The following is a 57299-nucleotide window of genomic DNA, read 5'->3' on the forward strand; positions in this document are numbered from 1 at the left end:
TTCCCGGCAAAGCAGCCAGTGCAGCCGCCGGTAACCGAACAGCCGTCGCTGGCTGGCCAGTTCCCTGATACGCTCGCGCGCCTTCGCATCGTCTGGCCGACGACCGACGTATCGCACCATTGTCCGATCCACGCCCAGCACCGCGCAGGCACGGCGCTGGCTCACCTCGTACACCGCCTGGAGATGAGCCACAGCCTGCCGCCTGGCACCGGGCGCTAGAATTTTTTTGCGCTGATCTCCTTGAGCATGGCGTTGTCGAGCATCGAGTCCGCCAGCAGCTTCTTCAGCCGCTCGTTCTCCTGCTCCAGCTGGCGCAGCCGCCGGGCATCAGACACTTCCAGCCCGCCATACTTCGACTTCCACTTGTAGAAGGTCGCCGAGCTGATCCCGTGACGGCGGCATACATCCGCCGTCGCCATGCCCGCTTCCTGCTCCTTCAAAACAGCGATGATCTGCTCCTCGCTGAACCTGCTCCGCTTCATTCGTCCGTCTCCTTCTCAGGACCGGACGCTACTTATCATTGGAGGAAATCTAGGGGCTCAGACCACAATCCCCGACCTTTATTGAGACGACGGGGCCGACATCGTTGCCGAATGCACCGACGATCTCGACGGATCGAAAGAGCCTGATCTTCCGCCCGAGGCGGAAAAGGCGCAATGGCGCGCCCGCAAGGAAAAGTACTTGGATAGCCTCGACAAAAAACCGACCCGTTCGCTCGAAGTGAGCCTTGCCGACAAGACCCACAATGCCAGCGCCATCTACGCCGACCTTCGCGCCTACGGCGAGGAAGTCTCGAGCCGCTTCACCGGCGAAAACGGCGGCTCACTCTGGTATTATCGCAGCCTCATCGAGGTTCCCATGAAAAGGTTCTCAGGCCCGGCAAGCACCCGCTTCGCGCGCGAAGTCGACGACATGGATGAGCTCGCCGCCCGCTTCAAGGCGGACCTCACAGTTCGAACCCCCAGCGCCGGTAATCCTCACGGATGCGCGGGCTGCGGGCGAGAGCGGCGGCAATGTCGGCTTCGGCATCGTCGCGCCCCATCGCTCGCAGGATCAGCCCGCGCAGCAGCAGCGTCTCGGTCTGGTCGGGCGCAAGATCGAGCGCGGCCTCGGCATCGGCCAGCGCTTCCTCCAGCTGCCCGTTGCGCAGCAGGATCATCGCGCGGCTATCGAGCGCCATGGCCGTGTTTTCGCTATTCTCTACCGCGCGCGTACAGGTCGCGACCGCATCGGCGATCTCGACCTGCCAGATGCCCATATACCAACATTTGGCATTGAGCACCGAGCCGTCATTGGGCGCATCGAGCAGCAATTCGGCAAAGCGGTCGAGCCCGGCAAGTCCATCGCCTTCGAGCGCTTCCACGTCGGCAAGGGCATAGGCAAGCGAACGCTGCACTTCCTCGTCCCCGTCGACCTGGGCGAGCACGTCGCGCGCCTCGCCCGTCCTTCCAAGATCGGTCAACGTGCGTGCGAGTGCGATCGCGCGGTCGGGTGTCGGGTCGAGCAACCAGGCTTCCTCGAGATCCGCCGCCATGCTGTCGAAATCGCGCAATTCGGCATGGACGAGCGCGCGGTCCTGGAACAGGCGGGCGGTCGCTTCGAGGTCCAGCGCTGCATCCATGTCTTCCAGAGCGCCAGCGAAATCATAGGTCTTGAAACGGAAATTGGCCCGCCGCAGGAGCGGCCCTGTCTCGTCCGGCTGCTGATCGATCATCCGAGCGAGCATGTCTTCGATCCTGGAGAGTTCGCCGCGATCGCTTCCCTTTTCCCCGCTTGCGGCAAACCGCCAGCGGCGCGGCATGTCTTCGGGGACGATCACCTTGAGCTTGTCCCGGGCGAGCGAAAGCGCCTTGCGTCGCTCGGCCCTGATGTCCTCTGGCGCGATCTCGCCGCCGAGGCTGGTCTGGGTCTCCGAAATCGTCAATTCACCGTCGGCAAGGGTCACTTCGCGTTCGAAACGCTGGTTCGCGACCGTCACGTCGAGCTGGCGCTCGCCTCGGATCTCGAAATCGCCGTCCGTTTCGGGCAGGGTGAAACTATAGGTCCCGACCGAAGCGCGCGGCGGCGGAACGACCACCGGCAGGTCGCGCCACTTGCGGCGCGATCGGTCGGGGCGAAAGCGGAACGATCCGGTCGGCAATTGCGGCTCGATAGTGCCGACCGACCCGTCATACTGGACGAGGCTCGGGAACAGCGCATCGACGATTACCGTCGCTTCGCTGTCGTCTTCGCCCTGTTCGATCCGCACATCGACGACATTGACCTGCCCCCCTGCGAACCGCGCGAAACGGCCGCCCAGGGCGCGCTTGTTGTCGTCGGTCAGCTTGTCGGCCGATGCGTTCATTTGCGCAGCGCCCTGGCCGAGCAGTTTCATCGTGATTGTCCCCGGCATCGGCAAGTCGCCGCCGAGCCTTGCGTCGAGCGCGAATTCGATCGCGACATTGGCCACGCGCGGAACCTCTTGCACGATCGGCTCGAGCGCGGCGCCCTCCTCCCGGATCGGCAGGGTGACGTGGAAGGGGGGGACATTGCCGACAAGCTCGAGATTGGCACCGATACCCGTTCCGTCGAGATAGTAATGCCTGCCTTCTATGTTTGCGCGCACCAGCACGTGGTTGAACGCTCCGGGAAGCGGGAGCGAGCTTTCGACCAGTGCCCCGCGCTGGATCGAGGCGAGGACCGGCTCCGCCTCTATCCCCAATTCATTGAGAATAGCCAGCAGGATCAGTGTTTTGGCCTTACAGTCGCCATATTTCTTCTCCCACGTGGTTGCCACGTCCTGCGGGATGTAATTGCCACCGTCGAGGCCGTTCATCAGGTAGCGGATGTCTTCCTGCACCAGTTCCAGCGCGGCCACGGCGCGTTCGAGATCGTCCGCACTGCCGGACCGGATCGCCTCTACCTTCGCGGCGAGATCGTCGAGCCCGTCGAGCGAGCCCGCGGTATCATAATAGGGCGCCATGACGGACGAGACCTCTTCCCATCCGTCGAACGTGCCGAGCTGCAGGATCGGGGGCCTGCGATAGGACCAGGGCGCATCGGAAGGATAGTCTTCCGCCTCGCTCAGCGGCAGGATCACTTCGAGCTGTCGGAAGTCACCGACGATTTGGGGGGCTGGCAATTCGAAATCGGGCCCGGCGCGATATTCCACCGGAAGGCTTTCCTCCCACGATACCCGCACGCGGCCGAAATCGGCGAACTTGTTGGGCTCGCGCCAGAGCAGCGTCTGGGTCTGCACTTCCTTGCCCAGCGCCTGGTCCGAATTGGTTACCGAATAGCGCACCCGCAATTCATCGCCCACCTGCAAGCCCGGCACCGACATCGTCGCGGTGAGGGAGCCGTCGAGGATCTGGCGTTCGAGCAATCGCTCGCGCCGAAGCACTTCCATCTCTTCGCCGGCGGCGATCACGTCGATCGTCTCGCCATCGCGCAAGATCGTGATCTCGTGAACGATCAGATCACCCTTGTCCGGCAGCCACTGAGCGGTCACGGTACCGACCTGCGTCATCTCCTGGAGCGAGGTGATGCGATAGGCATTGTCGAAATATTCCCACAGCCGGCCGTTCTCGATACGGATCTGCTTGTCCTGCACGACCCGTCGGTTCGCCGGATCGCGTTCGAGGGTGGAGAGATCGACCGGTTCGACCCATACGGGAGCTGGCTCGTAGAGCACTTGCTCCCCGGCAAGGGCAGGCGTCGACATCGCGGCGAGCGCAAGGCCGGTCGATGCGGCTAGCCTGCCTCTCAGGCCGGCCCAATGTCTACGAATGGTGAAATTGCCGGTGTGCGACCGCAAAAATTCCAAGATTTGTCCTTCCCCTGCCTGAAGGGCGCGTGACGAAAACGCGCCCGGACGGCTTTAATTGTTTCATTATCCGCGAGAATGTCACGCATTTTCTCGGACTTTTCCGGCGTGATCGCGGCTTGTTATCAGGCTTCGCGTACGCGGGAGAGGAACGCGCGGACCTGTTCGCTCAGCGTACGGGCCTGTTCGTCGAGGCTGGTCGCGCTCGAAAGCACCTGGCTGGCCGCGGCACCGGTCGAAAGCGAGAGCGAGCGGACGTCCTCGATATTGCCGGCCACCTGCTCGGTCGCGCGGGCGGCCATGTCGATACTGCGGGCGAGATCCTGCCCGGCGACCGATTGCTGGTCGACCGCGCTCGCGATCGAGACGGCAGTGGATTCGAGTTCTTTCACCTGCCCGGCAATAGAGCGCAGCGCCGACACGCTCGCACCGGTCGTATCCTGCATCGCGCGGATCTGCTCGGCCACCTGCTCGGTCGCGCGGCTGGTCTGCATGGCAAGTTCCTTGACCTCGCTGGCGACGACCGCGAAGCCGCGCCCGGCCTCTCCGCCGCGGGCGGCCTCGATGCTGGCGTTGAGGGCGAGCAGGTTGGTACGCTGGGCGATGGTCTGGATCAGCTCGACGATCTGGCCGACCTGTTCGGCCGAGCTCGAGAGCGCCGAAATCGTCGTGTCGGCCTCGGTCGTGGCATCCGCCGCGAGCCGCGCGAGTTCCGAGGATGACGTTGCCTGGCGGCTTATTTCCTCAATCGAAAGGGCAAACTCGTCGCTCGCCGCCGCGGCGGCAGTGGCGCCGCTATTCGCCTCATCCATATTCTGGGCGAGGGCCGTGGTGCGCCCGCTCGCCTCTTCGGCGGTTTCGGCCATGCGCGAGGCGGTGGTCTGCAACTCGCTCGAAGCGCTGGCGACGCCGGTGACGACTTCGCCGACGGTGCGTTCGAATTGCTTTGCGACTTCGGCCAGCAACGTCGCCTTGCGCTCTTCCTCCTCTTCGCGTTCGCGTGCGCGCTCCTGCTGGATGCGCACTTCCTCGTCGGCCCGTTCGGCGCGTTCACGGGCCCAGACTTCGAGCTGCCGGCTGGCGCGCTTGAACAGGTTCAGCGCGCGCAGCATCTCGCCGATCTCGTCGCGGCGGTCCGCGCCTTCGATCTCGAAGCGCCGATCCCCCTGGGCGAGGCGCGTCATGCCGTCCGTGATCTCGATGATCTTGCGCGAGAAATCGCGGGACAGATAGGCAAGGCCGAACAGCAGGACGACCGCCGCGAACATGCCGAGAAGGGCGGTGATCGCGACCATGGTGAAGAAGTAGTCGATACCCGACTTTTCGAGCTTTGCGGCATGGTCCGAAAGATCGGCGGCGAAATCGCGCGATTCCTCGAACAGCGCATCGCCCTTGTCCGAAATCTCGTAAGCGAGCGCGATTGCGTCCTCGCTGCGGCCCTCGGCGCGCAGCGTGGCGACGGTGCGTTCGAAGACCGCGTTATAGTCGCGGATATCCTCGCGCATTGCGGCGACCTTCGGCTCGATCGACGGAGCGTTCTCGGCGACGATCGCGTCTACCGCCTCGATCTGCTCGACCGCCGCTTCGTAGCTCTCGCGCTGGCGGACGAGGATCTCGGGCTCGGTCTCGAACAGGAATCGGGCGGTGTTGTAGCGCAACTCGCCGGTCGTGCTGCGCAGTTCGGTCGAAGCGACCACCGCCTCCTGCACGTCGGCGGAAGTGTTGTAACGCACCCACAGTTCCGTCAGCCCGACACCGAGCACCAGCGCCATGGCAAAGCCGGCCGCGAAAAAGGTGCCGAAGACGGTGTGGATCTTCGCCGGAAGGCTGAGATTGCGGAACCAGCCCATCCGCTCGAGTGCCGTGCGGCGGTGTACGGGCTTCGCTTGCCCCGCTGCATTCTCGAGCAGGTCCTGCGAGAACACGTCTTCGTCACCGGATGCCAGGTCGGGGATCGCCTGTTCCTCGCGCTGCTCCTGCAAAGACATCATGTTCATGACCGGATCCCCATCGCCCCTGGCGCCGCTTGGCAGCGCGTCACTAAGGGAAATTCCTAAAGGAAAACCCTTTCCAAAAGCTTTCCCAGGGGGCGCGGACGGGAGTGCGGGCGCGTCAGCCGGCGCGGACCTTTACGAGAAAGGAATTGACCTGGGCGCGCAGGGTGGAGGCTTGCTCCTCGAGGCTGGTCGCGCTCGAAAGCACCTGGCTCGCGGCAGATCCGGTCGAAAGGGCGAGGTCGCGCACGTCGTCGATATGGCCTGCGACTTTCTCGGTCCCGCGCGCGGCGAGATCTATGCTCCGCGCAAGATCCTGCCCCGCGACCGATTGCTGGTCGACGGCGGTGGCGATCGAGACCGCCGTCGTCTCAAGTTCCTGCACCTGCCCGGCAATAGAGCGCAGCGCCGATACGCTCGCACCGGTCGTATCCTGCATCGCGCGGATCTGCTCGGCCACCTGCTCGGTCGCGCGGCTGGTCTGCATGGCAAGTTCCTTGACCTCGCTGGCGACGACCGCGAAGCCGCGCCCGGCCTCGCCGCCGCGGGCGGCCTCGATGCTGGCGTTGAGGGCGAGCAGGTTGGTACGCTGGGCGATGGTCTGGATCAGCTCGACGATCTGGCCGACCTGCTGGGCGCTTTCGGACAATGCGGAGATGGTCTCGTCGGCCTCGGTCGCCGAGCTGGTCGCCTGCCGCGCGAGATCCGCGGAAGAGGCGGCCTGGCGGCTGATCTCGCCGATCGACATGGCGAATTCGTCACTCGCTGCTGCGGCGGCGGTGGCCCCTGAATTGGCTTCTTCCATCGAGGCCGCGACCTCGCCCGTGCGTCGGCTCGTCTCCTCGGCCGTGCTGGCCATGTCGCGCGAGGTCGACTGCAATTGGGTCGAAGCGGCTGCGACCCCGCTGACCACGTCGCCGACGGTCCGTTCGAACTGGTCCGCTATGTCGCGCAGCACGCGCTCGCGTTCGAGCCGCGCTTCTTCCTGCTGGAGCTGGAGCCGGGCCTGCTCGTCGAGCTCCTTCTTGGCCCTTTCGGCCCGTTCGCGGCTGAGCTTTTCGAGCCGCTTGCCGGCGCGGTGGAAGATTTCAAGCGCGCGCGCCATCTCGCCGACCTCGTCCCGCCGGTGCTTGCCCGGAATGGCGACATTCGCATCGCCGCTCGCAAGCTTCGTCATCTGCGCGGTGATGTCCCTTATAGTGCCGCCGACATTGCGATCGAAATATCGCTGCACGACCAGCGTGACCACGGTCAGTGCGGCGGCAAGCGCAATCACGATGAAGAAGAGAGAGGAAAGCAGTTCCGCGCCTGAATCCGACATGGCATCGGCATCCCGCCCGAGCAGGGTGGCCATGTCCGCCGCTTCTTCGAGCACGAGCCCGCCGGTCGCGGTCACTTCGGCAGCGCGGCTGGCACGACGCGCCTCGTTCGCGGCGGCATCGAAGGTACCGAGCTGGCGGCGGAAATCGGCAATGCCTTCCTCGACCAGCGCAAGCTTTTCGAAGGCGGCGACGTTGCTGGTGCGCACCATTTCGCGCAGGTCCCCGGCCTTGGTGTCGGCTGCGGCGAGGCTGGCGAGCGCCGCTTCGCCGCGCGCAGCCTCACCGCGTGCGACCAGCATTTCGGCGTGGCGCTGCGCTTCGGACAGATCGACCACCAGCCGCTCGGCTGCGATTGCGTGGTCGTGAATGACGTTGATGCTCTCGGCCCGGTCGGAAAGCCGCATGACACCGAACGCGATGAAAATGCCGGCGATGAGAGCGAAACCGAGGTTGACGAAAAAGAAGAGCGAGATCTTGCGCCCGATCGAAAGCGCGCCGAACCATTCGGCGACATTCGACAAAGCAGGGGCAGCGTTCCCGCCCCGGCCAGCCGCTGCGCTGCGTTCGGTTTCGATATCGATTGCGAGGTCCTCGAGCGCGCTCATGCCGCGTTATCACCTTTTGTTGCTGGAGAGCCGGGTCCGGCGTTCTGGATTTGGACGAGCTGGTCGATTTCGCGGGCCGGCATCGCCCGGTAGTAGAGCCAGCCCTGGATGAGATCGCACCCGGCTGCGCGCACGAGATCGGCCTGCGGTTCGGTTTCCACCCCCTCGGCCGTCACCCCCATGCCGAGCGCGCGGGCGACCGCTATGCTGGAGAGCATCATCGCCCGGCTGCCATCGTCTTCGCTCGCCTGGACGACAAGGCTGCGGTCGAGCTTGAGCTTTTCGAAGCGGAATTGGCGCAGGAAGCCGATCGAGGCATAGCCGGTACCGAAATCGTCGAGGCTGATGCGCACGCCGAAGCCGCGGATCACGTCGAGCGTGCGTTCCGCTACGACCGGATCGAGCACGAGGCAGGTCTCGGTCACTTCGAGTTCGAGCCGCTGCGGAGGGAAACCCGTCTCCTCGAGGATTTCACCGAGCTTGATCGGGAATTCGGGATTGCGCAGCTGAGCGGCCGAGATGTTGACTGACAGGGTGATGTCGTCCCAGCCGAGTGCATCGATGCACGACTGGTGCAGTACCCATAGGCCGATCGGATTGATGAGGCCCGATTCCTCGGCCACTGGGATGAAAGTGTTGGGCCCGATCGGGGGGGCGTTCCTGCGATTCCAGCGCAGCAGCGATTCGACCGCGACGATGCGCTTGTCGCGCGCAGAGACAAGCGGCTGGAAAGCCAGCTCGAATTCGCCATCTGCCAGTGCGCGGTGAAGGTCGTCCTCGATCTCGCGCATCGCCTCGCGTTGCCGATCGAAGGCCCGGTTGAACCAGGTGCAGCGCATTTTGCCCCCGCGCTTGGAGGCCGACATGGCGACATCCGCCCGGCGCAGCATCTCGGACGGCGCGAGCCGATCGTCTGCAGTGGAGCGGGCTAGCCCGATGCTCGCCCCGACCGAAACCTGGCGCCGACCCGTATCGAGGTCCAGCTCGACCGGGCTTTTCAGGGTGTCGAGCACGCTACGGCACATACCCTCCAGGATCGTCCCAGCGACCCGCCCGTGCATCAGTGCCGCGAATTCGTCTCCGCCAAGCCGGTAGCATTTCGCCTCGCGCCCGCAGGCCTGCCGCAGGGCGCGCGCGCATTGCCTGATCAACGCGTCGCCGACCGCGTGGCCGTAATGGTCGTTCACTTCCTTGAAACTGTCCAGATCGATCAGCGCGAGCGCGATCTCTTCATCCCCGCGCGAGAATTGCTCGATGTCGCGGACCAGGGCGCGGCGATTGGCGAGGCCGGTGAGCGCGTCGGTGACCGAGAGCTTTTCGAGTTCGCGGACATTGGCGATCCCGGTGTTCCCGAGCAGAACGAGCGTCGCGGCATAGACCAGCGCGCCCGAAATGAGGAGCGAGCCTGACGATAGGAAGTGGATGCGATCGCTCGCGATGACCACCATCGTGATGAGGCCGAAAACGAGGCTGAGCACGGCAAGCGGGACCAGGACAAGCCCGATCGGGGTCAGTCGCAAGGGCTTGCTTGTCATCGACACGAGGTCATCCCGGCTGCTCTGGCTGCCCATCGGCAGGATGCGCGAGTTGCTAAAGCGGAAGGGCTAAGGAAGCGTAAACCATGCGCCGCAAGCTACGTGGAAACGCGCAGGTCGCAGCGGGCGTGCGTCAAGCCTGTCGGAGCAGCTCGGCACCATGGACGGGCAGGGCGTGGCGGTAGATGCTGGCGCGCCCGTCCGCCGCGATGAAGGCATCGGTCTGTCCGACCACGGTCTCGCCCGCGCCAAGCATCAGGAAACCGTCCTCCGCGAGCGCTCCCGACAGCCGCGCAAAGGCGCGCCGGCGCGTATCGACATCGAAATAAAGCAGCACGTTGCGGCACAGTATGAGGTCTACCGGCTGGCGCAGCGGTGGCTCCGAAAGGATGTTATGCTGCTGGAAACGGGCGCAGCGGCGGATCTCCTCGTGTATTTGCCAGCCCGCCGGAGTCTCCTCGAAATGGCGCAGCATCTGGGCGACGCCGAGCCCGCGCTGGACTTCGAACTGGCTGTAGAGCCCGGTCCGCGCGGCACGGATCACCTTGTGCGACACATCGGTGCCGAGGATGTCGATGCTCCAGCCGGCCCAGCGCTCGGCCTGTTCGGCGAACAGCATGGCGAGCGAATGGACTTCCTGGCCGGTCGAACAGCCCGCCGACCAGATCGTCAGCCGCTTCGTTTCCTGCCGCCGTTCGGCGAGCAGTGGCAGGATGTCGACGGGAAGCTGGTCGAAGGTCGGCTTGTCGCGGAAGAAATAGGTCTCGTTGTTGAGCAGGGCCTCGACCACTTCGGCCGCCAGGTCGCGGTCGCTCGAACGGCGGCGCGGTTCGTCGAGCAGGCAGACGAGCTGGTCCAGATTGGTGATACCGTGTTCCCGGAACACGCCGGCGAGCGCGCTCGAGACGCGCCAGCGTCGGCTTTCGGTGAGCTGCTGCCCGGTGAACTTGGCCAGCAGGTCGGCGACGATCTGGTGCGAAGCGTGACTGGAATCCATCATGTGCCGGTTTCCCCGTGCGCCGTTTATCGGGCAAGCGTTGCGGGGACCATTGCCATCATCGCTTCGGCCAGCATTTCGGGCGGGGCGATAAGTGTCGCGAGATCGGCCTTGGCAACCGCGCCAGGCATACCCCAGACCGCGCTCGTTTCCGCGTCCTGAGCGTAGATGGTGCCGCCCGCGCGGTGAAGGGCAGCGGCGCCTTGCGCCCCGTCGCGGCCCATTCCCGATAGGAGGACGCCGAGCGCGCGTCCCTCGCACGCCTCGGCGAGGCTGGCCAGCATCGGGTCGACGGAGGGCAGGCAGCCGCTCGGCATGGGTTCGGAGGTGGTGCGCGCGAGCAGGTCTTCGCCGCGCCGTTCGATTACCATGTGGCCGTGCCCGGTGGCGACCGCGATTTCGCCGTGGCGGATCGGCGTGCCGTCCTCCGCGATGCGGGCGGGGCGCCCGCTTGCGACTTCGATCTGGCGGGCGAAAACCGGCATGAAGGAGGAGGGAAGGTGCTGGGTAACGAGGATCGGCAGGTCGAATTCCGCCGTCAGGCCCCGAAGCATCAGGTTCAGCGCATGGATGCCGCCGGTCGACGCGCCCACCGCGACCAGTTCGGGCTGCTTACCGCGCAGCAGGCGCTCAATCACGGGCGCGCCCTTGCGCGCCGATCCGGCGGACGGTGCGAGCTCCGTCTCGAGTTCGATTGCCTCGGCCGTGCTGGAGCCGAGGGCGCGCATCTTGGCAAGGAGCTGGCTGCGATATTCCTCGTTGAATCCGCCCGGACGCGGCTTGAGCATGGTATCCGCCGCGCCCGTCGAAAGCGCCGCGAGCGTGTGCTCGGCCCCGTCCTGGGTAAGCGAGGAGACGACGAGCACCTGCACGTCGTCCGAAGTCGCAAGAATCCGGGGCAGCGCTTCGAGCCCACCCATTCCGGGCATTTCGAGGTCGAGCAGGACGACATCGGCAGGCGCGCTCTCAAGCTGCGCGATCGCGCGCTCGGCGCTGCTCGCCGTCCCGGTGACGACCATGTCCCGGTCGCTTTCGACCATCCGCTTGAAGATCGTTCTCACGGTCAGCGAATCGTCGACGATCATCACCCTGATACCGCCCCGCCTTCCGCCGGAAGCGGCCTTGCCGTCAGCCGTGAAGGGGACCGCGCTCATGCCCCCGCTCATGCAAACCCGACCAGCTGCAGTTTGATCTGGAGGGTCTCGTGATCGAACGGTTTCATGACATATTCATCCGCGCCGGCGGAAATCGCCTCGCGGATATGGGCGACGTCGTTCTCCGTCGTGCAGAACACGACCTTGGGAGCATCGCCGCCCGGTCGCTGACGCAGCTGGGCGATGAATTCGATGCCGGTCATTACCGGCATGTTCCAGTCGAGCAGGATCACATCGGGCATCGCAGCTTCGCACGCATCGAGCCCTTCCTTGCCGTTTTCCGCCTCGCTCACGGTGAAGCCGAGGGTTTCGAGGATATGCCTCGAGACCTTCCTGATGACCCGCGAATCATCGACGATCAGGCACGTTTTCATGGGACCCCCTGACGTGGTTGCTGCACGAGGCGTAATCGCAAGAGGTAAGTTTTGGATTAAGCCACCGCCCCGAATGGCTCTCCGGCGCGGGCTGGCCCGGCGATGAGCGCGGCGAGGTCGAGCAGCAAGGCGGGGCCGATCGCGGTTTCGATCATGCCGATCGCAACGCGCGACCATTCAGGGCCGAAGCCGCCGGGCACCTGGCCGGGTTCGGCCGAGCCGGTCGTGATGTCTTCTATCGCGTCGACACACAGGGCATAGGAATGGCCCGCCACGCTCACCACTGCAGCGCGGTGATCGGTCGCCCAGCAGGCATCGTCGAAGCCGAGGGCGAGGCGGCAGTCGATCACGGTGAGCGCCTGGCTGCGCATGGCGGTGATACCGGCAATGAAAGCGGGCGTTCGCGGAACCGGGGTGACCGCGCCGATTTCTATCACCGAACTCACGTCATGGGCATGGAGCGCGCAGCGCCGCCCGGCGATCAGGGTCATGACGAGAAGGTCGTTCATCGGCTGCCTCCCGTGCGGGCCTGCTGAAGCGCGTCGACCAGCGCGGCGCGATCATAGCGATAGATGGTCTCGCCATGGCCCGCATCGGGCTGGTCGCTGAGGCGGAGGACAGGGCCCGCCACCGGCCGTTCGAGCGCGGCGGCGACCTCGTAGACATCCTCGAACATGATGGTGAGTGCGACCTCGTCATCGGCCACGGTCCCCTCGGCGATCTCGTAACCGGCCGCGGTGACGAGCGGGGCGAGGATGGTGCGCGCCCATTCGCTGTCCGGCAGACGGGCGAGCGGGCGCGCGGCGGGTTCGGGCGGCTCGCCATGGCGGGCGAAAAGCGCATGCCCGTCGAGGAGGGTAATGGTCTTGCCGCCGACCAGCGTCACCGCCTCGACCAGCGGGTCGTCGGCGACGGGTTTGAGCGGCTCGGTCAATTCGACCGCATCGTCGACCTCGGCCACCGCGTGGAGCAGTTCGCAGGCCCCGTCCGAAAGCCGCAGCAGGCGGACCTTTTCCGATTGCAGCGGTCCTTCGGGAAGGCCCACGAGCGGAAGGATGAGCCCATCGATCACCGCCCGCGTGGTGCGCGTGCTGCGGTCGATCGCGCCGACCGGAGCGGTCTCGATCCGTTTGACCAGTTCGAGCCTGATGCCCGAGCGTCGGCCCTCGAAATCGGTGAACAGCATCGCTCGCATCGCGCCGGCTGCGGTGTGCTCGTCCTCTTCCATCCCGGTCTTAAGCACGCGGGTGCGCGCATCCGAGACAAGGTCGTGCATCCCTGCGATATTGGTCACATCGAGCAGCAGGACCGGGCGTCCATCATCGAGCAGGGTGGAGCCTGCGTAAAATCCGCTTTTCATCACCGCTGGCGCGAGAGGCTTGACCACAAGGTCCCCGTGACTGTGGATGCGGTCCACCGCGAGCGCGAACAGGTCCCCGCTGGCGAGGCGCAGCATCACCATGGTGTGATCGCCCTCGGCGATATCGCTGCAATCGAGGCCGAGTACGTCCGACAGCAGCAGGCAAGGCACGCGCTGGCCGCGGAAGGTGATGAGCGCGGTTTCGCCCATGCGCGTGTAATCGAGCGCCTTGGCCGAGGAATGGACGATCTCCTCGACATAGCTTTGCGGGATGGCGAAACGCTGCGTGCCCGTCTCCACCGTCAGCCCGGCGATAATCGACAGGGTGAGCGGGATCTGGAGGGTGAAAAGGGTGCCCACGCCCGGCTGGCTGGACACCTTGATGCTGCCGCCGACGCGCTCGAGATTCTGCCGCACCACGTCGAGGCCCACGCCCCGCCCGGATACGCCGGTGACCGTCTCCGCGGTCGAAAAGCCGGGTTCGAAGATCAGCTGGAGGATCCTGTCGCGGTCCATTTCCCGCCGCTCGGCCTCGCTCACGAGCCCGGTGGCGACGGCCTTGGCGGCGATGCGCTCCTCATCCAGCCCGCGCCCGTCATCGCTGACGACGATGGAAATGGTGTTGCCGGACTGGCGCGCGGCGATCGACAGCAGCGCGATTTCGCGCTTGCCCGTGGCGAGCCGGTCGGAGGGCGGTTCCACCCCGTGGTCGATCGCGTTCCTTATGATGTGGGTGAGAGGGTCGCGCACGACCTCGATCATCTCGCGGTCGAGTTCGACATCGCCGCCTTCCAGATCGATCATCACCTGCTTGCCGAGCTCGCTCGAAAGGTCGCGCACCAGCCGGGGGAGCGAGGCGAACAGGGTTTCGATCCGCTGCATGCGCATCCGCGTGATAGCGTCGCGCACATCGGACAGGATCGTGGTGAGTCGCTCGAACGGACCGTCGATGGTCGGCTGGTTGCCCGCCTGGCGCAGCCTGTGGGCAAGATCGTTGCGCGCCAGCACCATGTCGGACACGCCGCTCATCACCCGGTCGAGCAGTTCGACCGGGAGGCGGATCGAGCGCTGGGCCTGGCCCGAAGAGGGTGCGCGCTGCTCGCTGCGAGCGTTCGCGGCCTCCCCGTCATCCGCGCCCGTTTCTCCGGCCGGTGCATTTTCGCCGCGAGCGTCGATCTCGATCTCGGGCATTTCGTCAAGCGCCGCGATCAGTTCTTCGTCGCCGCCAGCGGGAAATTCTTCGCCCGCCTCGATCGCATCGACCATCGCCGCGATCCGGTCGATGATCGCGAGCACGGCGGAAACCAGCGCGCTGTCGGGTTCGCGCCGGCCGGCGCGGCAATCGGCGAGCGCATCCTCGGCTGCATGGCTGAGGCCGGCAAGGCGCGGAAAGTCGAAGAAGCCGCAATTGCCCTTCACCGTGTGGACGAAGCGGAAGATCGTGTCGAGCCGCGCGCGATCGGCCGGATCGGCTTCCCAGGCGATGATCTCGCCCTCGCTCGCTTCCAGCATTTCGCGTGTCTCGGCGACGAAATCCGCCAGCAGCTCGTCCATCGTGCGCGCCCCAATTGCATCAGTGCGCGCCTTTATTCGCAGGGGATGGTTAACGAAGGCCTAGCGCGCCTTCCCTTGGGGTTCCCGCGCCTGCCTGCGGTCGAACAGGTACCACACAAGGCCGATGGCGCTGACCGCGCCGAACACATTGGCGGCAAGCTCGGCGAAATAGACCGCTTCGCTGCCCCATGGGCCCTGAAGCAGCCAGGCGACCGGCAGCATGACGACGAACACGCGCCCGATCGACTGGACCAGCGCGTAGCCCGCCTTGTCGATCGCGTTCATGATCCCGTTGCCGACGATCAGCAGGCCGAAACCGGCATAGCCCCAGGCGGCAATCTTCAGGTAGGTCTTGAATTCCTCGATAACCGGCGGGTCGTCGGTGAAAAGGTCGGCGAACCAATCCCCCGCCGTGACCATGCCGACGGCGACGAACAGGCCCCAGGCGATGCAGAATCCGCCCGCAAGCATCGCCGCCTCGCGCGCGCGGCCGAACTGGCGCGCGCCCCAGTTCTGCCCGACGATCGCGCCGATGCTCGCCGACAGGCCGAGCAGCGGGACCGTCGCGAAGCTCTGCAGCCGTCCGGCCGCGCCGAAGCCGGCAACTGCCGCCTCGCTCTCGAGCGCCACCAGCGCGGTAAGAATGGCGAGGCCGAAAGGATTGATCGCATTGGAAAAGGCGGCGGGCAGGCCCACGCGCAGGATCGCCCGGGCGGGGTCGAGCACCCGGCCCCTGAAAATCAGCGACAGGTCGAGCGGGATCGCGCATTTCATCACCAGCGCCACCGCGACCGCGACGCCGCAGGCCCAGCCGATCACCGTGGCATAGGCCGCGCCGATGATGCCCAGCCCCTCGAACCCGAAAGCCCCGGTGATCAGGATCGGATCGAGCGCCCAGTTTGCCGCAGCATAGGTTATCGAGACGAGGCTTGTCTTCTGCGCCTCGCCCTGGCCTCGCAGGACCCCGTTGAAGCCCATGGTCGCGATCAGCAGCGGAAAACCGAGCGCAAAGGGCTGCATGTAGGTCCGGATCAGCGGCAGCGTGTCCTCTCCCGCATTCATCAGTGCAAAGATGGGGTCGAGCAGGAGAAACAGGCCGAGCCCCATGACGAGACCGGTCAAAGCGGCGAAGGCTATGCCGAAATTGGCCCGGCGCGCGGCCTTGTGCGCGTCGCCTTCGCCCAGCGCGCGGGCGACGACCGAATTGATCCCCACCATGAGCCCCACGCCCAGCGAGGTGAGCGCGACCGAGATCGGGAAGATGAAGGAGATCGCCGCCAGCGCGTCAGGCCCCAGCTGTCCGACGAAATAGGCATCGACCAGCCCGATCGACATGATCGCGGCAACGCCCACGATCATCGGCAGGGTCTGGGCGACGAGATGGCGCGGTATGCTGCCCGTGACGAGCTTGGCCGGCGCGCTCGCCGGATCGGCGGGCGCGCGTGGGTGTCCCGTCTCTGCCTTGCTCGCCGCGCTCATCGCCGACCGACGTAATGGCGGGCAGGCGGCTTGGCAAAGGCAAAGCGTGCAAGCCTTGCTTGCGGCGATGTGCAAAGCCGTGCGATAGGACCGGTGCGGCTCCAAGCCACGCGAGACGAGAGGACACCCGACATGGCAACCCAGCTCAAGCCCGGAAACGAAAAGGGCATCGATTGCAGCAAGGAAGAATGGCAGGCCCGCCTCGACCTTGCGGCGTGCTATCGCATCTTCGACCATCTCGGCTGGTCGGAATCGATCTACAACCACATCTCGGTGAAGGTCCCGGGAGAGGAGGACACCTTCCTCATCAACCCGTTCGGCCTGCTCTATGACGAGGTGACGGCGAGCAATCTCGTCAAGATCGATGTCGAGGGCAACAATGTCGGCGGGTCGCCCTACATGGTGAACAAGGCAGGCTTCACCCAGCATGCCTATTTCCACCAGCACCTGGGCGAGCGTGCAGCCGCGATCTGCCATGTTCACACCACCGCAACGATGGCGGTGTGCAGCCACAGGGACGGGCTGCTGCCGACCAATTTCTATGCCTGCAATTTCCAGGGCCAGATCGGCTATCACGATTTCGAAGGCGTCACCGTCCGGCCCGAAGAAGGCGAGCGGCTGGTCGAGAACCTTGGCGAGCATTCCATATTGATGCTGCGCAATCACGGTCCGGTGGTGATGGACAAGACCATCCCCGGCATGTTCGTGAAGATGTGGGCCCTGCAGCGCGCCTGCGAAATCCAGGTCGCTACGCTCGGCATGGGCGATCCGCAGCTGGTCCCTCAGGAGGTGGTCGATGTCCACCAGCGCGACCTTTCGGTGATGGCCGGACAGGGCGGCGCGGGTGTGTTCGATTTCGAGGCGTGGAAGCGCAAGATCGACCGGATCGACGACAGCTGGCGCAGCTGAGTCCCTTGCGGACCTGACGCGCGGGACCCCGCCGATGTCGAGCATGACGGTCAATGATCGCCCGGTGCGGTTCGATCTCGATCCGGACATGCCGCTCGTCCACGCGCTGCGCGATGCGATGAACCTGACGGGCACGAAAGCCTGCGGGGGCGATTGCATCGGCGCGTGCATGGTGCTGGTCGACGGGGCGGCCCTGCGATCGTGCCGGATCACGCTGGCCGAGGCGGAGGGGCGTTTCATCACCACGATCGAGGGGCTGTCGCGCGATCGTTCGCACCCTGTGCAGCAGGCCATGGTCGCCGAACAGGCGATCCAGTGCGGCTATTGCACGCCCGGCATAGTGATCGCGGCGGCCGCGCTGATCCAGCGCAACCCGGCGCCGAGCGAGGCCGAGATTGCCGAAGCGATTGCCAACATGTGCCGCTGCGGGGTCTATCCGCGCCTCGTGCGGGCGGTGCAGCGCGCAGGCCGCGTCCAGCAGCGGCGCGAAAGCATCAGCGCCGCCCCGCCGCCGAATGTCAGCGCCGAGGACGCCGCGAGGGCCGTCCCGGCGCTGAGGCCTTCACGCGACTGAGCTAGAACCGGGCCGTCACCGCGAACCGTGCATTGAGCGGCGGGGCGACCGTCGCCTGGTGCGTGGCATGGGCGTTGGGGAAATAGAGCTCGTCGGTCAGGTTCTCGACATTGACCTGCAGGCGAACAGTGTTGGTCACGTCATACCAGGCCGCCGCATCGATGCGGGTATAAGCCGGAAGGATCGCATTGTTGCCGTTGTCGGCGAAGCTTGATCCCTGGTGCGTCAGCCCAAGCCCGAGGCCGAGTCGGTCGCCGACGGAAAAATCGTTCCACACCGAAACCATGTGTTCGGGCAGTTCGCGGGGGCGAAGACCGGTCGGGCCGGTGCGGCTCACCTGCTCGCCGTCGAGATAGGAATAGCCTGCCGATACCGACCAGAAATCGGTCAGATCGCCGTTCAGCGCGATCTCGAAACCGCGGATCTGCGAATCGATCACGTCGAGCGTTTCGGGGTCGTTGTCGCTCGGCTGCGGCGAGCTCTGCTCGATCTCGAACACGGCAGCCGTCAGCGCGAGCCGGTCGGCGAAATCCCATTTCAGCCCCGCCTCCAGATTGGTGAAGGTGTCGGGATCGAGTGCGGCCGCCGCGCCGTTGATGTTGGCGAACTGCTCGCCCGAGCGCGGCAGGAAGCTTTCCGAATAGCTGGCATAGATCGAAACGTTCTCACGCGGCTTGACGATCAAGCCCAGACGCGGGGAGATCTCCTCGTCGAGGCGGCTGCGCAGCTCGCCCGAGACGACGTTGTCGACCGTGATGTCGAAACTGTCGAAGCGCGCACCGACCACCAGCCGCAGCCAGTCCGCGACCTCGACTTCGTCCTGGACATAGGCCGAGACGACTTCGATATCGACGCGCGTGTCGTCGTTGAGATCGGCGGTGAAATCGTTGACGGTGCGCTGGCCGAAGGCATTGGTCCCGACCCCGCCGCGCAGCGCCAGCGGGCGCTGGATCGTGAAGATCTCGTTGTCGTCTTGCGTCGTGTCCCAGAAGGCGTTGAACCGGAACTGGTCGGAGGACGTGTCGATATACTCCGCCCCGGCCACCAGCGTGTGGGCGATGCGGCCTGTGTCGAACGCGCCGACGAGATTGGCCGTGAGGATGAGGTTCTGCCGCTCGACCTCGTCGACATAGCCGTCGAGCGTGACTTGGGTAGGCGTGTTCACGGCATCGTAGCCGCTGGCGTAGAAATTCGAATAGAACTTGTCGTAATCGCCGTAGAACGCGCTCGCATTGACTTTCAGATCGTCCGAGAAATCGTGCTGCAGCAGCGCGCGGAAGGTGTGCGCCTCAAGCGCATTGTAGTTTTCGATCGGATCGCCGAAGACGATGTCCTCGAACGCTTCGACCGGCCGGCCGTCGGCGCCGGTGGGAATGCCGCGATCGATGAAGCGTTCGTGGTCGATATATTCATAGGCGAGATCGATCACCGTGTCGGGGCCGAGCCGCGCGCGCAGCGTTGGGTTGATGCCGATCCGTTCCCCGTCATAGAAATCGCGATGGTTGTCGAGGCTCTCATACATGGCGTTGAGGCGGAAGGCCGCATTGTCGCCTGCCGGCAGGTTGAAATCGGCGTAGACTCCGGCTTCGCCGAACGTGTCGAGGGCGACTTGCGCGCTGCCGAAAGTTTCGTCGAAGACGCCCTTCTTGGTCACGCGGTTGACGATGCCGCCCGTCCCGCCGCGCCCGAACAGCAGCGCATTGGGTCCGCGCAGGATCTCGACCTGCTGGAGGTTGTAGAGCGCGCGGTAGTACTGGACGTCGTCGCGCACGCCATCGATGAAGAAGTCGGCCGTCGAACGGATGCCGCGAATGATGATCGCGTCGCGATGGCCTTCGCCCTGCGACATGGTGACGCCGGGCGTGTAATCGGCGATCTGCGCGATGCTGGTGAAACCGCGCCGCTCGATCTCCTCTTCGGTCACGATGGAGAGGCTCTGCGGTACGTCGAGCACCGGGGTGGGCGATTTCAGCGCGTTGACGAGGTCGGAATAGAGCACTTCGCCTTTGACCACGATGCTGTCGAGTGCGGGGCTGTTGTCGGTGGCGGCAGTGGCGGAATCGGCAGTGTCGGCGCTGTCGGATTCGGCGGTGGTTTCCGCATGCGCCGGGAAGGCAAGGGCGGCGCAGCCCATCAGCAGGGCGGCGCGCGTAAGGCGAAATGTCATGTAAAATCCCTGAGTCAGAAGTGTCGTCTGCGGATGCCCCCGCATCCGTGTGAGAATCAGCTAATGCAAGTTATTTGCAAGAGCAAGCGAAGACGGACATTTTTCTCGCCCCGGCGCGCGCCTGTGGCATTGGCGCCGCGACCGGGCTAGGCGATTGGCCGAAGCAAGGCAGGAGGACAGCCATGAAGGCGACGATCTGGCACAATCCCAAATGCGGGACCTCGCGAAAGACGCTCGCGATCCTCGACAACCTGAAAGGCGTCGACCTGACCGTGGTCGAATATCTCAAGGACCCGCCTACGCGCGACAAACTCGCCCAGCTTTACATCGATGCCGGAATCAGTCCCAGGGACGGGCTGCGGCTGCGCGGGACCGATGCCGAAGAGCGCGGCCTGCCGCAAGCCGATGTCGATACCATCCTCGATGCGATGGTCGCCGACCCGATCCTGATCGAGCGTCCGCTGGTCGAGACCGAAAAGGGCGTGCGCCTGTGCCGACCGCAGGACCGGGTGCTGGAGATCCTTTGATCCCATAACCCCGCCCGGCGTGCGATATCCGCGCTTTCCTGGCGAGTCTCAGTCGCCCGTCGCACCGGTGAGGTCGCGGTCGGATTGCAGCGCGAACCAGCCGTGCATCAGCACGCCGAGACACAGCGCGACAATCAGGCCGAAGCCGAGCCAGTCGGAGTGGTTGTAAAGCCACACGCCGAGCGCGGGCGCGTAAATGTAACTCGCCCCGGCAAGGCTCGCGACGATGCCGGAGGCCTGCCCCTGTTCCGCCCGCGTCACTGCGAGCGAGGTGCCCGAGGTCGTGCCGGGGCGGAACAGGCCGAAGCCCAATGAGGCGATCGCATAGCCCAGCGCGATCGTGTGGATGGTTGCGCCCAGCGCCAGCACCGTGGTGCCGAAAGCGGCAATGGCGAGCCCCCACAAAGTCGCCGCGCGCGGGCCGAGGTCGAAGCGTGGGATCAGGCCCCATTGCGCGAGCAGCGTTGCGATCGCCCCGCTCATCAACACCAGCCCGACCGGGCCCGCGCCCTCGGTTGGCGTGTCGCGCAGGCCCAGCCTGTCCAGCACGAGGAAGCCCGACACGCCGAGCACCATGGCCTGCGCGTGCCCGCCGAAAAAGCCGGCGATCACCCAGGGTCGCAGCCTCTTGTCGAACCAGCTGAGCCGTCCGGGTTCGCCGCGGGCTTTCGGTTCGTCGGTCCCGTCCTCCTCGAAACTCGCATCGGGATCGCTCGGCGCGCCCGATCCGCTCGAATAGGGAGCGGCGAAACCGCGGGCGGCGAATTGCGGTTCGTCATTGGGCAGGCGCAGGCGCAGCACGACAAGCGCCGCCATCCCGATCGCGGCGAAGCACAGGAACGGCCCGACCAGGCCGAGCCCGAGCAGGGGCAGCACCATCAGGGGGGCGAGCGCGGGGCCGATGACGGTGCCGAGCCCGAAGCTCGAAGCGATCAGCGAAAGCGCCTGCGTCCGTTCCGCGCGCGGCGTGCGCGAGGCGACATAGGCCTGCACCGCCGGAGGCGCGGCGCTGCCGAAACCGCCATAGAGGCTGCGCGCGGCGGCAAAGGTGACGAGCGTTGCGAGCGCTCCTATCCAGCCCGACAGACCGGCATAGAGCGTGAGGCCGCACAGCGTCATCGACACGACGAAGCCCATGAGGCCCAGCGCCATCATCGCCTTGCGCCCGCGCCGATCCGATCGCCGCGCCCAGATCGGTGCGCACACCACCCACAGCAGCGCCGACCAAGAATAGGCGAGGCTGATCCACACGTCCTCGACACCCAGCGCCGTGCCGATCGAAGGCATGACCGATTGCATCGCGGTGTTGCCCGCCGCTGTCACCAGCATGACGGTGAACAGCAGCGCCATGCGCCCGCGCGAAATCGAGCCGGGTCGCGTTGTCGTCAGGGGCGGGGGATCGGCATCGGCCATGGTCCCTTGCGCTAGGCGAGGGCGCGGATTCGCGCAATCGGCCTTGGGCGCGTCCGCCGCTCGCGCCTTATTCGAACGTCTCGGCGACCTCGCTGCCGCCACCTGACAGCTGCCGGTGGATCGCCGCGAGCACGGTGAGGTAGATCGCCCCCGTCGCGGCATTGGCAAGCGCGCCCACGAAGCCGCTGCCGATCCGCGCCACCTCGTCCCCCATCGCCGCGAAGACAAGGCCGAAAACCAGCGACACGATCACGGTGATGATCGTGATGACGATGAACAGCAAGAGGAGGAATACGAACAGCCGCAGGGTGTTGCCCTTGGTCAGGCGCCATGACCGGGCGATGATTGCGATGGGATTGAGCGCGCCCTCGATCCCGATCACGGCCGGGATAAGGATCAGCTTGAAAGCGGCATAGACGAGCACCACCACCAGCAGGAATGCGAGCACCGCCGCCGCCACGGGCGCGAATGCCGCGACCAGCGCGACCGGAAGGCCGATCGCGAGCCCCGCGCCGATGGCGAACAGGACCTGTGTCGCGAAATAGCTTGGTGCGCCGAAGATCCCGGCCTTGAGCGCTTCGCCTACCGTGGGATTGCCACCCCGCCGCAGCAGCGCCAGCACGGCGAGCGCGCCGACATAGCCGAAGATCACCGTAAGCAGGAGATAGGGCCAGTTGTCGGCATAGGCCTCCTGGAAGGTCGCGTTCAGCGCCTCCATCACCATTTCCGGCGAAGCGTCGGGCGGCAGGTCGGTGGTGGCGGTTTGGGACATTTCGGGCGCGAGCAGCGCGACCGCGAATTGCGGCAGGAAATAGAACAGCCCCACAACCGTCGCGATCACCCCGAAATTGGCCGAAAGCAGCGCCATCGCATCGTTCCACGCGCCACCCATGTCGAGCTTGACCGGATTGCCGTCGCCCTTGCCTTCCCCATTGCCAGCCATGTCGATCCCCGTTGCCATGAATGAGGCCCGCGCCGGCCCGGCCGATGCTTGCCTCTTGATATGCGCCGCTAATGCCCCCACGCAGGCCCCATGGCAAGCACCGCCCCCGATTCCGCGACCCGCAATGTTCCCGATCCCGCGATCGAATGGCGCGTCTCGCACGCTCCCGTTCCCTATACCGACGCGCTCGCCGAAATGGAGGCGCGTAACTCCGCCATCGCCGCGGGCGAGGCGCGCGAGATGGTCTGGCTGCTCGAACACCCGCCGGTCTACACCGCCGGGACCAGCGCGGACCCGGCCGAACTGGTCGATCCGCGCTTCGAAGTGGTCGAGGCCGGGCGCGGCGGGCGCTACACCTATCACGGGCCGGGACAGCGGGTCGGCTACCTGATGCTGGACCTGAACAGGCGCGGCAAGGACGTGCGCTGCTTCGTCCACGCGATCGAGGGCTGGGTGATCGATACACTGTCCGATTTCGGGGTCGAGGCCTGGCGCAGCGCGGGGCGGGTCGGCATCTGGACCCGCGACATCGACGGGCGCGAGGCGAAGATCGGCGCGATCGGCGTGCGCGTGCGGCGCTGGGTGACTTGCCACGGTTTCTCGGTCAATCTCGACCCCGACCTTGCGCATTTCTCCGGCATCGTGCCCTGCGGGATCGAGGAATTCGGCGTGACGAGCCTCGCCCGGCTGGGCAAGGACGTGACCTGCGAGCAATGGGATGCGGCGCTCATCGCGCGGGCGCGCGATTTCCTCGATACGCTGGACAAAACGGGACGCAATCGATGTCGCTGACCATCGCCAGACGGGCCGCGCCGTGCTGCGCCGCGCTGCTGCTGCTGCTGGCGGCCTGCGAGGAAGAGGCGGCCGAGGCTCCGCGCACGGACAATCAGGGCGGCGAGGCCGCGGGCGAGGTGCTGGGCGGCACGATCAGCGACGACATGCTCCCGCTCGAGCGGCTGCGCTCGCAATCCCCCCCGCTCGAGCGCGAGCCCGGCGCGGGCGGGCGATCCGCAGCTGCGGACGACAGCGAAGCGACGACCGGGAGCGGCGCGGAGGACGAGGCCGATCCCCCCGCGCCTGCACCGGCACCATCGCCGGGTCCGGCGCCTGCTCCCGCGCCTGCCCCCGCGCCGAATTCCACCGGGCTCCCGGTCGCGCCGCCCGTTACCGACTAAGCGTGCGGGCAGGGTTCAGGCCGCTGCGCCCGTACCGGTTTCGGTGCCCTCTTCCTCGGCCAGCGTCGGGTAGTCGACATAGCCTTCGGGTATCGGGAAGTACCAGCTCTTGGGCACGTCCTTGTTCGGATTGAGATGCGCGCCCTTGGCGATCCGCGTCTCGAGGTCCGGGTTCGAGATATAGGGCCGTCCGAAACTCACCGCATCGCATAGGCCGCCCGCGATCGCTTCCTCGGCGGCCTCGGCGGTGTAATCCGAATTGAGGATCAGCGCGCCCGAATAGCCTTCGCGGATGACCGGGTTCTGCTTGGGAATGTCGGTCGAGCCGAAAGTCCCGTCGGGCCCGGGTTCGCGCAGTTCGACGAAAGCGAGGCCAAGCTCCTCGCACACTTTCGCCGCCGCGCCGAAGGTCGCTGCGGGATCGCTGTCGTCCACCCCTTGCGTCTCGCCATTGGGAGACATGCGGATACCGACTTTGTCGGCCCCCCAGACATCGATCAGCGCCTCGAGCACTTCGCGCATGAAGCGGGTGCGCTTTTCGGGGCTGCCGCCATATTCGTCGGTCCTGAGATTCGAGGAATCGCGCAGGAACTGGTCGACCAGATAGCCGTTCGCGCCGTGCAGCTGGACCCCGTCGAAGCCCGCCGCCTTTGCGTTCTCGGCGGCGTGGCGGTAATCGGCGACGACGCGCCTGATATCCTCGGGGGACAATTCGCGGGCGAGCGCATAGTCCTGCTTGCCGACAGGGGTGTGGGCCTGGCCGGGGGCCTGCGTCGCGCTGGCCGAGACGGGCGGTTCCCCGTCGAGGAACCAGGGGTGGACGAGGCGGCCCATGTGCCACAGCTGCATGACGATCAGGCCGCCTTGCTCGTGCACGCCTTCGGTCGTCAGCTTCCAGCCTTCGACCTGCTCGTCGCTCCAGATGCCCGGCGCGCTCGGCCAGCCTAGCCCTTCGCGGCTGATGCCGGTCGCCTCGGTCAGGATCATGCCGGCGCCCGCGCGCTGGCGGTAATAGGTCGCCATCAGTTCGTTCGGCACGAACATCGGTTCGGCGGCGCGCCCGCGGGTAAGCGGGGCCATGAAGATACGGTTTTTCGCGGTGAGCGCGCCCATGGTGAGCGGCTGGAACAGGGCGTCGTGCATGCCTGTGGAATTCCTCCTGTTGCGTTGGCCTGGCTGTTCACTTGGAGGGGATGAGGCTAGGGCGCAACCATGGAAAAGAAGGGGCCAGCGACGCAAAGTCCTGCGACCGGCGTGTTGTCGGGCGTGCGCGGCTGGTTGCTGCTGGCGGCATTGCTGGCGGGCAATGTCGCGCTGGCGCTGGGGCCGTGGCTGGTGCGGCTGGCGGATACGGGGCCGGTCTCGGCGGCGTTCTGGCGGCTGCTGCTGGCGCTGCCCTTTCTCGTGGTCTTCGCGCGTGTCGCGGGCCAGCGGCTTTCCGGGATGCCGCGCCGAACGCTGGTGGCGGTGGCGATCGGTGCGAGTGCCTTCGCCCTCGACCTTGCCAGCTGGCATATCGGCATCGGCATGACCCGGCTGGCCAATGCGACTCTGTTCGGCAATTCGGGCAGCGTCGTGCTGCTGTTCTGGGGCTTTGTCATCGCCCGCACCTTGCCGCGCGGGGCGGAATGGCTGGCGATCCTGTGCGCGCTGGGCGGGGCGGCGATATTGCTGGGCCGCAGCCTCGAGATTTCGGACGCGACCTTCATCGGCGACCTTTTCTGCCTGACGGCGGGGTTGTTCTACGCGGTGTACCTGCTCAACCTGCAGGGCGCGCGTGGTCAGAGGGCGGGGGGCGGCTTTGGCGGGTGGAGCCTGCTTGTCTGGGTGAGCGTTTTCGCCTGTCCCATCCTGCTCGCCATCGCGCTGATCCTGGGCGAGCCGGTCTGGCCGACCGACTGGACGCCGATCCTCATCCTGTTCGTATCCAGCCAGCTGATCGGGCAGGGGCTGCTGGTCTTTGCGCTCGGCCATTTTCCGCCGCTGGTGATCGGGCTTGCGCTGCTGACCCAGCCGGCGATCGCGGCGCTGATCGGATACACGATGTTCGGCGAGGTTCTCACGCCGCTCGATGTGGCGGGGATGGTGCTTCTGGGAAGCGCGCTGGCGGTGGCGCGGGCGACCGCAGTGAAGCGCAAGGTCTAGCGTTCGGCCAAGAATTGCAAGAACGCAATTACTAGTAGGCTAGACCGGATCGGGACTTTGACCAATGCCAACGCCGCCAGTCCGACCAAGGGACGGCCGCTCCTTGCGATATCTCTAATCGCACGATGGTCATGCTCGTTCATGCGCCGGAGCATAGCGCGTGAGTGTTAGCTTCATCGAACCAGAGCGCTCAATCCCCGCTCGGCACGTCGCCGCCGGGGACTTCCTCGATTTCGACCTTACCGATATCGCCGCGGCCCACGGTCCCGCTGGCCATTTCGAGCATCCGGTCGAGGCTCCGCTTGGCTTTCAGGCGGATATCCTCGTCGATCTCGATGCGCGGTTCCAGGTCGCGCAGCGCGACGTAGAGCTTTTCCATCGTATTGAGCGCCATATAGGGGCAGATATTGCAGGCGCAGTTGCCGTCCGCGCCGGGCGCGCCGATGAAATTCTTTTCCGGCAGCGCCTTTTCCATCTGGTGGATGATGTGCGGCTCGGTCGCGACTATCAGCGTGTCGCCTTCGAAATCCCGCGCGTATTTGAGGATCGAAGAGGTCGATCCGACGTGATCGGCATGGTCGAGGATCGTCGGCGGGCATTCGGGGTGCGCGGCGATGGGCGCGCCGGGATGTTGTTCCTTGAGTTTCAGAAGCTCGGTCTCGTTGAACGCCTCGTGCACGATGCACACGCCCGGCCATAGCAGCATGTCGCGGTCGAACTTGCGATTGAGCCAGCCGCCAAGGTGCCGGTCGGGGCCGAAGATGATCGGCTGGTCCTTGGGGATCTGCTGGAGGATCGTCTCCGCGCTGGAGGACGTGACGATGATGTCGGACAGTGCCTTCACCTCGGTCGAACAATTGATGTAGGTGAGCGCGATGTGATCGGGATGGGCTTCGCGGAAAGCCCTGAACTTTTCGGGCGGGCAGCTGTCTTCGAGCGAACACCCGGCGTCCATGTCGGGGAGGATCACGGTCTTTTCAGGGCTGAGGATCTTCGCCGTGTCGGCCATGAACTTGACCCCGCAAAAGGCGATCACGTCCGCATCGGTATCGGCGGCCTTGCGCGAGAGTTCGAGGCTGTCGCCGACGAAGTCCGCAATGTCCTGGATGTCGGCGGTCTGGTAGTAATGCGCGAGGATAACGGCGTTGCGCTCCTTGCGCAGCCGCTCGATCTCGGCGAGCAGGTCTTCGCCGGTTGGAACTTTCGTTTCGATGCTCATGGTCGGATCCCCGCTGCTTCGTGACGGGACCGATATAGGTGCTTTTGCGCGCTTTTCGAGTGGGTATCACCGTGCCGACAGTCTTGGCGAATGTCTGCGCGCCGCGCGCTAGACGCCGCCGGCTATTGCCACGGCAAAGGCGCTGACCGCCTCCTGCGCGCCGAGCAGGGCAGAAACCGCATAGATCGAACCGATCGCGAGAAGTCCCGGCAGCCAGGCCCGGTGCAGCCGACCGGTCGCGCGCCAGTCCCATAGGGCAAGGCCCGCCAGCAGGGCACAATGGACGAGGCAGCGCGCTGCTTCGAATGCTCCGGTATTCGCAGCGAGCAGGGGAAGCGCGCTTTGCGGGCCGCCGAGAGCGGGGACAAGCAGGAGCAGGAAAACCCTGCCCAGCACCGGTTCGTAAAGCGCAAGCAGCGCACACAGCATCAGCCGCTTGTGCCACTCGCTGCGCCGCCGCTGCGCGAGCGCGAACGCGACGAGCCCGGTAAAGGCGACGAGGTCCATGTGGGTCATCACGAGGAAATAGCCCGGCGAAAAGATCGGCGGGATCCGCTCACCGGCAATGGCGGAGACCGCGACGATGCTCCCGCTGACGGCAATGCAAATGGCGAGCAGCCCGCCCGCCATTCCGAGCCTGCGGTGCAGCGCGATATCGCCCCCGGTGGCGAGCAGCGCCTGCACTGCGAACAGGCCGAGCCAGGCGGTCATCACCGCGACATGGAGGTGGGTTTCGACCGGATAGTCGAACGGGTCGAGCGCCATGACCAGTGCGAAGGCGGCGAAGACCGCGGCGGCCGTTCCCGCCAGCGCGCAGCCCGCGATGCGGAAGACGCGATTTTCGGCGCCACGCGCCGTGTTCCATTGCCCCGGGATTGTCGCCATGACCTGCCGTGGTCCCTTGCCGATTGCAGGTCGGTCTATGCCTGGGTTCGCTGCGGAAGGACATTCCGGTCGATCCCGCGGCGCGCCGCTGGCGTTTCGTTAAGGATGCCGGGGCATGGTCACGCCCCGCGCCAGATCTCGACGCCCGCCTCTTCCCCGCGCATGACGAGGCCGCGTTTTTCGAGGTCGATCAGGTGCGCCGTCACGCTCATTTCGGCGGCGGGAACGAGCCGCTCGTCGAGCCCCTTGTACATGGCCGGGATGAATTCGCTCACCGCGCGCGCTTCTTCGCCCAGCAGGCGCATGATCTGGTTTTCGCGCTGGCGGCGATGGCCGATCATGCCGCGCACCAGCTGGCGGGGCTTGGTGATCGCGGCGCCGTGGGCGGAGTGGTAAACCGTGTCCTCTCGCGCGAGCAGCTTTTCGAGGCTCGCCATATAGGCCCCCATGTCGCCGTCGGGCGGGACGACGACGCTGGTCGACCAGCCCATGACATGGTCCCCCGTGAACAGCGCGCCGCTCTCTTCCAGCGCGAAGCACAGGTGGTTCGAGGTGTGGCCGGGCGTCGCGACCGCTTTCAGGGTCCAGCCCGTCCCGGCCATGGCCTCGCCGTCCTCGAGCACGCGGTCCGGGGCGTAGGTGGTGTCGAAGCTCTCATCGGAACGGGGCAGGTCGGTCGACAGGACCAGCGGGGCGCAGCCTACGATCGGCGCGCGTGTGCGTCGGGCCAGCGGTGCGGCCGCGGGCGAGTGGTCGCGGTGGGTGTGGGTGCACATGATCGCGGTGACCTCGCGCCCCGCCACCGCCGCCTCGATCGCATCGAGATGCGCCTCGTCCGCCGGACCCGGATCGATCACCGCGCAGTCCGGCCCGTGGCTCTCGCCCACGACATAGGTCTGCGTGCCGGTATAGGTATAGGGCGAAGGGTTCGGCGCGAGCACGCGGCGCACCAGCGGCTCGAGCTGTTCGGCTTTGCCTGTGGGCCACGGTTTGGGAGGTATCTCGACCATCGCTGCGCCATATGGCCGCGCGCGCCCGCCCTGTCGAGGGCAAGCGGTGGTGGAGCGAGCGCGCATCGCCCCTCGACTTGGAGGCGCGGCAGCCTCTAGGAGATGGCGCGCAAGCGGCAGGAAGGGGAGACGATGAGCGACTACATCCTCGTGCTCGACGAAGGGACCACCTCGACGCGCGCCATGCTTTTCGCGAGCGACGGCGTGCTCGTGGCGAGCGCGCAGGCCGACCTCACGCAGCACTACCCGAAAGGCGGCTGGGTCGAACACGACGCCTCCGAAATCTGGGACAAGACGCTGGCCTGCGCGCGCGAGGTCGTGCCCAAGGCGGGCGGGGCGGCGATGATCGCCGGGCTCGGCATCACCAACCAGCGCGAGACGGTGGTCGCATGGGACCGTCAAACAGGCGAGCCGCTGACTCGCGCCATCGTGTGGCAGGACCGGCGGAGCGAGCCGCTGTGCATGACCCTGCGCGAAGCCGGGCACGAGGAGGACGTGCAGCGCCGCACGGGCCTCGTGCTCGACCCCTATTTCGCGGGCACCAAGATGCGCTGGATGCTCGACAACGTGCCCGAGGTGCAGGCCGCCGCCGCGGCCGGGACGCTTGCTTTCGGCACGGTCGACAGCTGGCTGCTGTTCAAACTGACGGGCGGCGCGCGGCATGTCACTGATGCGAGCAATGCCAGCCGCACCCTGCTCATGGAGCTGGACGCGCCGGCTTTCGACCGCGGGCTGTGCGACCTGTTTCGAGTGCCGCACGCGGCGCTGCCCGAAGTCATAGACATGGCGGGCGCTCTCGGCCGGACCGATCCGCGCCTGTTCGGCGGGCCGATCGCGATCACCGGATGCGCGGGCGACCAGCAGGCGGCCACCATCGGTCAGGCCTGCCTGTCGCCGGGCGAGACCAAGGCGACCTACGGGACCGGCGCCTTCATCCTGACCAACCAGGGCAGCGCCGTGCCGCGGTCCACCCACCGCCTGCTTTCGACCGTGCTGACCCAGATCGAGGGCGAGCGCACCTATGCCATCGAAGGCTCGGTCTTCGTTGCGGGGAGCCTCGTGCAATGGCTGCGCGATTCGCTCGGCATCGTCGAGGTCGCCGAGGAGACCGAGGCGCTCGCCCGCTCGATCCCCGATAGCGGCGGGGTGACGATCGTGCCCGCGCTCGCGGGGCTGGGTGCGCCGCACTGGCGCGCCGATGCGCGCGGGGTGATCGCCGGGCTCTCCTTCGCCAGCGGCAAGGCCGAGCTGGCGCGCGCCGCGCTCGAGGCGATGGCGCACCAGACCTGGGATCTTGCACAGGCCTTCGCTGCCGACGGGACGCCGTGGGCGGGGCTGAGGATCGACGGCGGCATGGCCGCGAACGACTGGATGGCGCAGGATCTTGCCGACATGCTCGCGATCCCGGTCGAACGGCCCGGCTTCGTCGAGACGACCGCGCTGGGCGCGGCGATGCTCGCGGCCTGCGGGGCCGGGCTCTATCCCGACCTCGCTGGCGCGGCGGAGGCGATGCAGGGCGAGCTGACCCGGTTCGAGCCGGTCATGCCCGATGCAGTGCGGCAGGAACGGCTGGAACGCTGGCGCAAGGCGCTCTCGGCAGCCTGAACGACACGGGCGGGAGCGGCCTTCAGCCGCGCCCGAGTTCGCGCCCGATCATTTGCTGGAACGCGCGTGCGGGCGATTGCATCGCGAAATCCTGTCGCCAAGCCTCGTCCAGGCGCGCGATGCGGCGATGAAGCCGGACCGTCTCCTCGATCAGCGCGCGCGTTTCGGGTTCGAGCCGGGCGAGCGCTTCGGGATCGGCCTCGCGGTCGGACGGCAGGATGCCGTGCCGTCGCAGCTGGCTGGCGCTGAGTTCGCCGGAAAAGAAAGCGCGCTGGTTGAGCAGCCAGGCGAGCACGTGCATCATCCGGGTCGTCGTCTTGAGCCCTTCGGCGGACAGCGCGAGCCGCAGCATCGCGCCGTCGCCGCCGATCGGTTCGGCCGCAGCGGCAGGCTCCGCGCTCGCGGCGAAAACCGCGCGAACCTCGTCGGCAAGGACGAGCGCCTCGGTGTAGAGCGCCTCGATGATGGGGCGCGAAAGGTCGCTGGTGCGGGCCATGACGGGGACCGGGCTATAACGCCGCTTCGCCAAGCTCCACCTACCTATGGTTACTTTCCCGGTAAAACTTCGAAGTGTCCCTTGGCGGGACGTTTTTGTGAGGGCAGCGCGCGGATGCGGCTGCGAAAGCAAGCTACGCGGTTACTTTCGGCGATGTTGTTCCGGGAGCCTTGCGGTCTTGGCGCGTTGTTCCGGCCCGCAGCGCGGGCCGCAAGGGCGACCGCCCGCCCGCAGGCCCGGCAGGGCCGAGGACATCGCAGCCGCGGATGCGGCTGCGCAAACAAGCTACGCTGTTACTCTCGGCGATGTTGTTCCGGGAGCCTTGCGGTCTTGGCGCGTTGTTCCGGCCTGCAGCGCGGGCCGCAAGGGCGGCCGCCCGCCCGCAGGCCCGACAGTGTCGAGGACATCGCAGCCGCGGATGCGGCTGCGCAAACACGCTATGCGATGATATCGGGAAAGAGTTCGTCCTCGATTATCGCGATCTGGTCCTTCAGCCGCAGCTTGCGCTTCTTCAGGCGCGCGATCTGCAGCTGGTCGACGAAGCCGGTCCTCTCCCCGGCCTCGGTCAGGGCGGCGATAGCCGCGTCGAGATCGCGATGTTCGGTGCGCAGCAATTCGAGCTTCTTGCGCAGCTCGGCCTCGTTCATTCCGCCTGTCCCAATCCCAGCTGCCGCGCCCCCGCATGGCACGCGGGAATCATCGTCAGAAAAACGCCCCACCGCGCGTGCCTGCGCAGACATCGATCCACGCATTATAACGACTTTGCAAGATAGCTTGGCTGTGGTTTGCTTCAAACCTGCGGCTCGGCCGCACCGTGCCCGAGTCGCTTCTCCGGGGGCAGCCCCCCGAAAGAAGGAGGTAACGACTATGGCAACTGCAGCTTCCACCTCGCATGTCCAGGCTCTCCAGTCGAAGCATGCCGGCCTCGAAGCCCGCCTGCGCGACGAAATGGCCCGTCCCGTCCCCGATACGGCGAAAGTCCAGTACCTCAAGAGGCAGAAGCTGAGACTGAAGGAGGAGATCGCGCGCGGCTGACCGGCCGCCGCGTTCGGCCCCTGCTTTAGGTCGGTCCGGGCGGATCGGCTCGCAAAATCAGAAAGACCCGGCAAAGGCGGGCTCGGAGCCTCCCGCGCACACGCGCGCACCAATCCAGCCCTGCCGCGCGCACGCGCGCGCCAAACCAGCCCTGCCGCGCGCACGCGCGCGCCAAAACAGCGTCGCTTCGCAACCTCCTGCAGTCGGGGCCTGCATCCCTGCGGCCTCGAGCGCGCATGGCCGCTGCGAAGGCTCCGCGAGAGCCAGGCGCTTTGCTTTTGCGCCCGCTCCGCAGTAGATGTGGCGCGAGAACATGACCGCCGCCGCATCCGCCCGCCAGATCCTGACCCGCCTGACCGAGGTGATGGCCTCGCGCATGCACGCGCAGGGCAAGCTCGACTCGGTGGTGGAGATCATCGGCGAATGCCTCACCAGCGAGGTCTGCTCGATCTATCTGCTGCGCGAAGGCATGCTCGAACTGTTCGCCACGCGCGGCCTCAACCAGAGCGCGGTCCATGTCACCCGCATGGCCGTGGGCGAGGGGCTTACGGGCACGATCGCCTCCAATGTCGAAACGCTCAACCTCGCCGAGGCGAAGGCACATCCCGATTTTCTCTATCGCCCCGAAACGGGCGAGGAGAAGTTCCATTCCTTTGCCGGGGTCCCGATCGTCTACCGCGAACGCGCGGTCGGCGTATTGTGCGTCCAGCATGTCGATCCGCGCCGCTACGAGGAAGTCGAGATCGAGGCGCTGCAGACCACGGCCATGGTGCTGTCCGAACTCATCGCCAATGCCGAACTGGTCGACGAGGAGGAAGCGCGCGGCCTGACCGAGGAACAGACCGCGCCTGCCACCGTCACGGGCCTGCCCATGGTCAAGGGGCTGGGTGCGGGCCAGGCGGTCTATCACCAGCCGCGTGTCCAGATCACGCAGGTCATGGCCGAGGACATCGAGGCCGAGCGCCAGCGGGTCTACCGCGCCTTCGACAAGATGCGCGAGCAGATCGACAATCTGGCGGGCCAGGCTGAATTCGGCGTCGGGGGCGAGCACGAGGAGGTGCTCGAGACCTACAAGATGTTCGCCTATGACGAGGGCTGGTCGCGCCGCATCAACGAGGCGATCGATTCCGGCCTTACGGCGGAGGCCGCGATCGAGCGGGTGCAGCAGCATACCCGCATGCGGATGCGCGAGATCGACGATCCGCTGCTGGCCGACCGGATGCATGATCTGGAGGATCTCGCCAACCGCCTGATCCGGATCGTTGCGGGGCAATTGGGAACGGCCGCCTCGCAGGGGCTGCGGCGCGACACGATCCTGATCGCGCGCAATCTCGGTCCTGCCGAACTGCTCGAATACGACAAAAGGCGGCTGAAGGGCGTGATCCTCGAGGAAGGTTCGCTTACCGCCCATGTCGTGATCGTCGCGCGGGCCATGGGTGTTCCGGTGCTGGGACGGGCGCAAAGCGTGCGCGGCCTGATCCGCGAAGGCGATGACGTGCTGCTTGATGCGACGGTCGGCAATGCGATGGTGCGCCCTTCCTCGCAGGTCGCCGATGCCTTCCATGCGCGCTTTGCCCGCTCGAAGGAACGCCAGGCTGCCTATGCGAATTTGCGCGACGTGGAGCCCTTCACCCGCTGCGGGACGCGTATCCATGTCATGATGAATGCAGGCCTGCGCGACGACATGAGCAACCTTGCCATGACCGGCGCGGACGGGGTCGGGCTGTTCCGCACCGAATTCCAGTTCCTCGTTTCCGCTACCCTGCCCCAGCGCGAGCGGCAGACCCGGCTCTACCGCGACGTGCTCGATGCGGCCGGCGACAAGCCGGTGATCTTCCGCACGGTAGATATCGGCGGGGACAAGTCGGTGCCCTATCTCGCCTCCGATATCGCCCGCAATGACGAGAACCCGGCGATGGGCTGGCGCGCGCTGCGGCTGGCGCTCGAACGCGAGGGGTTGATGAAGGCGCAGGCCCGCGCCCTGCTCGAAGCGGCGGGGGGCAGGGCGCTCTACGTCATGTTCCCGATGGTGTCCGAGGTGTGGGAATTCGACGCGGCCAAGGCGGTGTTCGACGAACAGCTCGCTTTCCTGCGTTCCAAGAAGAAGCTGGGGCCCGAGCGCATCCATTACGGCGCGATGCTCGAAGTGCCCGCCCTGGCCGAGGTCCTCGACCTGCTGCTGCCGAAACTGAGCTTCCTGTCGGTCGGGACCAACGACCTTACGCAGTTCCTGTTCGCCGCCGACCGCGCCAATCCCAAGCTCGCCCAGCGATACGACTGGCTCAGCCCGTCGATCCTCAGGTTCCTGCGGCGCGTCATCCAGTCGAGCGTCGGCAGCGGCGTCGATGTCGGCGTGTGCGGTGAGATGGGCGGGCGAAGGCTCGAGGCGCTGGCCCTGCTCGGCATCGGCTTTCGTCGCCTCTCGATCACGCCCGCCGCGGTCGGCCCGATCAAGGAACTGGTGCGCAAGATCGACCTGGCAGAGCTGTCCGAGGCCCTTTCCGGGTGGCTCGCCGATCCGGCGACCGACATCCGCGCCGAATTGTCCGCCTGGGCGGACGAGCGGGAGATCGAGACCGATTGAGTGCATCTTTCGCCAGCCTGCCGCGCGAATGCGGCGGCGCGCGCCCGGCCTGATGGACGAGCGGTTGACAGCGCGCCACAAGCCCGATTTTTAGGGGACCTACGATATTGCACGAAGACACCCCAGAAACGTGGACCGGGTCATGAGCAGCGACAAACAGACCGGTGAGGTCGGCGAAGACGCGCTCGCCGAAGACTCGCTCGCCTATGGGGCCGAGCGCGATTCCGGGGCCGACACTGCCGGGGCGGGTGCGAGCCTGCGCGCCGCGCGTGAGCGCAAGCGGCTCGATCTCTCCCACATCGCCGCCGAAACCCGGATCCCCACGCACCATCTCGAAGTGATCGAGGCGGGCGAATTCGAAACCCTGCCCTCGCGCACCTATGCGATCGGATTTGCGCGCAATTACGCCCGGGTGGTCGGTCTCGACGAGGACGAGATCGCCGACAAGGTCCGCGCGGAACTTTCCGACGAGGGCGAACGACGCCATCATGGTGCCGGGACCATGGAGCCGGGCGACCCTGCCAAGCTGCCCTCTGCCGGCCTCGCCTGGTTCGGCGCACTGGCCGCCATCGTCCTGGCGGTCGGCGTAATCGCTTTCTCAAGCTCCTATTTCGGGCAGGGGGCGGACCTGCCCGCTCTCACAAGCGAGGACAGCGCTTCGGACGCGGGCTCCGCAGCGGCGCCGCGCAATGGCGCGGGACAGGCCGGCGGGGGACAGGTCGCGGCGGGGCCGGAGGCATCCGTGCCCGCTGCCGATCCGGCAGGTGAGGTCGTCTTCACCGCAACCGAGGACGGCATCTGGGTGCGTTTTTACGAACGCGGCGGCGAACGGCTGTTCGAGGACCAGATGCAAAGCGGGGAAAGCTTCACCTTGCCCGGGGATGCGCGCGAGCCGCTGATCAACACCGGGAGACCAGACGCCTTCGCCATCACGATCGGCGGGCGTGCGGTTGCCCCGCTAGCCGAACGGCCCGAGACGATGGGCGCCGAGCCGGTTTCGGCGAGCGCGCTGCTCGACCGGAACGACACGGACGGGCCGAGCGCCGACTGAGCGGCGCTTGGGCGGGATAGGGTGCGCGTGCCGGGGGCGAGGTGATTTCCCACCGATTTCCCCGCCTTCGCCCCTCGACTTGGCGCGTCCCAGCGGGCACAGATTCCACTCGCGTTCAGGCGCGTTTGTCCAGGCATGCGCCATGCCTTTACGCGGCCCCCTCGCGGAAGGACCGGACGACCAGACCGAAGAAATTGACAGCCGAGAAAGGGATATTGTGCAGCCCATGATGAAAGCGCCCCGGACACTCGCCGCCCGCCCCATTCTTCCTGCTCGCCTGCTCGGCGCGTTCGCTGCGGGGGCGGTGCTCGCCACCGCGCCCGCACCGGCCCTTGCACAGGATTCCGGCAACGAGGCCCGGCTGCGCAAGATCGAGGCGGAGATCAGGGCGCTCCAGCGCAATGTCTTTCCCGGCGGCGAAGGGCGCTTTTTCGAGCCGCAGATCACCGCCGGCGAACAGGCCTCGCCCCGGCAGGCCGAACGGCCCTCGACCGGCGCGATCACCGATATCCTCGCCCGGCTCGACGCGATCGAATTGCAGCTCCAGCGGCTCACGTCCCTTTCCGAGGAGAACGCCAACGCGCTCTCGCGCCTCGATGAACGGATCACCGCGCTGGAAAGCGCGCCAAGCGCGCCCGCGCGCGCCGAAACGGGCGCGACCGACAGCAATCTCGCCGCGATGACGGGCGAAAGCGCAAGCGGCGGTGGGAGCGATGACGCGTCCGAAGGCGGCCAGCGGATCGAGACCGCGCCGGTAAGCAGCGGATCGTCTGCCGCCAGCGCGGCCGACGAGGGGCCGAGTCCGGAACGGCTCGCGGCGGTGCAGGCCATCGCCAAGCCCGATACGGGCGATGCGGGCGAGGACGAATACACCTATGGCTTTCGCCTGTGGGATGCGGGCCTCTATCCCGAGGCGCGCCAGCAATTGTCGAACTTCGTGCAGGATTATCCCGACCACCCGCTCATCACCTATGGCCGCAACCTGCTGGGCCGCGCCTTTCTCGACGACGGCATGGCGGAAGAGGCGGCGCGCTGGTTCCTGCGCAATTACCAGACGGATCGCACCGCGCGTCGCGCGCCCGACAGCCTGCTTTTTCTCGCCGAAAGCATGATCGCGATGGGCGACACCCGCCGCGCCTGCATTGCGCTGGCCGAATTCGGGGAAACCTATCCCGCGATCGCCAGCGGGCGGCTCGCCGACCAGTACGAAAGCAATCGCCGCAAGGTGACCTGCGAATAGGCCCGGCAGGGCCGCAAGCGGCCACAGCCCGAGGGGAGGCGCACGATTGAAAGCATTCCCGATCCCGAACTGATCGCCCGCTTTGCGTGCGACCTCGCCCGGCTGTGGCCGGAGGAAGACCGCGATGGGCCGCTCGGCCTGGCCGTATCGGGCGGGCCGGACAGCCTCGCTCTCATGCTGCTCGCGGGCGAGGCGCTGCCGGGCGCGGTGGCGGTCGCCAGCGTCGATCACGGCCTGCGGCCCGAGGCGGCGGGCGAAATCGCACTGGTCGAAGCGGCCTGCCGGGAGCGGGATATCCCTTTCACCGCGTTGAAGATCGAGGTCGCCCGCGGCAATCTCCAGGCCCGCGCGCGCGAGGCGCGCTATGCCGCCCTCGGCCATTGGGCGCGCGATGCGGGCTGCGGCGCGCTCGCCACCGCGCATCACGCCGACGACCAGGCCGAAACGCTGCTGATGCGCCTGGCGCGCGGGAGCGGGCTTTCAGGCCTGGCCGGGGTGCGCGCGCATGGCCGGGTTCCCGGCAGCGACATCGCGCTCATCCGCCCGCTGCTCGGCTGGCGCAAGGCCGATCTCGAGGGGGTCGTGGAGGCCTGCGGTCTGGAAGCGGCGCGCGATCCGACCAATGAAGACCTCGCCTTCGACCGTGCGCGGGTGCGGCAGCACCTTGCCGAGCATGACTGGCTCGATGCGCAGGCGCTCGCGGCGAGCGCGGATCACCTTGCCGAAGCCTGGCGGGCGATCGAATGGTATGCGCAGATCGACTGGGAGGAGATGGTCCACCGCGAGGATGAGCCGCACGGGCCGACCTTTCGCTATTACGCCAATGTCCCGCGCGCGATCCAGGTCGAGACGGTGCGCCGGATCGTCGCCGCACTGGGCGGGCAGGTCTCCCGCGCGGAGGCAGGGCGGGCGGCGGACCGGCTGTGGCGTTTCGAGAACGCCTCGCTCGGCGGGGTGCTGGGCATGCCGGGAACCGAGCGGGTGGAAAAGGTCGGCGTGGAAATGCGTGTCTGGCGTTTTCGTCCCGAGCCCGCGCGCCGGGTGCACTGACCGTCGGCTGATCGGCGGCTGGTTCGGGGCGCCGACCACTGGACGAGGGCCAGGGGCCGGCCCGTCTGTCCGCGTCAGCTCAGGACAGCAGCTTGTCGCCCACCCCGGCATATTGTCCGCGCGTGATCACAACCTTGTCGCCGCGCCTTGCCGCCGCGAAGAGCTTTTTCGCGAAGGGATCGGGTACGCCGATGCAGCCGTGGCTGGCATAGCCGTTGATCACCGGCGAGCCGTGGATCGCGATTCCGTCCCAGGTCAGCCGCAGCGTCCAGGGCATGGGCGCGTTATTGTATTTCTCGGAGATATTGTCCTTTTCCTTCGTCAGGATCGGGAAGACACCGAGCGGGGTGGGGTGCTTCTTCGTGCCGAGCAGGGCGACCGCGGTCCCGATTTCGTGCCCGTCGCGAAAGGCGCTGATGACGCGCGCTTCAAGATCGACGGTGATGACCAGCGGGCCTTCGGCGGGCGCGGCGCTTTCGTCCCAGAACCATTCGCCGTAGCGGATCGTGCCCTCGATCGGCAGGATGCTCTTGATGACGAAGGGATCGTCCGCCGCCGGGGCGGGCCGGGTCGGGGCGGGCCGGGTCGGGGCGGGAGACGGATCGGGCGCGGGAAGGGCCTGGACGACCGGATCCGCGATCATGCGCGCGGCGGGGCCGCGTTCGGGCACGATCGGGGCCGACCCGGGCAATGCGGCAGGCTCGCCCGGGAGCGGCGGGAGATCGGCCTCGGGATTCTCGCCCGCCGCCAGATCGGCCCCGTAGGGCATGGGCAGCGAGGGATCGACCACGGGCGAGGGGCCCATCGTGTCCGGATCGACCGCGCGGATGGCGGCCTCGACCTCGTCGGCGGTATCGAGAGCGCGATCGCCTGCGGCCTCGGCCCCGCCCTCCTGCGCGAGCACGAAGCCCGAACTTGCCGTGAAACCGGCGAGGCCGAGGGCAAGGGCGAGAGCGGATGCGAGGCGAAGGGCGCGGAACTGTGTCATGCGCCCCTTATGCCGCGGGAAATCCGCTTTCGCCAGAGGCTCGCCCGTCCGCGTCCCCGCAAGGGACGGGCGCGGAGCAATCCTTAAGACGCTTGCTTGGGAACGCCTCGGCGGGTGTTGTCCTACAGGAAATCCAACACGCTATCCTACACCATGCGCAAGAGCCGCCCCGACCAGTCCCGGCTGGGAATGCCGTACGAGCGCAACGGGCATGGCTTTCATCAACTTTGCGTAGCGGCCCTTGGCTATGAAGGCCTCGTGAAAGGCGGGCGCGCGCAGGTGCTGTTGGAGCCGCTGGCCGAGGCCGCCGGCGATCACCACCGCGCTCGCGCCGTGCGCGAGGGCATAATCTCCCGCGATCCGGCCAAGCGTGGCGACGAAATGCGCGACGGCCCGCGCCGCGAGTTCGTCCTGTCCCGCCATGCCCGCTTTCCAGATCGCGAGCGGGTCGTCCAGCACCGGCTTGCGCCCCTCATGCGCGGCGATGGCGGCCTGGATGGGGACGATTCCCTCGCCCGACATGACCCGCTCGACCGAGACCCGCTCGAAGCGCTCGCGCAGGGCGGCGAGAATCGCATCGTCGAGAGCGCAGACGGGCGCGAAGTCGATATGCGATCCCTCGGTCGCCTGCACCAGAGCACGGCCTTCATGCATGCGGAAATGGGCGATGCCGAGCCCCGTGCCGGGTCCGATCACGGTCACCGTGCCCTTGGCGGGAAGCGGCGCATCGGGTCCGGCGAGATGGACGAGATCGTCCTTCCCCAGCCCCGCGACCGCATGGGCGATGGCGGCGAAATCGTTGAGCAGGGTGACATCTGCCACTTCCAGCTCGCCAGGCAGTGTGTCGGGATCGAAGCGCCAATCGGCATTGGTGAGCTTGAACGGGCCCTCGCCGACCGGGCCGGCCAGTGCGAAGGCGGCGCCGGCGGGGGCGAAGCCCGGTTCGCGCGCCAGGAAGGCGCGCCATGCCGATGGCAGGTCGGGATAGTCGCCGGTCTTGAGGACGATCGGTTCGCAGAGACTGACCTGTCGATCCTCGCCGATGCGGGCGCGGGCGAAGCGGGCATGGGTCCCGCCGATATCGGCGACGGCGATTTCCCTGTCGCTGTCCCGCTTCACAGCCCGGCCTGTGCCAGCATGGCCGACGCGCCGCGTTCGGCCCCGTCGGCATGCGCCTGCATCATGCGGAAGAGTTCGCGCCCGACGCCCCATTCCACGTCCCGGTCGGGCGCGGGCTCGCGCGCGTCGAGGTCGGCGTGGACATTGAGTTCGCCGGTCTCGGCGCAGACCTTGATGACGTCGCCGTCGCGCACTCTGGCAAGCGGCCCGCCGCCCTTCGCTTCCGGAGTGAGATGGATCGCTGCCGGGACCTTTCCGCTCGCCCCCGACATGCGCCCGTCAGTCACCAGCGCAACGCGGTGGCCGCGGTTCTGCAGGACGGCGAGCGAGGGGGTGAGCGCGTGCAATTCGGGCATGCCGTTGGCGCGCGGACCCTGGAAACGCACGACCACGACGACATCGCGGTTCAATTCGCCGGCCTTGAAAGCGGCGAGCACCTCGGCCTGGTCCTCGAAAACGCGGGCGGGCGCCTCGATGGTCCAGCGCTCGCGCTCCACCGCCGAGCTCTTGAAACAGGCCCGCCCGAGATTGCCGGTGACGAGACGCATCCCGCCATCCGGCTGGAACGGGTCGGATACCGGGCGCAGCATGTCGTCGTCCCTGCTTTCCCCGACCGCGCTCCAGTCAAGCGCATCGTCGTCCAGCACCGGCTCGCTGGCATAGGCGGAAAAGCCTTCGTCCCACACGGTGAGGATGTCGCCATGGGCGAGCCCGGCATCGAGCAGTTCGCTTATGACGAAGGCCATGCCGCCGGCCGCATGGAACTGGTTCACGTCGCCCGAGCCGTTGGGATAGACCCGCGCGACCAGCGGCACGACCCGGCTGATCTCTGCCATGTCGCTCCAGTCGATGCGGATGCCCGCCGCGCGCGCCATCGCGGGAATATGGATCGCGTGATTGGTCGAGCCGCCGGTGGCGAGCAGGCCGACGACCGCGTTGACGATCGCCTTTTCGTCGACAACCTGTGCAAGAGTGCGCTCTTGGGTCCCGGCAAGCGCGGCGAGCCGATGCACCGCCGCCCGGTCGAGCGCCTGGCGCAGCTTCGTCCCCGGCTGAACGAAGGCGGCGCCGGGCACGTGCAGCCCCATCATCTCCATCATCATCTGGTTCGAATTGGCCGTCCCGTAAAAGGTGCAGGTGCCGGGCGAATGATAAGAACCGAGTTCGCTTTCGAGCAATGCGTCGCGCCCGATCTCTCCGGCGGCGTATTTCTGCCGCGTCTCCTGTTTCTGCGCGTTGGAGATGCCCGAGGGCATCGGTCCCGAGGGCACGAAGACCGCAGGCAGGTGGCCGCAGCGCAGCGCCCCGATCATCAGGCCCGGCACGATCTTGTCGCAGATACCGAGACAGGCAACCGCGTCGTACATCTGGTGCGAGAGCGCGACGCCGGTCGCCATCGCGATCGTGTCGCGGCTGAACAGCGAGAGCTCCATCCCGTCCTCGCCCTGTGTCACGCCGTCGCACATGGCCGGGGTCCCGCCTGCGACCTGCGCCGTCGCGCCGACCTCGCGGGCGTGGATCTTGAGCCGTTCGGGATAGCGGTAATAGGGCGCGTGAGCGGAAAGCATGTCGTTATAGGCGGTCACCACCCCGATATTCGGTCCGCGGCGATTCTTCATCGCCTCCTGGTCTTCCTGCGCCCCGGCAAAGGCGTGGGCGAGATTGGAGCAGGCGATGTCTTTGTGGTCGGGCCTGCGATCCGCTTCGCGCTTTATCAATTCGAGATAGGCGGTACGGCCGCTTTTCGAATTCTCGATGATCCGCTGCGTGACCCGGTGGATGGTTTCGTCGAGCTTATTCATGCCAGCTCACTCCGTCGCGTTCGATGAGGCCGATGGCCGCGCTCGGTCCCCAGCTTCCGGCAGTATAGGTGCGCGGGGCCTGCCCGCCTGCCGCCCATTCGGCGCGGATCGCATCGATCCAGTGCCATTGCGCCTCGACCTCGTCGCGGCGAACGAACAGGGTCTGGTCGCCATTGATGAGGTCCAGCAGCAGGCGTTCATAGGCGATCCGGCGATGCTGGCCGACAAAGGCATCAGGCATCGCGATCTGGAGCGGGATTTCGCGCAGGCTCACGCCCTCCTCGTCGAGCCCGGGGACCTTCGCCATCAGCGACAGGGTGATATTCTCCTCGGGCTGAATTCCGATGAGGAGATGGTTGGGATGGGTCTCGACCATGCCGCCGCCGGCCGCTTTCGCCCCGGCCCCGTCGAAGATCGAATGCGGCACGCAGCGCAGCTGGACGAGGATTTCGGTCACGCGTTCGGGCAGGCGCTTGCCGGTGCGCAGGTAGAACGGCACGCCCTTCCAGCGCCAGTTGTCGACATGGGCCTTGATCGCGACGAAAGTCTCGGTGTCCGAATCCCGCCCCAGTTCCTCGTCATAGCCGGGTACCGCCTGTCCGCCGATCGCGCCGGCGCGATATTGCCCGGTCACGGTCTCGCCCGCCTTGACCGGTCGCAGCGCGCGCAGCACCTTTACCTTTTCGTCGCGTACCGCAGTGGCATCGAAACTGGTCGGCGGCTCCATCGCGACGAGGCTCAGCAATTGGAGCATGTGGTTCTGCACCATGTCGCGCAGTGCCCCCGCGCCGTCGTAGAAATCGACCCGGCCTTCCAGCCCGACCGTCTCGGCCACGGTGATCTGGACATGGTCGATATAGGTCGCGTTCCAGATCGGTTCGAACAGGATGTTGGCAAAGCGCAGCGCGAGCAGGTTCTGCACCGTTTCCTTGCCAAGATAGTGGTCGATGCGGAAGGTGCGCTCTTCGGGAAAGGCTTCGGCGACCGCATCATTGATCGCACGGCTCGACGCAAGATCGTCGCCGAGCGGCTTTTCGAGGCACATGCGCACGTTCTCTCCGGCCAGGCCGGCATGTTGCAGCCCGGCTATGGTGGGGCCGAACAGGCTCGGCGCGGTCGAAAGGAAAATTGCGACTCCCGTATCGGGACCCTCGCGGATCGGGCCGACCTTGCGCGCGAGCTCCTCGAAACCTTCTAGCGTCGAGGCATCAAGCGGCTGGTAGTGCAGTCGGTTGAGGAAATCCGCCATCCCCCCGCGCCGCTCCGCCGGAAGGTGCTGCTCGAGCGCCTTGCGGGCCAGGTCGCGAAAGCCCGCATCGTCCAGATCGCTGCGCGCGGTCGCGATGATCGTGAGCCTTTCCGGCAGCAGCCCGTCCGCATCGAGCGCGCAGAGCGAGGGCAGCAGCTTGCGCCGCGAGAGGTCTCCGGTGGCCCCGAATAGCAGCAGCCGATCGGCGGCGAATTGGGTCAAGCGCATCCCTCCTTGTGAGCGCCCGCAGACGCCCTTGCATGGGAGGATGCTAACCTATCGCCGTGGGGGCGGCAACGTGGCCCCTACCCGGCGATCACGCCGAACAGGTCGTGTTCGTCCGCATCCTCGATTGTCACCTCAACGATCTGCCCCGCACCAAGGTCCGAGGGAACGTTTCTCAGGTGAACCGCGCCGTCGATGTCGGGCGCGTCGGCCTCGCTCCGGCCCGTCGCTCCGATATCGCCGTCCTCGTCCGGTTCGCCGACCTCGTCGATTATCACGGGCAGCGAGCGACCGACTTTCGCCGCCAGCTTTTCCGCGCTGATCCGGGCGGTGAGTTCCATGAGGCGGGCGTAGCGTTCCTCCTTGACCTCTTCGGGCACGGGATCGGGCAGGGCATTGGCCGCCGCGCCTTCCACGGGTTCAAACCGAAACGCCCCGACCCGGTCGAGCCGGGCCTCGGCGAGCCAGTCGAGCAGGTATTCGAAATCGTCCTCGGTCTCGCCCGGAAAGCCGACCACGAAGGAGGAGCGCACCGCGATGTCGGGGCAGGTCTCGCGCCAGCTCCTGAGGCGGTCGAGAACCTTCGCCTCGTTGGCCGGGCGCTTCATCAGTTTGAGCACCTTGGGCGAGGCGTGCTGGAACGGGATGTCGAGATAGGGCGTCAGCAGCCCCTCGGCCATCAGCGGGATGACCTGGTCGACATGGGGATAGGGATAGACATAGTGCAGCCGCACCCACGGCGCGCGGCTTTCCTGAGTGCGCAGTTCGCCCAGTTCGCGGGCGAGATCGGTCATGTGCGCGCGCACTTCGCGATCCTTCCACCTGCGCGGCTCGTGCCGGATATCGACCCCGTAGGCGCTGGTGTCCTGCGAGATGACGAGCAGTTCCTGCGTGCCGGCCGCGACCAGTTTTTCCGCCTCGCGCAGCACTGCGTCGATCCGGCGGCTGGCGAGCTTTCCGCGCAATTGCGGGATGATGCAGAAGGCGCAGGAATGGTTGCAGCCCTCCGAAATCTTCAGATAGCTGTAATGGCGCGGCGTCAGCTTGATGTCGGCGTCGGAAGGCTGCGGGATGAGATCGACGAACGGTCCCTGCGATGGCGGGGCATGGGTGTGGACCGCATCGACGACCTGTTCGTATTGATGTGCGCCCGTCACTGCCAGCACCTGCGGATGCGCGGCGCGGATCGCGTCCGCTTCCTCGCCCATGCAGCCGGTGACGATGACGCGCCCGTTCTCCGAAATCGCCTCTCCGATCGCTGCGAGGCTTTCTTCCTTGGCGGAATCGAGAAAGCCGCAAGTGTTGACCAGCACCACGTCGGCACCGGCATAGTCGGGGCTGATCGCATAGCCATCGGCGCGAAGCCGCGTGAGGATGCGTTCGGAATCCACAAGCGCCTTGGGACAGCCGAGGGAAACCATGCCGATGCGCTTCTGGTCGGGAAGCGCACGGGGAGGGGAGGATGTGAGAGTACTCATCAGGCGCGGCCCCCTACACGCAAAGCCGCGAATGCGCTAGCGCTGTGCTCTACGCAGATGGAGCCAATTCATGAATGATTTCGCCTTGTGGCCGGTGCTTGCCGGGACCGCCGCCTTCTTCGCCGTCGGCGCGATCTGGTACGGGGTGCTTTTCGGAAAGGCGTGGCAAAGGGCCGCCGGATTGTCGGACGCCGCCGTGCGCAGTGGTAAAATGGCGGTGATCTTCGGCCTCACCTTCGCCTTCGAGATGCTGATCGCGATGGTGCTGTGGCACCTGATCGCCCGGACGAACCCGGCACCGCACGTCGTCATGATGATGGCGGTGGGCTTTGCCGCGGGCGTGATGATCCCGGCGGTCGGGATCAATTATCTCTACCAGCGCAGGAGCGGCCTGCTCTTCGCCATCGATGCGGGCCATTTCCTCGTCGGGATGGCGGCGATGGGCGGGGTGTTCCTGCTGTTCCGGTGAGGCGCTATTCGCGCTTGTCACCGTGCCCGTCGCCCTTGGTCGTGCCGTTTTCGGTGGGCACAATCTCGACCACGATGTCGCCCTTCTGAAGGCTCTGGCACTCCTCTTCCCAATAGCCGATCGCGCGTCCGTTTCGATAGACCCTGAGACCCCGTCCGCCACTCTTCAGCTGGCTGATCGCGCGGCCGCATTCCTCCTCGTCGATCACTCGCTCGACCAGTTGGACGCGCCCCGAAACCGATGCGAGATCGGCGAGATAATCGGAGATATGCGCACCCTGCGCGCTCCCCGCGAGAAGCAGGCCGGTAAAGCGCACCGGGTTGATAACATTGTTCGCCCCGGCCTGCCGGGCCAGTACTTCGTTATCCTGCGCGCGCACGACTACGCTGATCGGCACCTTGGGGGCGAGGTGGCGGACGGTCAGCACGATCAGGATCGAAGTGTCGTCGCGCCCGGCCGAGACGAGGATGCTCCGCGCATTGCCGATGCGCACCGCTTTCAGCGTCTCGTCGCGGGTCGCATCGGCGGCCATGACGTTGACGCCGAGCTTTTCGGCTTCGGCGAGCCGGTCCTCGCTGGGGTCGACCACGACGATGCTGTCGGATGGCGTGCCGCGCGCGATCAGTTCCTCGACGCTTTGCGAGCCGGAGACGCCATAGCCCAGCACCACGACGTGGTCGGACAATTGCTCCTGAATGCGGGCCATGCGCCATTTCTCCCAGCTGCGCTTGATGATGAAGTTATAGGCCGTGCCGACGAAAATGAAGAGCACCGCGAAGCGCACCGGGGTCACGATCACCGCCTCGATCAGGCGCGCCCGGTCGGTGATCGGGGCGATGTCGCCGAAGCCGGTCGTGGTGATCGAGATCATGGTGAAATAGACCACGTCGAGAAAGCTCACATGGCCGTCGAAATTGTCGACCAGCCCCTCGCGGTCCCACCAGTGGACGAGGATGACGACGAAGATCAGGAAGAGCGCAAGGCCGGCCCTGATGCCGAGGTCGCCCCAGACCGGCAGTCTGACCGCGCGGCGCAAGGGCTGGAAACGCCGGCGCGCGCGCGCCTTGGGCTCGGATTTCGACCGGTCCGTGGTCGGCTTGCCCGAAGGTTCCTCCGCCATCGCCCCTCGCGCCCCCGGCCCTGATCAGTCCCCGAACCTTTCGGCAAGGCGGCCGATGGTCGGGTAATGGGTGAAATCGAGCTGGAGCGGGGTGACAGCGACATAGCCGTCGTCGATCGCCTCGAGATCCGTGCCGTGATCGAGCGTGTGCTCGATCGGGTCGAGGCCGAACCAGAAATAGCGGTATCCGCGCGGGTCGCGGCCCTCGACCACCGTGCCGCGCTTGTAATCGTGGAATCCCTGCCGGGCGACGCGGATGCCCTTTACCTCTCCGGACGGACGGGGCGGGAAATTGACATTGACCAGCGTGCGCTCGGCGAAAGGCGTATCCAGCAGCGGCCGGATAACCTTAGGCCCCCATTCGCGCGCGGCGGCGAATTCCTGGTCCGTCCCGCGCGTTTCGCCGCTATAGACTTGGCTGAGCGCGATCGCGCGCACGCCCGCAAGCGCGCCTTCGATCGCGGCGGAGACCGTGCCCGAATAGGTTATGTCATCGCCCAGATTGGCCCCGCGATTGACGCCGGACAGGATGATGTCGGGGGGCGTGTCCATCACTTCACGCAGGGCCATCATCACGCTGTCGGTCGGCGTGCCGGTGACGGCATAGCGTCGCTCGCCGTATTTCTGGAGCCGCACCGGGCGATTGAGAGTGAGCGAATGGCCCGCGCCAGATTGCTCTTCGGACGGGGCGCAGACCCACACGTCGTCGGAGAAATGGGCCGCGATCTCTTCCAGCACGGCAAGGCCGGGGGCGTGGTAGCCGTCGTCGTTGGTGACAAGGATGCGCATTATGTCGTCGGCTCCAGCCGGGTCGTGCCCGCCATGTAGGGGTGGAGAGCCTCGGGCACGGTAATGCTGCCATCGGCCTCCTGATAGTTCTCGATCACCGCGACGAGCGTGCGGCCCACCGCGAGGCCCGACCCGTTCAATGTGTGGACGAATTCGGTCTTCTTCGTCTCGCCCTCGGGCCGGTAGCGGGTCTTCATCCGCCGCGCCTGGAAATCGCCGGTGTTCGAGCAGGACGAAATCTCGCGGAAGGCGCCCTGTCCGGGGAGCCATACCTCGAGATCGTAGGTCTTGCGTGCGCCGAAACCCATGTCGCCGGTGCACAGCAGCATGGTGCGATAGGGCAGGCCGAGCGCTTCGAGCACGCCGCCGGCGCATTTCGTCATGCGCTCATGCTCGGCCTCGGAATCTTCCGGCTTCACGATGCTGACCAGTTCGCACTTCTCGAACTGGTGCTGCCGGATGAAGCCCCGCGTATCGCGCCCCGCCGCGCCCGCTTCGGAGCGGAAGCACTGGGTGAGCGCGGTGAGGCGGATGGGCAGGGCGTCTGCGTCGAGAATGTCGCCCATGACGCTCGCGGTGAGGGAGACTTCGGCGGTGGGGATGAGCCAACGGTCATCGGTTGTGCGGAAGCTGTCCTCGGCGAACTTGGGCAGCTTGTCGGTGCCGTACATCGCCTCGTCACGCACCAGCACCGGCGGGTTGCACTCGGTGTAGCCGTTCTCCTGCACCTGCCTATCGAGCATGAACTGCCCCAGCGCGCGGTGCAGGCGGGCCATGTCGCCGCGCAGGAAAGTGAAGCGTGCGCCCGACAGCTTCGCCCCGGTCTCGAATTCCATGCCGAGCGCGGGCGCGATATCGGCGTGTTCTTTCGGCTCGAGATCGAATTCGCGCAGGTCACCCCAGCGCGCGACCTCGACGTTCGCGTCCTCGTCCTCGCCCTCGGGCACGTCGTCGGCGGGGATGTTCGGGATCACTGCAAGCGCGTGGTCGAGCTCTTCGGAAACCTTTGCGAGCTTCTCCTCAAGCGTGGGCATCGCCTGTTTCAACTCGGCCACTTCGGCCTTGAGCGCCTCGGCCTTTTCGGTGTTGCCCTGGCCCATCGCCTTGCCGATCGCCTTGGAGGCCTCGTTGCGGCGGCTCTGGGCTTCCTGCAATTTCGTGGTCAGGTCGCGGCGTTCCTCGTCGAGCGCGAGCAGCGCCTCGGCCGCTGGGTCCGCGCCGCGCCGGGCAAGGCCGGCATCGAAGCCTTCGGGATCGTCCCTGATCAGGCGGATATCGTGCATGGGCAGCGCCTATGCCTGCTCGCGGGCCCCAAGAAAACCGCTTTTTGCGACGGAATGCCGCGCCGGTCGCCCAAGCGGCGGAACCGCGCCCCCTGCTAACCGATTGGTCGGGTAAAGGAGGAGACACATGCTCAGATCACTCATCGGGGCCGCCGTCGGCTCGAAACTCGCCAAACGCTATCCCGTGCTCGGAGGGGCCACCGGCATCGTTGCTGCACGCGCCGTGCCCTTTGTCATCACTCGTCTCAGCATTCCCGCCATGCTCGCGATGGGCGCGGGCGGCTATCTCGCCAAGCGCTATTTCGATGGCCGCGATGAAGGCGGTTCCGGCTCCAAGGCCAAGCCGACCGACTGGCCTGACAGCGACACCGGCACGGTAATCGACAACCCGCCCGGCGGCGCGATCGAGAAGACCAACGGCAGGCCGTCCGCGGTCAACTGACCCGGCGCGACGCGCGCAGAGAAAAGCCCGGAAGACCGTGCGCGGCCTTCCGGGCTTTTCCGTGTCAGCTCCCGTCCAAGGGAGAAGTCAGAAATTGACCTGCGCGGTGACGTAGATCCGGCGCGGGTCGCCGTAGAAGCCGGTCAGCGTCCCTTCGAGACCCAGCGTCGGGACGAAAGGCGTGCCCGGAGGCGTGCCGCCCGCGACGAAGTTGTAGCCCGCGACGATATATTCCTTGTCGAACAGGTTCTTGCCGTGGAGCCCGATCGAATAGAACCCGTCGTCGGAGGTGTAGACCAGGCTCGCATCGAACAGCACGAAACCATCCTGGTCGAGGAAGGGGTTGGGCACTTCGAACTGGCTCGCATCCGAACGAAGGGAGGCAAGGCCGATCACGTCGAACATCCCGTCGCCCGCAGGAATGCCGAGGTTGAAGCCCATGTGCCCGGTGATGTCGGGCGTGTTCTGGAACACCCGTTCATCGGCGACATCTTCGCCGAAAGCGTCGATGAAGGTGTTGAACTGCGCATCGAGCACGCCGAGCGACCAGTTGACCGAGAAACGGCTGCCGGTTCCGGCAAAATCCTTGCCGACGAGCGCATTGCCCTCGAACTCGATGCCGTTGACGTCGGCGCTAGCGGCGTTCGAGGTGATGCCGATAAAGCTGTCGTTCACGCCGTCGCCATTGGTGTCGAGACCGACAGAGCCGGGGATCTGCACGTCGTCATATTGGCTGAGGAACCCGGCGAGCGAGATGTTGACCCGGTTGTCGAGCAGCGAGGCCTTCCAACCCAATTCGAAGCTGTCGACCGTCTCCGGCGCGAAACGCAGGAATTCGAACTGGTCGTCGAAGTCGATGTCGCCATCGCCATCGAGATCGGGCGCGGCGGTGGTTTGCCCGCGCGGGTCGAAGCCGCCGCCCTTGAACCCTTGCGAATAGGTGAAATAGACGTTGTGGTCGCGGTTGGGCTGCCAGCTGATCGAGGCGCGCGGATTGAAATCCTCGAAAGTCTCGCTGCCTTCGAAATCGGAGGTTACCGCGATCGGCACGCCGGCTCCGTCGAACAGGTCGGAGAAGCCGCCGGCGAAGGTCGTGCGCAGGACCCGGCTGGTGCGCTGGTCGTTGGTGTAGCGCCCGCCCAGCGACACGCTGATCGTATCGGTCAGGTCATAGGTGAAATCGGCGAATACCGACCAGGTCTCGGTGTTCACATCGCCGAGCGTCTGCGCGTTGAGACCCGGTAGCCCGATCGCTGCACCGGTATTGAACAGCGCCACGTCGAAGGCGGTGAAGGCGTTGGCGTTGAGATAGTAAAAGCCGACCACGCCCGAGAGCCGATCGCCTTCATAGAGCAGTTGCAGTTCCTGGCTGAACTGGTCGTTCTCGTAGATCGCGGGAACGTCGAGATCGGCGGCGGGAAGGCTGTCGAAATCGATCGGCGTGGTCGACCGGTCCTCGCGGTAACCGGTGATCGATTTGAGCGTGATCGTGTCGGAGACCTCGAGCGCGATGTTGAGCGCGCCGCCATAGGCTTCGACTTCCTGATCGACGATGTTCAGCCCGGCGCGCGTGTCGAACACGTCGTCGAGCACCGGCGCGCCCGTCAGCTGGCCGGGGATCAGGCGATGGCCCTGCCGCGCTTCGCTGTCGTCCTTGATGTAATCGCCGGACAGGCGGACGAAGAGCGGACCGCTGTCGAATTCGATCGTTCCGCGCGCGGCCCAGATGTCCTTGTTGTAATTCTCCGTACCCAGCGTCAGGTTCTCGCCGAAGCCCCCGCGTGACAGACGCGCGCCGCTCGCACCGATCTTGAGGTTGTCGGTGATGGGTGTGGAGGCTGTGACGATGAGGTCTGCCTGGTCATATGAGCCATAGGCACCGCGGACCTGCAGGCTGGGATCGTCGGGCAGTTCCGCCGTCACATACTTGATCGCGCCGCCGATCGTGTTGCGGCCGTAAAGCGTGCCCTGCGGTCCGCGCAGCACCTCGATCCGCTCCACATTGTAGATGTCGAGCACGGCGGCCTGCGGACGATTGAGGTAGACATCGTCGATGTAGAGCCCGACGCCCGCTTCGAAGCCGGCGACCGGATCCTGCTGGCCGACCCCGCGGATGAAGGCGGTGAGCGTCGTATTCGTGCCGCGACTGACCTCGAGCGTAATGTTGGGCACTTGCTGGCCGATCTGGGTCAGTTCGAGAATGCCCTGCTCCTGCAGAGTCTCGCCGGTCAGCGCAGTAACCGAGATCGGCACGTCGAGCAGGCGCTCCTCGCGCCTACGGGCGGTGACGACGATCGAGTTCCCGCCCTGATCACTGGCGATGGCCTCGTCGTCGGCTTCCTGCTCGGCTGCTGCATCGGCGCTTGCCTGCGCGTATGCCGGCGCCGCGAAAGCGGCAAGGCTCGCACAGCCAGCCAGGAACAGCGCACGGCTGCTCAACACCTGATTTTTCATAAACCCTCTCTCCGGTTCTTGCTCCCTGGGGTGCTCGATATTGAAAGATGAACCAACTTTCAAGTTTTCCTTGTTTCGGCAGCCGGGCATGCTTACCCATCTGGTGCGGGAGGCAGTCATGGCAGGCTCGAAAAAGTCCGATGGCACGGCTGCGAGCCGCGCGCGCGTTGATGGCGCTGCGGCCGAGGGCAAGGCACCGCGCACCGAGCGCGGGCGCAAGACGCTGCGCAAGCTGCTCGATGCTTCGGCGGTGGAATTCGGCGAGAAGGGGTTCCACGAGGCCTCGGTCAGCTCGATCACTCGCCGCGCCGGGGTCGCGCTGGGCAGCTTCTACACCTATTTTGACAGCAAGGATGCGCTGTTCCGGGCGCTGGTTCAGGACATGAGCGAGAACGTCCGGACCTCGGCGCGCTCCGCTCTCAAGGAGGACATGGGAGCGCTCGAAATCGAGCGCGCAGCACTCGCCGCCTTCCTTGCATTCGCGCGCGAGCACAAGGAAATCTACCGCATCATCGACGAAGCCGAGTTCGTCGATCCGGAAAGCTATCGCAACCATTACGAGACCATTGCCGGGCGCATCCGGGCGCGGATCGAGGCCGGGGCCGCTGCGGGGGAACTGCGTGAGGGGCTGGGCGAACTCGAGGCCTGGGCGATCATGGGCATGAACGTCTTCGTCGGCCTGCGCTTTGCGGTCTGGGGTGGCGAGAGCGGCGAAGCGAGCGATCCGGACGAGGTCGCCGCCGCAGTCAATCGCCTGCTGGCTCGCGGGATCGAGCGCCGCTGAAGGCCAAGCGCTGGCAATTGGTTCGCGGGCTCCAGTCACGCCTCAAGGCGATCGCGGGCAAATGACGCAAATCCATGACCGGCTGAATGGTGCTGCCGCCAGGGGCTGGATTAACGCACCTGCACGCCATCTCTGCGAACAATTCGCACTCGCATTCTCAAAACTATTGACTCGCATTCGCAACAAAGGCAAGTCCCGGCCCGAGTTTGTAACACAGTCACATGGGATCGAACGTGAACGCTCCACTCTCAACGACATCGCTCACCGCGCTCGCCGCTGCTCTCCTTGTCGCCACGCCAGCCTTTGCCGAGCATTCCGGGGAAATGGGCACCAACGGGGCGCCGCAGGTTAAGGACGACCCCACGATCGTCGTCACCGCGACGCGCAGCCCGGTGAAAATCCAGGAAGTGCCCGCCACCGTCACCGTCCTCACCGACGAGGAGATTGCCGACCAGCTCGCCACCGACATCAAGGACCTCGTGCGCTTCGAGCCCGGCGTTACCGTCCGCCGCGCGCCGGCGCGGTTCGGCGCGGCGTTCGGATCGACCGGGCGCGCCCGGAACGAGGATTTCGTGATTCGCGGGATCGGCGGCAACCGTGTGCTGATTCAGGTCGATGGCATCCGCTCGCCGCAGGGTTTCGCTTTCGGCGCACAGGATGCCGGACGCGGCGGTTTTACCGATGTCAGTCTCGTCAAGTCGGTCGAAATCCTGCGCGGCCCGGCCTCAGCACTATATGGTAGCGACGGCCTCGCGGGGGCGGTGAGTTTTACCACCTCCGACCCGGTCGACCTACTGCGCGGCGAAGACTTCGGGGGTTTCGTCTCCACGCAATATGCGAGCGAAGACGACGAATTCGCTCTGTCCGCGACGATGGCGGGCAAGATCGGCGGCAACCTGACCGCCATGATCGCCTATACCAGCCGGGATTTCGAAGAGCTCGAGAACCAGGGCGAGATCGGCGGCGTCGGCGAAACACGGACCGAGCCGAACCCGCAGATCGGGCGCAGCGATGCCGTGCTCGGCAAGCTCGTCTGGGACAACGGCACTCACCGCGTCCGCCTGACCGGCGAATATCTCGATGCCGAAGTCCGCACCGAAGTGCTCACCGCGCTCGGGCCGGCCTTCCTGTTCGGCCCCGCGCCGGTCTGGAACGTCGATGCGCTCAACGCGCGCGACACGAACGAGCGCGTGCGCGCCTCGCTCGACTGGACCTATGACGGCGATGCGGACGATGCGATCGAATACGCTTTCCTCTCGGCCTATTGGCAGGACGCCGAGGACCGCCAGTTCGCCTTCGAGGAGCGCACCGCACTCGGCTTCATCCCCGCGCCCGACCGCGAGCGGCTCAACACGTTCGAGAACCGCGTCTACGGCGCTGTCGGCGAAGCGCGGACCTCGTTCGCGCTTGGCGGGATGCGCCACCAGGTCGCTTTCGGCGGCGATGTCAGCTTCACCCGCCAGGAGGGAGTGCGCGACGGCACCTTCCCCGGACGCAGCGAAACGTTCCCGACGCGCGCGTTCCCGGTGACCGATTTCACGCTCGGCGGGCTTTTCCTCTCGGACGAGATCTCTTTCGCGGACGGGGCGGTGAAGCTTTTCCCGGCGCTCCGGTTCGATTTCTATGACCTCAACCCCACGGACGACCCGCTGCTTGTCGGCTTCCAGCCCGAAGGCCAGAGCGACAGCCGCCTGTCGCCCAAGCTCGGCGTGACGGTGAACCTGACCGACGAATTCCTGCTTTTCGGCAACTACGCGCAGGGCTTCCTCGCGCCCACGCCAAGCCAGGTGAACAATTTCTTCCAGTTTCCCGCCGGCGGCTACATCTCCGCGCCCAATCCCGACCTTCGTCCCGAAACCAGCGAGAGCTTCGAGGCGGGCGCACGCTACACTGCCGACGTGTTCTCGGTGCAGGTGGTCGGTTTCAAGGGCGACTACGACGATTTCATCAGCCAGCAGGTCATCAGCGGGTCCTTCACCCCGCAGGACCCGGCGGTGTTCCAGTTCGTCAACTTCGACAGCGTGGAGATCGAGGGGCTCGAGGCGCGCGCCGACCTGAAACTCGACAACGGGATAACCGGGCGTTTCGCGATGGCCTATGCCAAGGGCGACGTGATCGCGCCCGACGGGTCTCGCACCCCGCTCGACACGATCGACCCCTACAACCTCGTCGCGGGGCTGGGGTATCGCGATCCGGCCGGGCGGTTCGGGGGCGAGGTCATCGTGACCCACAATGCCCGCAAGGACGCCGAAGAAACTCCGCCCGCGCCCGGCGGCGGCGAGTTGTTCCGGCCCGAGGCCTTCACAATCGTCGATCTCACCGCCTTCGTCGAGGTCACCGAGGCGATCAAGCTGCGCGCCGGGCTCTTCAACCTGTTCGACGAGCGCTACATTTACTGGTCGGACGTGCGCGGCCTCTCCGTTGCAGATTCCGGGATAGCGGGCGCCTTTACCCGGCCCGGACGCAATTTCAGCCTTTCTGCAAGCTTCCAATTCTGATTATCATTTGCGATATAACACCATCTCATGAATCGGAGACCCTCGATGCCAAGATTTACCCGCACCCTATTCGCCAGCGGCTTCGCCGCACTCGCGCTTGCCGCCGTTCCCGCCGCTCCGGCGCTTGCCGATGACCCGATCGTACGCAGCGAAGCGGCCGACAAGGCCGCCTTCGAGGCGGACCGCGAAACCATCCTGTCCATGGCAGGCGATTACGCCGTCGTCTTCGACATGCAGGAATCGACTCCCTGGATGGAGGGCTACGAGCCGATCGATCGCAAGGTTTCCAGTGGTTACGAATCGGTCCGCGTGGTCGAGGATACGGGCGAGAAGATCGTCCTCCAGCACCTGCTCGTCGTCGACACCAAGGACGGCCCCTATGTCGTCAAGCACTGGCGGCAGGACTGGGAATACGAGCCGGAGTCGATCCTCGTGTTCAAGGGCGGCGACACCTGGGAAATGGAAGAAGTGCCCGAGGCCATGCGCAACGGGCGCTGGTCGCAGACGGTCTACCAGGTCGACGACAGTCCGCGCTATGCCGGCTGGGGCCAGTGGGAGGAAACCCATGGCGTGAAGCGCTGGCGCTCGAACTGGACCGCGCGTCCGCTCGCCCGCCGCGATGCCGTGCGCGATCCGATTTATGATCGTTACATGGGGATCAACCGCCACCAGATCACGCCTGAGGGCTGGATCCACTGGCAGGACAACACCAAGATGATGCCCGCCGAGGACGGCAGCGGCGAACTGGTGCCCGTGGTGCAGGAATACGTGCTTAACACCTATGAGCGCTATGACGGCTACGAGGTCGCCGCGGCCGAGGAATACTGGTCGAAGACCAAGGATTACTGGGAAGCGATCCGCGACGCCTGGGATCGCGTCGCACTCGAGAATGGCGGCATCCGCATCCCGCAGAACCCCGAAGTCGGCACGACCATTGCGGGCGACCTGCTCAAGATGGCGGACGCAATCAAGAAGGGTGAAATGGCGAGCGAGGAAGCGAGCGCCAAGGCGGTCGCACTGATCGAGGAAGGCACCGCGCGCAGCGGCGGCTGACACCCTGGCAGGCAGTGTCGCGTGAAAAAGGGCGGGATGCGGTTACATACGCATCCCGCCCTTTTCATCTCGGCGGACGGCGTTATTGCGGCAGGGCCAGCATGACCCGCGAGGCAAGTGCGGAAACCTGCCCGACCGGTGCGGGATCTCCCTTGGGCATCGGCGCGCCATCGCCCCACAGGTCGAGCATTTCCTCTAGCGTGGTCGCGACCTTTTCCGAGGCGGGTCCTTCGAGGTCCCCTGCAAGATCGCGCGCGACGACCACGAAACCCCAGGCATCCTGATATTCCGCCGCATCGGTGACCTTGCCGTCGGTCAGCGCGGCGGCATATTCCTCGACCGCAGTGTCCATCAGGAAACGGATCACCGCTGCTGGATCGCCGCCGGCCTGCTCGCGCATGGCAGCGAGATTGGCTTCGGCGGCCTCCAGCTGCGGCGCGATGTCGCTCGCGGGCCGACCCTGTTCGAGCGCGCTCGATACGTCACGGAAGGTGGCCGGCTCGAAACCGAGCCGATCGAGCCCTTCGCGTTCTGCCTCGTAGCCCTCGGAGACCGGATGCATGAGGTGCGGCGCCGCGGCTTCGGGCTCGCCCGCGCGGTAAAGGGCGATCCCTGCGGCGACATGGCCCGACATGAAGGCGAGACGCTGCGGCAGCGGGAGCGCGCCGATATCGGAGCCGCTTTCGCCGCCCTCGCCTTCGCCGCCTTCGCCCTCGCCGCTTTCGCCCTCGCCGCTCTCGCCTTCGCCGCTTTCGCCGCCTTCACCGCCGGGAGCGGTCTGCGCCGCCTCGCCGCCTTCTCCGCCCTCTCCGCCTTCACCGGCGCACCCGGCAAGGCCCACGCCGGCCAACGCGGTGGCAAGACCAAGGCCCGCCCATGTCTTCAGCTCGACTTTCATATTGCCTCCTTAAGCGATATTCCCTGCACGCGCTCTATCGCGAAGGGCGGTTTTTGCAAATCATTATCAGGTAACCGGCCGCCATGATCCTGACGATCAATACCATTCGCAAGTCCGACGAGCTGGAGGCTATCCGTGCGCGGCTGGCCGATCTCGAATGGCGGGACGGTCGCGCAACGGCGGGCAAGACCGCCCGGGAGGTCAAGCAGAACGAGCAAGCGGTGCTCAAAGGCGAGGCGGGCGAGGCCTTCCACGCGCATTTGCTGAAACTCATCGCCGAACAATCCGTCGTGGTTGCCGCGGCCCGCCCACGGCGCTTTTCGCGCCTTATCGTCAGCCGAGCTCGCGATGGCGGCCATTACGGCGCTCATGTAGACAACGCCTTGATGGGGCAAGGCGATCGCCGGATGCGCACCGACATATCCTTCACGCTCTTCCTGT

Annotated in this window: 47 protein-coding genes and 1 pseudogene (2 of these 48 only partly in view); 18 read left to right on the forward strand and 30 right to left on the reverse strand. The window is 66.3% G+C overall.

All coding sequences use genetic code 11. The annotated features are described in order from the left end of the window. The 11 genes and pseudogenes from RIB52_RS12615 to RIB52_RS12665 form a co-directional block, all read right to left on the reverse strand. Positions 1–482 (reverse strand): annotated as a pseudogene (locus tag RIB52_RS12615) (IS3 family transposase) (it extends 666 nt beyond the left edge of the window). 464 nt (positions 483–946) lie between these two features. Further along, complete coding sequence (locus RIB52_RS12620) at positions 947–3703, reverse strand: DUF3857 domain-containing protein (protein WP_350176055.1); 2757 nt, start codon at positions 3701–3703, stop codon at positions 947–949. A 227-nt stretch (positions 3704–3930) separates the two neighbouring features. Further along, positions 3931–5802 (reverse strand): methyl-accepting chemotaxis protein, encoded by a 1872-nt coding sequence (locus RIB52_RS12625; protein WP_350176057.1) that lies wholly within the window; start codon positions 5800–5802, stop codon positions 3931–3933. 115 nt (positions 5803–5917) lie between these two features. Further along, positions 5918–7726: a methyl-accepting chemotaxis protein gene (locus tag RIB52_RS12630; protein WP_350176059.1), complete on the reverse strand. Its 1809-nt coding sequence runs from the start codon at positions 7724–7726 to the stop codon at positions 5918–5920. Beyond that, on the reverse strand, positions 7723–9261 hold the full coding sequence (locus RIB52_RS12635; RefSeq protein WP_350176061.1) for a putative bifunctional diguanylate cyclase/phosphodiesterase: 1539 nt from the start codon (positions 9259–9261) through the stop codon (positions 7723–7725). Before RIB52_RS12635 ends, RIB52_RS12630 begins: the two co-directional genes overlap by 4 nt. A 133-nt stretch (positions 9262–9394) precedes the next feature. Next, positions 9395–10261: a CheR family methyltransferase gene (locus tag RIB52_RS12640; RefSeq protein ID WP_350176063.1), complete on the reverse strand. Its 867-nt coding sequence runs from the start codon at positions 10259–10261 to the stop codon at positions 9395–9397. A 23-nt stretch (positions 10262–10284) separates the two neighbouring features. Next, entirely contained in the window at positions 10285–11412 is a 1128-nt protein-coding gene (gene cheB, locus RIB52_RS12645; protein ID WP_350176065.1) for a chemotaxis-specific protein-glutamate methyltransferase CheB, read from the reverse strand. An 8-nt stretch (positions 11413–11420) separates the two neighbouring features. Next, positions 11421–11786 (reverse strand): response regulator, encoded by a 366-nt coding sequence (locus RIB52_RS12650; protein ID WP_350176067.1) that lies wholly within the window; start codon positions 11784–11786, stop codon positions 11421–11423. A gap of 56 nt (positions 11787–11842) precedes the next feature. Next, complete coding sequence (locus tag RIB52_RS12655; protein WP_350176069.1) at positions 11843–12295, reverse strand: chemotaxis protein CheW; 453 nt, start codon at positions 12293–12295, stop codon at positions 11843–11845. Then, positions 12292–14700, reverse strand: coding sequence for a chemotaxis protein CheA (locus RIB52_RS12660; RefSeq protein WP_350176071.1), 2409 nt, complete (start codon positions 14698–14700; stop codon positions 12292–12294). The genes RIB52_RS12655 and RIB52_RS12660 overlap by 4 nt, the downstream gene beginning before the upstream one ends. Before the next feature lie 60 nt (positions 14701–14760). Beyond that, complete coding sequence (locus RIB52_RS12665; RefSeq protein WP_350176073.1) at positions 14761–16179, reverse strand: MATE family efflux transporter; 1419 nt, start codon at positions 16177–16179, stop codon at positions 14761–14763. 132 nt (positions 16180–16311) lie between these two features. On the opposite strand from RIB52_RS12665, the gene RIB52_RS12670 reads away from it, so the two are divergent. Continuing rightward, positions 16312–17088: a class II aldolase/adducin family protein gene (locus tag RIB52_RS12670; RefSeq protein ID WP_350176075.1), complete on the forward strand. Its 777-nt coding sequence runs from the start codon at positions 16312–16314 to the stop codon at positions 17086–17088. A 34-nt stretch (positions 17089–17122) separates the two neighbouring features. Next, positions 17123–17662 carry a (2Fe-2S)-binding protein gene (locus RIB52_RS12675; protein ID WP_350176077.1) on the forward strand — a complete coding sequence of 180 codons (540 nt, stop codon included), beginning with the start codon at positions 17123–17125 and terminating at the stop codon, positions 17660–17662. A 1-nt stretch (position 17663) separates the two neighbouring features. Here the strand turns inward: RIB52_RS12675 and RIB52_RS12680 are convergent, their stop codons facing one another. Then, positions 17664–19829, reverse strand: coding sequence for a TonB-dependent receptor (locus RIB52_RS12680; RefSeq protein WP_350176079.1), 2166 nt, complete (start codon positions 19827–19829; stop codon positions 17664–17666). A gap of 182 nt (positions 19830–20011) precedes the next feature. Between RIB52_RS12680 and arsC the strand changes: the two genes are divergently transcribed. Then, positions 20012–20356 (forward strand): arsenate reductase (glutaredoxin), encoded by a 345-nt coding sequence (gene arsC / locus RIB52_RS12685; RefSeq protein ID WP_350176081.1) that lies wholly within the window; start codon positions 20012–20014, stop codon positions 20354–20356. A 48-nt stretch (positions 20357–20404) separates the two neighbouring features. Here arsC and RIB52_RS12690 read toward each other — a convergent pair whose 3' ends face one another. Then, on the reverse strand, positions 20405–21769 hold the full coding sequence (locus RIB52_RS12690) for an MFS transporter (RefSeq protein WP_350176083.1): 1365 nt from the start codon (positions 21767–21769) through the stop codon (positions 20405–20407). Between the two features lie 67 nt (positions 21770–21836). Further along, positions 21837–22730 (reverse strand): hypothetical protein, encoded by an 894-nt coding sequence (locus RIB52_RS12695; protein WP_350176085.1) that lies wholly within the window; start codon positions 22728–22730, stop codon positions 21837–21839. A gap of 72 nt (positions 22731–22802) precedes the next feature. Here RIB52_RS12695 and lipB point away from each other — a divergent pair, with 72 nt between their 5' ends. Continuing rightward, positions 22803–23504, forward strand: a complete 702-nt coding sequence (gene lipB, locus RIB52_RS12700; protein ID WP_350176087.1) for a lipoyl(octanoyl) transferase LipB — start codon at positions 22803–22805, stop codon at positions 23502–23504. Beyond that, a complete protein-coding gene (locus RIB52_RS12705; protein WP_350176089.1) occupies positions 23495–23887 on the forward strand; it encodes a hypothetical protein in 393 nt (130 codons plus the stop codon). The genes lipB and RIB52_RS12705 overlap by 10 nt, the downstream gene beginning before the upstream one ends. 15 nt (positions 23888–23902) lie before the next feature. On the opposite strand, the gene RIB52_RS12710 is transcribed toward RIB52_RS12705, so the two are convergent. Further along, a complete protein-coding gene (locus RIB52_RS12710; protein WP_350176091.1) occupies positions 23903–25030 on the reverse strand; it encodes an alkene reductase in 1128 nt (375 codons plus the stop codon). A 69-nt stretch (positions 25031–25099) separates the two neighbouring features. Between RIB52_RS12710 and RIB52_RS12715 the strand changes: the two genes are divergently transcribed. Further along, entirely contained in the window at positions 25100–26032 is a 933-nt protein-coding gene (locus RIB52_RS12715; protein WP_350176093.1) for a DMT family transporter, read from the forward strand. Between the two features lie 190 nt (positions 26033–26222). Here RIB52_RS12715 and nadA read toward each other — a convergent pair whose 3' ends face one another. From nadA to RIB52_RS12730, 3 genes are all read right to left on the reverse strand, one after another. Continuing rightward, complete coding sequence (gene nadA / locus RIB52_RS12720) at positions 26223–27251, reverse strand: quinolinate synthase NadA (RefSeq protein ID WP_350176095.1); 1029 nt, start codon at positions 27249–27251, stop codon at positions 26223–26225. 108 nt (positions 27252–27359) lie between these two features. After that, positions 27360–28136 (reverse strand): hypothetical protein, encoded by a 777-nt coding sequence (locus RIB52_RS12725; RefSeq protein WP_350176097.1) that lies wholly within the window; start codon positions 28134–28136, stop codon positions 27360–27362. 119 nt (positions 28137–28255) lie between these two features. Then, positions 28256–29146 carry an MBL fold metallo-hydrolase gene (locus RIB52_RS12730; protein WP_350176099.1) on the reverse strand — a complete coding sequence of 297 codons (891 nt, stop codon included), beginning with the start codon at positions 29144–29146 and terminating at the stop codon, positions 28256–28258. Positions 29147–29278: 132 nt separating this feature from the next. Between RIB52_RS12730 and glpK the strand changes: the two genes are divergently transcribed. After that, complete coding sequence (gene glpK / locus RIB52_RS12735; RefSeq protein WP_350176101.1) at positions 29279–30751, forward strand: glycerol kinase GlpK; 1473 nt, start codon at positions 29279–29281, stop codon at positions 30749–30751. A gap of 22 nt (positions 30752–30773) precedes the next feature. Here the strand turns inward: glpK and RIB52_RS12740 are convergent, their stop codons facing one another. Then, a complete protein-coding gene (locus tag RIB52_RS12740) occupies positions 30774–31247 on the reverse strand; it encodes a DUF1465 family protein (protein WP_350176103.1) in 474 nt (157 codons plus the stop codon). Between the two features lie 437 nt (positions 31248–31684). Beyond that, a complete protein-coding gene (locus tag RIB52_RS12745; RefSeq protein ID WP_350176105.1) occupies positions 31685–31894 on the reverse strand; it encodes a YdcH family protein in 210 nt (69 codons plus the stop codon). A gap of 220 nt (positions 31895–32114) precedes the next feature. On the opposite strand from RIB52_RS12745, the gene RIB52_RS12750 reads away from it, so the two are divergent. The 5 genes from RIB52_RS12750 to tilS all read left to right on the forward strand — a co-directional run bounded on the left by RIB52_RS12750 (position 32115) and on the right by tilS (position 38207). After that, the gene (locus RIB52_RS12750) at positions 32115–32282 is read left to right on the forward strand and encodes a YdcH family protein (RefSeq protein WP_350176107.1); all 168 of its coding nucleotides are present in this window, start codon (positions 32115–32117) and stop codon (positions 32280–32282) included. Between the two features lie 313 nt (positions 32283–32595). Continuing rightward, positions 32596–34866, forward strand: coding sequence for a phosphoenolpyruvate--protein phosphotransferase (gene ptsP, locus RIB52_RS12755; RefSeq protein WP_350176109.1), 2271 nt, complete (start codon positions 32596–32598; stop codon positions 34864–34866). Between the two features lie 142 nt (positions 34867–35008). Further along, on the forward strand, positions 35009–35917 hold the full coding sequence (locus RIB52_RS12760) for a helix-turn-helix domain-containing protein (protein WP_350176111.1): 909 nt from the start codon (positions 35009–35011) through the stop codon (positions 35915–35917). A gap of 226 nt (positions 35918–36143) precedes the next feature. After that, positions 36144–37157: a tetratricopeptide repeat protein gene (locus tag RIB52_RS12765; protein ID WP_350176113.1), complete on the forward strand. Its 1014-nt coding sequence runs from the start codon at positions 36144–36146 to the stop codon at positions 37155–37157. A gap of 102 nt (positions 37158–37259) precedes the next feature. Then, positions 37260–38207 carry a tRNA lysidine(34) synthetase TilS gene (tilS, locus tag RIB52_RS12770; protein ID WP_350176263.1) on the forward strand — a complete coding sequence of 316 codons (948 nt, stop codon included), beginning with the start codon at positions 37260–37262 and terminating at the stop codon, positions 38205–38207. 79 nt (positions 38208–38286) lie between these two features. Here the strand turns inward: tilS and RIB52_RS12775 are convergent, their stop codons facing one another. The 5 genes from RIB52_RS12775 to rimO all read right to left on the reverse strand — a co-directional run bounded on the left by RIB52_RS12775 (position 38287) and on the right by rimO (position 45068). Then, positions 38287–39195 carry a L,D-transpeptidase family protein gene (locus RIB52_RS12775; protein ID WP_350176115.1) on the reverse strand — a complete coding sequence of 303 codons (909 nt, stop codon included), beginning with the start codon at positions 39193–39195 and terminating at the stop codon, positions 38287–38289. 141 nt (positions 39196–39336) lie between these two features. Then, the gene (locus RIB52_RS12780; protein ID WP_350176117.1) at positions 39337–40314 is read right to left on the reverse strand and encodes a glucokinase; all 978 of its coding nucleotides are present in this window, start codon (positions 40312–40314) and stop codon (positions 39337–39339) included. After that, positions 40311–42116, reverse strand: a complete 1806-nt coding sequence (gene edd, locus RIB52_RS12785) for a phosphogluconate dehydratase (protein ID WP_350176119.1) — start codon at positions 42114–42116, stop codon at positions 40311–40313. The genes RIB52_RS12780 and edd overlap by 4 nt, the downstream gene beginning before the upstream one ends. Continuing rightward, positions 42109–43587 (reverse strand): glucose-6-phosphate dehydrogenase, encoded by a 1479-nt coding sequence (gene zwf / locus RIB52_RS12790; RefSeq protein WP_350176121.1) that lies wholly within the window; start codon positions 43585–43587, stop codon positions 42109–42111. The genes edd and zwf overlap by 8 nt, the downstream gene beginning before the upstream one ends. Before the next feature lie 83 nt (positions 43588–43670). Beyond that, positions 43671–45068 carry a 30S ribosomal protein S12 methylthiotransferase RimO gene (gene rimO / locus RIB52_RS12795; protein WP_350176123.1) on the reverse strand — a complete coding sequence of 466 codons (1398 nt, stop codon included), beginning with the start codon at positions 45066–45068 and terminating at the stop codon, positions 43671–43673. Positions 45069–45138: 70 nt separating this feature from the next. Here rimO and RIB52_RS12800 point away from each other — a divergent pair, with 70 nt between their 5' ends. Beyond that, a complete protein-coding gene (locus tag RIB52_RS12800; RefSeq protein ID WP_350176125.1) occupies positions 45139–45537 on the forward strand; it encodes a DUF1761 domain-containing protein in 399 nt (132 codons plus the stop codon). Positions 45538–45541: 4 nt separating this feature from the next. On the opposite strand, the gene RIB52_RS12805 is transcribed toward RIB52_RS12800, so the two are convergent. From RIB52_RS12805 to serS, 3 genes are read right to left on the reverse strand one after another with little or no spacing between them, the layout of a single operon-like run. Further along, on the reverse strand, positions 45542–46657 hold the full coding sequence (locus RIB52_RS12805) for a potassium channel family protein (RefSeq protein WP_350176127.1): 1116 nt from the start codon (positions 46655–46657) through the stop codon (positions 45542–45544). 24 nt (positions 46658–46681) lie between these two features. Then, positions 46682–47446: a 5'/3'-nucleotidase SurE gene (gene surE / locus RIB52_RS12810; RefSeq protein ID WP_350176129.1), complete on the reverse strand. Its 765-nt coding sequence runs from the start codon at positions 47444–47446 to the stop codon at positions 46682–46684. Beyond that, positions 47446–48729, reverse strand: coding sequence for a serine--tRNA ligase (serS, locus tag RIB52_RS12815; protein ID WP_350176131.1), 1284 nt, complete (start codon positions 48727–48729; stop codon positions 47446–47448). Before serS ends, surE begins: the two co-directional genes overlap by 1 nt. Before the next feature lie 127 nt (positions 48730–48856). On the opposite strand from serS, the gene RIB52_RS12820 reads away from it, so the two are divergent. Continuing rightward, positions 48857–49171, forward strand: coding sequence for a hypothetical protein (locus RIB52_RS12820; RefSeq protein WP_350176133.1), 315 nt, complete (start codon positions 48857–48859; stop codon positions 49169–49171). Between the two features lie 87 nt (positions 49172–49258). Here the strand turns inward: RIB52_RS12820 and RIB52_RS12825 are convergent, their stop codons facing one another. Next, complete coding sequence (locus RIB52_RS12825; protein ID WP_350176135.1) at positions 49259–51625, reverse strand: TonB-dependent receptor; 2367 nt, start codon at positions 51623–51625, stop codon at positions 49259–49261. 118 nt (positions 51626–51743) lie between these two features. Between RIB52_RS12825 and RIB52_RS12830 the strand changes: the two genes are divergently transcribed. The 3 genes from RIB52_RS12830 to RIB52_RS12840 all read left to right on the forward strand — a co-directional run bounded on the left by RIB52_RS12830 (position 51744) and on the right by RIB52_RS12840 (position 55960). Then, positions 51744–52409, forward strand: a complete 666-nt coding sequence (locus tag RIB52_RS12830) for a TetR/AcrR family transcriptional regulator (RefSeq protein WP_350176137.1) — start codon at positions 51744–51746, stop codon at positions 52407–52409. Between the two features lie 233 nt (positions 52410–52642). Next, entirely contained in the window at positions 52643–54907 is a 2265-nt protein-coding gene (locus tag RIB52_RS12835; RefSeq protein ID WP_350176139.1) for a TonB-dependent hemoglobin/transferrin/lactoferrin family receptor, read from the forward strand. 45 nt (positions 54908–54952) lie between these two features. Continuing rightward, a complete protein-coding gene (locus tag RIB52_RS12840; protein WP_350176141.1) occupies positions 54953–55960 on the forward strand; it encodes a DUF6607 family protein in 1008 nt (335 codons plus the stop codon). Positions 55961–56042: 82 nt separating this feature from the next. Here the strand turns inward: RIB52_RS12840 and RIB52_RS12845 are convergent, their stop codons facing one another. Beyond that, positions 56043–56858 carry a 4-helix bundle domain-containing protein gene (locus RIB52_RS12845; RefSeq protein WP_350176143.1) on the reverse strand — a complete coding sequence of 272 codons (816 nt, stop codon included), beginning with the start codon at positions 56856–56858 and terminating at the stop codon, positions 56043–56045. Between the two features lie 83 nt (positions 56859–56941). On the opposite strand from RIB52_RS12845, the gene RIB52_RS12850 reads away from it, so the two are divergent. Continuing rightward, positions 56942–57299 carry the 5' portion of a Fe2+-dependent dioxygenase gene (locus RIB52_RS12850; protein WP_350176145.1) on the forward strand. It continues 320 nt past the right edge of the window, so 358 of the gene's 678 nt are visible here — the first part of the coding sequence; the start codon lies at positions 56942–56944; its stop codon lies off the right edge, out of view.

The sequence above is a fragment of the Erythrobacter sp. genome, from assembly GCF_040217515.1.
In the GTDB taxonomy this organism is placed as follows: Bacteria; Pseudomonadota; Alphaproteobacteria; order Sphingomonadales; family Sphingomonadaceae; genus Erythrobacter.

Excerpts from the sequence above, each read along its gene's own strand:
- RIB52_RS12620 (WP_350176055.1), bottom strand. The coding sequence starts at position 3,703 with ATGTCGACGCCTGCCCTTGCCGGGGAGCAAGTGCTCTACGAGCCAGCT.
- RIB52_RS12625 (WP_350176057.1), bottom strand. The coding sequence starts at position 5,802 with ATGAACATGATGTCTTTGCAGGAGCAGCGCGAGGAACAGGCGATCCCC.
- RIB52_RS12630 (WP_350176059.1), bottom strand. The coding sequence starts at position 7,726 with ATGAGCGCGCTCGAGGACCTCGCAATCGATATCGAAACCGAACGCAGC.
- RIB52_RS12635 (WP_350176061.1), bottom strand. The coding sequence starts at position 9,261 with ATGACAAGCAAGCCCTTGCGACTGACCCCGATCGGGCTTGTCCTGGTC.
- RIB52_RS12640 (WP_350176063.1), bottom strand. The coding sequence starts at position 10,261 with ATGATGGATTCCAGTCACGCTTCGCACCAGATCGTCGCCGACCTGCTG.
- cheB (WP_350176065.1), bottom strand. The coding sequence starts at position 11,412 with ATGAGCGCGGTCCCCTTCACGGCTGACGGCAAGGCCGCTTCCGGCGGA.
- RIB52_RS12650 (WP_350176067.1), bottom strand. The coding sequence starts at position 11,786 with ATGAAAACGTGCCTGATCGTCGATGATTCGCGGGTCATCAGGAAGGTC.
- RIB52_RS12655 (WP_350176069.1), bottom strand. The coding sequence starts at position 12,295 with ATGAACGACCTTCTCGTCATGACCCTGATCGCCGGGCGGCGCTGCGCG.
- RIB52_RS12660 (WP_350176071.1), bottom strand. The coding sequence starts at position 14,700 with ATGGACGAGCTGCTGGCGGATTTCGTCGCCGAGACACGCGAAATGCTG.
- RIB52_RS12665 (WP_350176073.1), bottom strand. The coding sequence starts at position 16,179 with ATGAGCGCGGCGAGCAAGGCAGAGACGGGACACCCACGCGCGCCCGCC.
- RIB52_RS12670 (WP_350176075.1), top strand. The coding sequence starts at position 16,312 with ATGGCAACCCAGCTCAAGCCCGGAAACGAAAAGGGCATCGATTGCAGC.
- RIB52_RS12675 (WP_350176077.1), top strand. The coding sequence starts at position 17,123 with ATGTCGAGCATGACGGTCAATGATCGCCCGGTGCGGTTCGATCTCGAT.
- RIB52_RS12680 (WP_350176079.1), bottom strand. The coding sequence starts at position 19,829 with ATGACATTTCGCCTTACGCGCGCCGCCCTGCTGATGGGCTGCGCCGCC.
- arsC (WP_350176081.1), top strand. The coding sequence starts at position 20,012 with ATGAAGGCGACGATCTGGCACAATCCCAAATGCGGGACCTCGCGAAAG.
- RIB52_RS12690 (WP_350176083.1), bottom strand. The coding sequence starts at position 21,769 with ATGGCCGATGCCGATCCCCCGCCCCTGACGACAACGCGACCCGGCTCG.
- RIB52_RS12695 (WP_350176085.1), bottom strand. The coding sequence starts at position 22,730 with ATGGCAACGGGGATCGACATGGCTGGCAATGGGGAAGGCAAGGGCGAC.
- lipB (WP_350176087.1), top strand. The coding sequence starts at position 22,803 with ATGGCAAGCACCGCCCCCGATTCCGCGACCCGCAATGTTCCCGATCCC.
- RIB52_RS12705 (WP_350176089.1), top strand. The coding sequence starts at position 23,495 with ATGTCGCTGACCATCGCCAGACGGGCCGCGCCGTGCTGCGCCGCGCTG.
- RIB52_RS12710 (WP_350176091.1), bottom strand. The coding sequence starts at position 25,030 with ATGCACGACGCCCTGTTCCAGCCGCTCACCATGGGCGCGCTCACCGCG.
- RIB52_RS12715 (WP_350176093.1), top strand. The coding sequence starts at position 25,100 with ATGGAAAAGAAGGGGCCAGCGACGCAAAGTCCTGCGACCGGCGTGTTG.
- nadA (WP_350176095.1), bottom strand. The coding sequence starts at position 27,251 with ATGAGCATCGAAACGAAAGTTCCAACCGGCGAAGACCTGCTCGCCGAG.
- RIB52_RS12725 (WP_350176097.1), bottom strand. The coding sequence starts at position 28,136 with ATGGCGACAATCCCGGGGCAATGGAACACGGCGCGTGGCGCCGAAAAT.
- RIB52_RS12730 (WP_350176099.1), bottom strand. The coding sequence starts at position 29,146 with ATGGTCGAGATACCTCCCAAACCGTGGCCCACAGGCAAAGCCGAACAG.
- glpK (WP_350176101.1), top strand. The coding sequence starts at position 29,279 with ATGAGCGACTACATCCTCGTGCTCGACGAAGGGACCACCTCGACGCGC.
- RIB52_RS12740 (WP_350176103.1), bottom strand. The coding sequence starts at position 31,247 with ATGGCCCGCACCAGCGACCTTTCGCGCCCCATCATCGAGGCGCTCTAC.
- RIB52_RS12745 (WP_350176105.1), bottom strand. The coding sequence starts at position 31,894 with ATGAACGAGGCCGAGCTGCGCAAGAAGCTCGAATTGCTGCGCACCGAA.
- RIB52_RS12750 (WP_350176107.1), top strand. The coding sequence starts at position 32,115 with ATGGCAACTGCAGCTTCCACCTCGCATGTCCAGGCTCTCCAGTCGAAG.
- ptsP (WP_350176109.1), top strand. The coding sequence starts at position 32,596 with ATGACCGCCGCCGCATCCGCCCGCCAGATCCTGACCCGCCTGACCGAG.
- RIB52_RS12760 (WP_350176111.1), top strand. The coding sequence starts at position 35,009 with ATGAGCAGCGACAAACAGACCGGTGAGGTCGGCGAAGACGCGCTCGCC.
- RIB52_RS12765 (WP_350176113.1), top strand. The coding sequence starts at position 36,144 with ATGATGAAAGCGCCCCGGACACTCGCCGCCCGCCCCATTCTTCCTGCT.
- RIB52_RS12775 (WP_350176115.1), bottom strand. The coding sequence starts at position 39,195 with ATGACACAGTTCCGCGCCCTTCGCCTCGCATCCGCTCTCGCCCTTGCC.
- edd (WP_350176119.1), bottom strand. The coding sequence starts at position 42,116 with ATGAATAAGCTCGACGAAACCATCCACCGGGTCACGCAGCGGATCATC.
- rimO (WP_350176123.1), bottom strand. The coding sequence starts at position 45,068 with ATGAGTACTCTCACATCCTCCCCTCCCCGTGCGCTTCCCGACCAGAAG.
- RIB52_RS12800 (WP_350176125.1), top strand. The coding sequence starts at position 45,139 with ATGAATGATTTCGCCTTGTGGCCGGTGCTTGCCGGGACCGCCGCCTTC.
- RIB52_RS12805 (WP_350176127.1), bottom strand. The coding sequence starts at position 46,657 with ATGGCGGAGGAACCTTCGGGCAAGCCGACCACGGACCGGTCGAAATCC.
- surE (WP_350176129.1), bottom strand. The coding sequence starts at position 47,446 with ATGCGCATCCTTGTCACCAACGACGACGGCTACCACGCCCCCGGCCTT.
- serS (WP_350176131.1), bottom strand. The coding sequence starts at position 48,729 with ATGCACGATATCCGCCTGATCAGGGACGATCCCGAAGGCTTCGATGCC.
- RIB52_RS12820 (WP_350176133.1), top strand. The coding sequence starts at position 48,857 with ATGCTCAGATCACTCATCGGGGCCGCCGTCGGCTCGAAACTCGCCAAA.
- RIB52_RS12825 (WP_350176135.1), bottom strand. The coding sequence starts at position 51,625 with ATGAAAAATCAGGTGTTGAGCAGCCGTGCGCTGTTCCTGGCTGGCTGT.
- RIB52_RS12830 (WP_350176137.1), top strand. The coding sequence starts at position 51,744 with ATGGCAGGCTCGAAAAAGTCCGATGGCACGGCTGCGAGCCGCGCGCGC.
- RIB52_RS12840 (WP_350176141.1), top strand. The coding sequence starts at position 54,953 with ATGCCAAGATTTACCCGCACCCTATTCGCCAGCGGCTTCGCCGCACTC.
- RIB52_RS12845 (WP_350176143.1), bottom strand. The coding sequence starts at position 56,858 with ATGAAAGTCGAGCTGAAGACATGGGCGGGCCTTGGTCTTGCCACCGCG.